The organism is Sanguibacter antarcticus, from assembly GCF_002564005.1.
GTDB classification, from domain to species: Bacteria; Actinomycetota; Actinomycetes; order Actinomycetales; family Cellulomonadaceae; genus Sanguibacter; species Sanguibacter antarcticus.
In genome coordinates, this window is sequence record NZ_PDJG01000001.1 from 1,954,697 (window position 1) to 2,010,237 (window position 55,541).

A 55,541-nucleotide genomic window follows, 5' to 3' on the forward strand; every position below is an offset into this window, starting at 1 on the left:
GGCCTCACCACCGAGCAGCTTCGCGTCATCGCCGACATCTCGACCGAGTTCGGCCGCGACACCGCCGATATCACGGACCGCCAGAACATCCAGCTCCACTGGATCGAGGTCGAGTCGGTCCCCGAGATCTGGCGCCGCCTCGAGGCTGTCGGCCTCCACACGACAGAAGCGTGCGGCGACGTCCCCCGCGTGGTGCTCGGCAGCCCGGTCGCCGGCATCGCCAAGGACGAGCTCATCGACCCGCGCCCGGTCATCGAGGAGATCACCCGCCGCTACATCGGGATCCCCGAGCTGGCGAACCTGCCGCGCAAGTTCAAGACCGCCGTCACCGGCCATCCCAGCCAGGACGTGGTCCACGAGATCAACGACGTCGCGTTCGTCGCGCTCGAGCACCCTGAGCTCGGCATCGGCTACGACCTCTGGGTCGCCGGCGGTCTGAGCGCCAACCCCCGGCTCGGCGAACGTCTCGGAGCGTTCGTCACAGCAGAGCAGGCACCTGACGTGTGGCACGGCGTGGTCCAGATCTTCCGTGACTACGGGTACCGCCGGCTGCGCAACAAGGCACGCCTGAAGTTCCTCCTCGCCGACTGGGGCACCGAGAAGTTCCGCCAGGTGCTCGAGGACGAGTACCTGGGCTATCACCTGCCCGACGGACCGCCCGCGCCGAAGCCACCGTCTCCCGGCGACCACGTGGGCGTGCACGAGCAGCGCGACGGCAACTTCTACATCGGGGCCGCGCCGTACGTCGGCCGTGTCTCGGGGTCCATCCTCACGGGCGTCGCCGACCTCGCCGAGTCTGTCGGCTCGCAGCGGGTGCGCCTCACCCCGCACCAGAAGCTCCTCGTCCTCGACGTGCCTCCGGCCGACGTCGCGGCCGTCGTCACGGGCCTGCGTGCGCTGAGCCTCGAGGCGGAGCCGAGCGCGTTCCGTCGCAACACCATCGCGTGCACCGGCATCGAGTACTGCAAGCTCGCGATCGTCGACACCAAAGAGACTGCGCGTCTCACGATCGACGACCTCGAGACACGCCTCGGAGACACCTCGCGTCTCAAGCCCATCACGCTGCACGTCAACGGGTGCCCCAACTCGTGCGCGCGCATCCAGACGGCCGACATCGGCCTCAAGGGTCAGCTCGTGACGAACGACGCGGGAGAGCAGGAGCCCGGCTTCCAGGTCCACCTCGGAGGCGGGCTCGCGAACCAGGACCGCGAGTTCGCGGGGATGGGACGCACCGTGCGCGGCCTCAAGGTCACGAGCGCCAACCTCTCGGAGTACGTCGAGCGGGTGGTCCGCCGCTACGAGAGCGACAAGACCAGCGACGAGACCTTCGCCGAGTGGTCCCACCGTGCCGACGAGGAGGCCCTGCAGTGAGCCAGCCCATCGACGCGAGCCCGCTGGACGCCCTGCGCGCCGCGGCGAAGGCCCGTACCGAGCAGCGTGACGCGGCCAAGGCCGCCCACGCGGAGCGACGTGCCCTCGAGGCTCGTCCCAGGCGCAGCCCGGACGAGCTCCGCGCCGTCGTGGCCCGCGGGCAGGAGGAGCTCGCCGGCTCCGGGATCGGCGCGGCAGACGAGGCGAGCGCCGAGCAGGTCGTCGCCTGGGCAGTGCGGGAGTTCGGCGACTCGATCGCCGTCGCGTGCTCGATGGCCGACGCGGTGCTGCCGCACGTCGTGGCGCCGCTCGCCCCGTGGGTCGATGTGCTCTTCCTCGACACCGGCTACCACTTCGCCGAGACCCGCGGGACCCGCGACGCCGTCGAGCAGCAGATGGACGTCACCATCGTCGACGTCCTCCCCCTGCTCACGGTCGCGGAGCAGGACGAGCAGCACGGCACGGACCTCTTCGGTCGCGACCCGGGTGCCTGCTGCGCGATGCGCAAGGTCGAGCCGCTGCACCGCACGCTCCAGGGCTACGAGCTCTGGGTCACCGGCGTGCGACGCGACGAGGCGCCGACCCGCAGCGCCACGCCGCTCGTCCAGTGGGACGAGAAGAACGGGCTCGTGAAGATCAACCCGCTCGCCGCGTGGACGTTGGACGACCTCCTCGGCTACGCCGCGCAGCACCAGGTCATCCTCAACCCGCTCCTCAACGACGGCTACCCCTCCATCGGCTGCGCTCCCTGCACCAACCGTGTCGCACCCGGCGACGACCCCCGCTCCGGCCGATGGGCCGGACTCGACAAGACCGAATGTGGGCTCCACGTATGACGATCACCGAGACCGACGACGTCGACGAGACGACCCGGCGGACCACAGCAGACACTGCTCCTGAGACCAGCACGCTCGCACCGCCCGCTCGGGCGGAACGTCGGCTGAGCCAGCTCGACTGGCTCGAGAGCGAGTCGATCCACATCATCCGTGAGGTCGTCGCCGAGTTCGAGCGCCCCGTGCTCCTGTTCAGCGGCGGCAAGGACTCCGTCGTCATGCTCCACCTCGCCGTCAAGGCGTTCTGGCCGGCACCCGTGCCGTTCCCCGTCATGCACGTCGACACCGGGCACAACTTCCCCGAGGTCCTCGCGTTCCGCGACGCGACGGTCGACAGGCTCGGGCTCCGGCTCGAGGTCGCCAGCGTCCAGGACTACATCGACGACGGCCGGCTCTCAGAGCGCGCCGACGGCACCCGCAACCCGCTCCAGACGCTCCCGCTGCTCGACGCGATCACCGGGCACAAGTTCGACGCCGTCTTCGGCGGCGCACGCCGCGACGAGGAGAAGGCCCGCGCCAAAGAGCGCGTCCTGTCCCTGCGCGACGAGTTCGGGCAGTGGGACCCGCGCAACCAGCGCCCCGAGCTGTGGAACCTCTACAACGGGCGTCACCGGCCAGGCGAGCACGTCCGCGCATTCCCCATCTCCAACTGGACCGAGCTCGACATCTGGCGCTACATCGAGCGCGAGAACATCGAGCTGCCCAGCCTCTACTACGCCCACGACCGCGAGGTCTTCGAGCGAGACGGCATGCTCCTGTCCGTCGGGCCGTACTCCCAGCCGCGCGACGACGAGCCGGTCGTCACCGAGCAGGTGCGGTACCGCACCGTCGGCGACATGTCCTGCACCGGCGCCGTCGAGTCCGACGCCACAGACGTCGCCGCCGTCATCACCGAGGTCGCCGCGACCCGCATCACCGAGCGAGGCGCCACCCGCGCCGACGACCGCATCTCCGAAGCCGCCATGGAAGACCGCAAGAAAGTGGGGTACTTCTAGTGAGCACTCAGACCGTGAGCCCGACCACCACCCTGCTGCGCCTCGCCACCGCCGGGTCCGTCGACGACGGCAAGTCGACGCTCGTCGGCCGCCTCCTCTTCGACTCCAAGTCCGTGCTCGCCGACCAGCTCGACGCCGTAGAACGCGTCAGCCGTGACCGCGGCCTCGAGACGACCGACCTCGCGCTCCTCACCGACGGCCTCCGGGCCGAGCGGGAGCAAGGCATCACGATCGACGTCGCGTACCGGTACTTCGCCACCGCGAAGCGCTCGTTCATCCTCGCCGACTGCCCCGGGCACGTGCAGTACACGCGCAACACCGTCACGGGCGCCTCGACGGCCGACGTCGTCGTCCTGCTCATCGACGCGCGCAAGGGACTGCTCGAGCAGACCCGCCGACACCTCGCTGTCGCGTCGCTGCTCCGTGTGGCGCACGTGATCGTCGCCGTGAACAAGATCGACCTCGTCGGCTACTCCGAAGAGCGCTACCTCGAGCTCGCCGCCGAGATCACCCAGACCGGGGCGGGGCTGGGCGTCGCCGACCTGCGCACCATCCCCGTGTCCGCGCTCGAGGGCGCGAACATCGTCGACCGCTCCGGCAAGACACCGTGGTACACGGGTCCGAGCCTGCTCGAGCTCCTCGAGGAGCTCCCCCCGGCCGACGAGCCGAGCGACGAGTCCTTCCGCTTCCCTGTCCAGACGGTCATCCGTCCCCAGGGCGCGGCACGCGACCCGAGATACCGCGACTACCGCGGCTACGCAGGCCAGATCGCCGCCGGCGTCGTCCGTGTCGGCGACGCGGTCGTCGTCCTGCCGTCGGGGAAGCGGTCCGAGGTCGCCGGCATCGACACGGCCGACGGCGAGCTCACCGAGGCGTTCGCGCCCCAGTCCGTCACGCTGCGCCTCACCGACGAGATCGACGTGACCCGTGGCGACCTCATCGCGACGGCAGCCGATGCCCCCGTCCCGACGCAGGACGTCGAAGGGACCGTCGCCTGGCTCGCCGAGCGACCGCTCGTGCCAGGCTCGCGCGTGCTGCTCAAGCACACGACGACGACGGTCCAGGCAGTCGTCCGGGACGTCGTCGGAAAGCTCGACCTCGACACCGCGACCCTCGAGCCCGCCGAACGGCTCGAGCTCAACGACATCGGTCGCGTCATCCTGCGGCTCGCCTCACCGATCGCTGCTGAGGAGTACCTCGTGTCACGACGGACCGGTGCGTTCCTCCTCATCGACGCAGCCGACGGCGGCACGCTCGCTGCCGGCATGGTCGGCGACGCCCTCGCAGCAGCGATCACCCCCGAGGACCGTCCAGCGCAGTACACGATCTGACGCGCCATGACCTGGCCCACCACCCGGTTCGCCGGCATCGTCCTGCGTCGCTCCGCGGTCGCGCTCCTGGCACCCTTCCTGGTGCTCGGGCTCGCCGCGTGCGCGACGACGGGACGGCCTGCGAACGCAGCGGTCTTCACCGACCAGGGGCCCGCTGACGAGGTCCGGATCGGGTACTTCGCCAACGTCACGCACGCCCCCGCGCTCGTCGCGGACGTCGAGGGGTACTTCGCCGACGCGCTCGGTGACGACACGACGATCACCTTCACGACGTTCAACGCCGGACCGGCAGCGATCGAGGCGCTGCGCGGCGGGTCCATCGACATCGCCTACCTCGGCCCCAACCCGGCCATCACCGGGTACGTCACGACCAACGGCAGCCTCCTGCGCATCATCGCCGGTGCGGCCTCGGGCGGGGCGCAGCTCGTCGTCGCCCCCTCGATCACGGACGTCGCCGACCTGGCGGGCACGCAGATCGCGACACCCCAGCGAGGCGGGACGCAAGACGTCGCCGCCCGGGCGTACCTCGCAAAGCACGGGCTGAGCACCGACCTCCGCGGCGGCGGAGACGTCGACCTCGTGCCCACGACCAACGCCCAGACGCTCCAGCTCTTCACAGACGGTCAGATCGACGGAGCATGGCTCCCCGAACCGTGGGCGTCCCGCCTCGTCCTCGAGGCCGGCGCGCACGTTCTCGTCGACGAGGCAGACCTGTGGCCCGACGGCGACTTCGTCACGACCACCATCGTCGCCACCCAGGAGTTCCTCGGCGAGCACCCCGACACGGTCCGCGCCGTGCTCGAGGCTCACGTGAAGGCGGTCGACTGGATCGACGAGCACCCCGACGATGCCGCGGTCGTCATCAACGACGCCCTCGCCGAGAAAGCCGGCAAGGCGCTCCGCGCGGACGTGCTCGCCCGGTCGTTGTCCTCCCTGACGTTCACGGTCGACCCGCTCGCCAGCACGCTCGACGACCTGTTCACCCACGGTCTGGATGCCGGGACCACCGAGCTCCCGCTCGGCATCCCGCCCGACGGCGTGCTCGACGGGATCTACGACCTCCGTCTGCTCGACGCAGTGCTCGACGCCCACGGCGAGCCGCCCGTGGACTCCGCCGGACTCGGCAAGGAATGAACGACATGAGCATCACCACCTCCCCGCGCACCGCCCCCGAGACCGCCGTGCCGGGCACCGCCCAGCGCACCGCCGTCACGATCTCGGGCGTGAGCAAGCGCTTCGCCGACGACGGCCCCCTCGTCCTCGACGGGATCGACCTGACGATCCAGCCAGGAGAGTTCGTCTGCCTGCTCGGGGCGTCGGGCTGCGGCAAGTCGACCCTGCTCAACATCATGGCCGGGCTAGACCGGCCCAGCGCAGGGAGCGTCGACGTCATCGGTGAGGGGGCTGCGCTCATGTTCCAAGAAGCCGCCCTCTTCCCGTGGCTCACCGCAGGCCAGAACGTCGACCTCGCGCTCAAGCTGCGCGGCGTCGCCAGGCGGGACCGCGGCGCCCGCGTCGCCGACCTCCTCGGTCTCGTCCACCTCGGTGGTGCAGCCGACAAGCGCGTCCACGAGCTCTCCGGCGGGATGCGCTCGCGCGTCGCCCTCGCCCGTGCGCTCGCTCAAGAGCGTGACGTGCTCCTCATGGACGAGCCCTTCGCCGCGCTCGACGCGATCACGCGCGACCTCCTGCACGACGAGCTCGAGCGCGTCTGGCAGACCACTGGTCGGACCGTCGTGTTCATCACGCACAACGTCCGCGAGGCCGTGCGCCTCGGCCAGCGGGTCCTGCTCATGTCCAGCCGACCCGGACGGATCGTGCGCGAGTGGCAGGTCGACGTCACCGGCGAACGCAGCATCTCCGCGCCCGAGGTGGCACGGCTCGCCCACGAGATCACCGACAAGCTGCGCGAGGAGATCCGCCGCCATGCCGTCTAGCACCACGGTCCCGACACCGTCGACGGACGAGAACCTCAGCTCGCTCGAGGCTGGTCTCGACGCGCTCCAGACCTCGACGAGGGCTCGCACCACCAGTGTGCGCAAGGGCCTGCGGGCGTTGCTCCCCCTCGCGATCGCGGTCAGCGTCCTCCTTCTCGCGTGGGAGGTCGCGTTCCGGCTCGGCCCCCAGGACGTGACTCGGTTCCCGCCACCCGCGCTCGTCGGCCTGACGTTCCTGCACCTGTGGAGCGACGACACCGTCGTCGAGGCGCTCGCCACGAGCGTCCAGCGCGGGGCCGTCGGCTTCGTCCTCGCCGCCCTCATCGGCACACCGCTCGGGATCGTCGTCGCCCGGGTGCGATGGATACGCTCGTCGTTCGGTCCGCTCATCACCGGGCTCCAGGTGCTGCCGTCCGTCGCGTGGGTCCCGGCCGCAGTCATCTGGTTCGGGCTGAGCGACGTGACGATCTACACCGTCATCCTCCTGGGAGCCGTCCCGTCGATCATCAACGGGATCGTCGCCGGGGTGGACCAGGTGCCGCCGCTCTACAAGCGCGTCGGCCTCGTGCTCGGCGCGAACCAGGTCGAGCTCGTCCGCCACGTCATCCTGCCCGCCGCCCTGCCCGGCTACCTCGCGGGGCTCAAGCAGGGCTGGGCGTTCTCGTGGCGGTCGCTCATGGCTGCCGAGCTCATCGCCGTCGGCGGAGACATCGGCTTCGGTCTCGGCCAGCTGCTCCAGCAGGGTCGGGACCTCGGCGACATGTCCCGCATCTTCGTCGGCATCATCCTCATCCTCGTCGTCGGCATCGCCGTCGAGCTGCTGTTCTTCGCCCCGGTCGAGCGGGTGGTCATGCGTCGACGCGGGCTCGCTGTGGACGCGGACCGGTGAGCGCCGCCACCGTACGAACCTCTCTCCCGGGCGGCGCACGATGGTCGTAAGGTCTGGTTCATGACAGACGATGCGCCCTCGGAGATCTTCCCGCTCGGCCTCCGGCTCACCGGTCGACGCGTCCTGCTCGTGGGAGGCGGTCTCGTCGCCGCGCGCCGCGCCCGGTCGCTCGCGGACGCCGGTGCACGCGTGAACGTCGTCTCCCCTGCGCTGTGCGCGCCGATGTCTGAGCTCGTCTCCGCCGGCACGGTCGTCTGGGAGCACGAGCGCGAGTACGCGTCGGGTGACCTCGACGGCGCGTGGCTCGTCCACGCGGCCACAGGCGACCGCGACGCCGACGCACGCGTCTCGGCGGACGCCGAGGCCCAGCAGGTGTTCTGCATCGCGGCGGGCGACGCTGTCGCTGGAACCGCGTGGGTGCCAGCGGTCGCGCACTTCGACGACGTCATCGTGTCCGTGACGTCGTCGTCCGCGAAGGAGCGCAACCCGCGCAGGTCCATCCGCGTCCGTGACGCCGTCGAGCGAGGCCTGCGCGACGGCACGCTCCCGGTCCGGCACACGCCACCGCGCCCGACCGCAGCCGCTCCAGGCACGGGCGCGGCCACTGGCACGGGCGATCCCGCTGTGACGTCACCGCCGACGACGGGCTGGGTCGCGCTCGTCGGAGGCGGTCCTGGCCGGCTCGACCTCCTCACCGTCCGCGCGCGTGTGCTGCTCACGGCAGCCGACGTGGTCATCATCGACCGGCTCGCGCCCCGCGCGATCCTCGACGAGCTCCCGCGCGACGTCGACGTCATCGACGTCGGCAAGACCGCCGGTCACCACCCGATCCCGCAGGAGGCGATCAACGCGCTGCTCGTCGAGCACGCGCTCGCCGGGCGTGGCGTCGTGCGGCTCAAGGGCGGTGACCCGTACGTGTTCGGACGCGGTGGCGAAGAGCTCGACGCGTGCGAGGCGGCGGGCATCCCCACCGAGGTGGTGCCCGGGGTGACGAGCGCGATCTCCGTCCCGACCGCCGCGGGCATCCCGGTGACGCACCGCGGTCTGTCTCGCGGTTTCACGGTCCTCACCGGGCACGAGGACGTGGGGCGCGTCCCTGCGGCAGCGGACCACACCCTCATCCTTCTCATGGGCGTCTCGCACCTGCCGCTCACCACGGCGGGCCTCATCGCGAACGGGCGCGACCCGCGGACTCCCGCCGCTGTCGTCGAGGACGGCTACGGTGACCGCCAGCGCACCACGGTGGGCACCCTTGCGACGATCTCCGACCTGGCCGTCGCCGCAGGTGTCCGACCGCCGGCGATCACCGTGGTCGGCGAGGTCGTGCGTCGGTCTCCGGCATGGGTGGAGCAGCCCTAGGTGTTGTGGGTCATGACGTTGTTAGCACGACGGCCACTGTCTGTGAGCGACAGGCCGCACGTCGCCTCGCGTGTTCTGGTCTCAAGCGGGGTGGGCGTCGTGGATGAGGTGGCGGTAGATGGTGCCGCCTGAGACCCCGAACGTGTCCGCGATCTGCTGGACGGTGTAGGTCTTCTCGTCATACATCGCCCGGGCCTGACACGCCTTGGTCGCGGTCATCTTGACCCGACCACCGCCCACCAGGGGTCGTGGTGTCGATCCCCTGCGACAAGGCCTTGAGCCCGAGACCTTGGGCCTCTAGCGCGTCGGCGACCTCTTTGAGGTTGCGCACCGAGCGACTCAGCCGGTCGAGCTTGGTCACCACAAGAGTGTCGCCACTGCGCAGGTACTCCAGAGCATCATCAAGCGCAGGTCGCTTCGCCAGGACACCCGAGGCGTGCTCGACGAAGACCTTCTCGCACCCACCAGCACGCAGCCAGTCCAGCTGAGCGTCCAGGTTCTTATCCCGGGTCGACACACGCGCATATCCGATCGAAGCCATGCCGGAAATGTACGGCGAACGTACCTGACAGCACATAGGTCTCGGACACGGGCCACGAGACACGACACGCTGACCCAGACCTCACAGTCGGGGACTGTCTCATGGACGGTCGTTCACGGGCGGTATCGGGCGCCGACACCCAAGACCGATGAGCAGTCACGATCGCGGCTTGTAGCCGCCGGTCGCCTGCAATTCTTCCCGGGCCGAATAGGACCAGAGGGCCAGGGTGGGGCGTGTCCTTCCATCGTGCCGCGGGGCCTCTCCTTCGCCTACGCCTCCCGGCGCGTCACCAGCGTCATGACCCGCCACACTTAGCCTTTTCACGCATCTACCAACCCAGGGTATTTTATTTTTTAAGCAAAAGTCGCGGGCCTCATGACTCTTGACGCGGCCCATCCCTTTGCCTATCCTAGCGATCACTGCGATTGCCACAGTGCGATCATGTCGCCCACCCCCAGCCCTTTCGGAGGTATCTCACATGCGCGTTGGAAACGGCATTTTTCGCCCTATCGCGACAGCAGCATCAGTCTTGATGCTGACTCTCACACTCACTGCATCTCCCGCTTTGGCAACACAGAAGCCGGATGCGCCGACGGTACCTCCCGTGGTTTCCACAGCCCCTTCCCTAGTGACGATCGACGCCCCCCCTGCCCCGCGTGGGAACCGGCGGTCAGGTAGAGATTCAAGGGATCAAGTCGTGGCTAGTAAAGCAGGCACTGAAGGGTGTGGCTGGCGGGGTTCGCGGCGGGGCAAGCACATTCATTCGGTTGGGTGACCGCTTCCTCGATGCTGGAGCGAAGACTGCGCTGCGCAACAACTCGGGTCGGATCGCTGACGTCATTGAGGACGTCGCAAACCTCCCCGACATCGCGACTCACAGAGTCCGCAGCGAGGTATATAAAGGGCTCAAGGGCTTCCTAGGTGACGGCACCGCGAACGTCATCGCCAACGCCGTCGAAGGAGTCATGTGGATTCTGCTTTGAGCACACCAGAACAGGAGAACGGTATGTCGGATGACCTAATTACCGAGCTGCAGCAGCGAGTGCGCGATCTTGAGGATCGTCTGTACACGCTCACGGTGAGTGTTGCCTACCGCGAGGATCAACCGTACTTCGCGGAGGTGAGTCGCTCGATGCTCTCCAGCGAGGACCGGAGCGTCCTGGGCTTGGTGATGAGCGGCATCCTGGATCGGGCGAGTGGACAGAGCACCATGCGTCCGCCGGAGCGTGAGCACCTCACCCATCCCGCCCTGGACAAGGCCTTCAGCCCGGGCCCCATCACGTATCACGAGGCCGTCCAGATCGTCAGCATGCTGGTCGGAAGCGAGGAGTCCGCGAGTCGGATCATCGAGGCGCACCGCCTCCAGGGGTTCGGGGAAGAAGCCCACCGACACCTCACAGCCAGCTCGGCATAGTCGATCTGTCCTGGGCGAAACCAGCACGAGACGTCTTGCAACCCATAGGTTGCAAGACGTCTTGCTTGGCCCCGACCCGACGACCGTGTGAGCAGCTTCGCTTTGTGTCGTCGTTTTCGCTGCGTTCGGTGTCAGGCCGGGTCATTCCGATGATGAGGGTGCTGCGGGCAGCTTCGTGGGTGAACTGCTTCTCGATGTCGGGCATGCCGTTGAGGATCATCACGATCCCGGTGCGGTCGTACTGGTCGCGGGGCCGCCGCTGCTCACGCCTAAGGAGTGCGGATCAGGCCTGCGGCGTCCAACTCCGTTCGAAGGGAGTCTTTCCAGTTCGAGCCGGGGTACTGCACATAGCTCAGGCCAGCTAGGTCGGAAGGGCGCTCCACGTCGGCATCAACGACGACGACGCTCTCGCGGCCGATCTTCCCGATGAAATACCCGAGCTCGAGGACGACGTTCTGTCGCGCGCGAGGATCGGGGGCGACCTTCGCCTGGAATGCTGCGTTCGCCTGACCAACGTCATCCGGGGTCAGCAAAACGATCACGAACGATGCCTCTGCTCCGATCGCTTCGAACTTCTCAATGATGGTCTGTCCCCTGCCAGCTTCTTCGGCCAGCGATATAGGCATTAGACCAGTGACCTTATGGACGTAGATCCGGATCGAGTTCAACGCCGCTTCATCGTGGCCGTGCACTATGAAGATCGACGGAACCTGCGTCGCGGGGGCTGGGTGATCCAGCGCAGCGTCCTCCGGCCGCTCGTATGGCGGAATTGGCGTCGAGGGATCTGTCAACCAGGCATCGGGATCAGCTTCGGGTTCCGGCGTCGATTCAACTTGCCATGAGGTAGGGATCTCTGATGCATCGCGCGCGTCCAAGTAGTCCTGGAAGAGCCTCCTTGTGCGAGCGGGTGCGCTGTTCTCGGTCCAGGTAGGCAGGTCTGGCATCGAATCCGCAAACAGTTCCATTCGCCCTGCTTCGCCGGAGTCTTCTTCGACCGCTTCGGACGCGAGAATCTGACGCACCACTTCCGCTGCTGCGTCGGGGTAATCGTCATCGCCAAACCCAAGTGAACGGTACAGGCGTGAATGTCCGTCGATGATGTCGCTCGTGCCGGTCTCGCGACCGAACACCCGCCATTCCGTGTCCGTCCACTTGTCGGCTGCGTACGCGGCGATGGCATTCTGCAGAGGATCAACACGAGGCATGCTCGGAGTATAGGGTCCGCGCCTGCCTCTCCGCGCACGCTGGACTCACGTGACTAGCCTCGGGCTTTCATGGCCGGGGTGGCGCGAGGTCGTGTCGGTGAACTGAAAAGTGCCCCTGAACTGGGATGGTATGGGTTCTTGAGGACCATTTCAGACTCGTTCGAGGAGCACCTTCCAGGTGAAGCAGACTACCGGTTCCTACCCGCGCCTGAGCGTCGACACGACCACCTCGCCAGCAGTCGGGCAGGCCGGCGGGGTGCTGGTCACCGAGACGATCACAGCCACCGGGCTCGGGCGCGAGCTGTCCGGCGCGTTGGCGCCGTGGCGTAAGCCGCTCGCGGTCCACGACCCCGCGAAAGTCATCACCGACCTCGCGCTCACGCTCGCCCTGGGTGGGGACTGCTTGGCCGATATCGCGCTGCTGCGCGCCGAGCCCGGGGTGTTCGGACGGGTGGCCTCGGACGCGACGGTGTCCCGCACGATCGACACCCTGGCCAAAGACGCCCCGGCCGCGTTGAAGGCCATCAACGCCGCACGGGCCCTCGCGCGGGCCCGGGCGTGGTCGCTGGCCGGCACCGATGCCCCCGACCACGACGCCCGGGCGAGCGTCCCGCTGATCGTGGACCTGGACGCGACGTTGGTCGCTTCCCACTCCGAGAAGGAGCTCTCTCGCCCGAATTTCAAGCGTGGCTTCGGCTTCCATCCGTTGTGCTCGTTCATTGACCACGGCCCAGGTGGGACCGGTGAACCCCTGGCGATCTTGCTCCGCCCGGGCAACGCCGGGTCGAACACGGCCGCCGACCACATCACCGTCCTGAAGTCGTCCCTCGCGCAGCTGCCCGGCCACCGGCCCGGGACCCGCCCCGGGCGCAAGGTGCTGATCCGCATCGACGGGGCCGGGTCCACCCACGCCGTCCTGGACTGGCTCACCGGCCAGCGACTGTCGTACTCGGTCGGATTCTCGCTGCCCGCCCACACCCCTGACCTGCTCGAACTCATCCCCGACCACGTGTGGGCACCCGCACTGGACGCCCACGACGAGATCCGCGACGGCGCGTGGGTCGCCGAGCTCACCGACCTGCTGGCATTGAAGAACTGGCCCAAGGGCATGCGCGTGATCGTGCGCAAAGAACGCCCCCACCCCGGCGCGCAGCTGACCATCACCGACGTCGACGGGCACCGCATCACCGCGTTCGCCACCAACACCCGCACTGGTGGGCCGGGCACCCAGCTCGCCGACCTCGAGCTGCGCCACCGCCGCCGGGCGCGCTGCGAGGACAGGATCCGCATCGCCAAGGACACCGGGCTGCGCGCGTTCCCGCTGTTCGACTTCGCGCAGAATGAGATCTGGTGCGCGATCGTGGCCCTGGCGGTCGAGCTCACCGCGTGGATGCAGATGCTCGCCTTGCACGCTCACCCCGCCCGCCGCTGGGAACCCAAACGGCTGCGACTACGCCTGTTCACCGTCCCGGCGACCCTGGCCCGCACCGGGCGACGGGTCCTGCTCCACCTCGCCGACAAAGCGCCCTGGGCGCACCTGGTCGGCGAAGGAACCACACGACTACGCGCCCTGGCCGCCGCAGCCGGCTGACCGCCGCCACTCGTCCCGACAACCCCGCACGACCCCGCGACCTGGAACCGGCGCCCACCCGAGACGACACTCGGGCCCTCGTCAGGCCCCAACGCAAGAATCAACCCACCACGACAGCCTCAACGCCGCCGCGACCGAGCACAGCCGCCTCATGAAAGATCGAGGCTAACGCCCGACTCCGACGAGTAGTTCCGGTCCGATCACATGCGGCGGATCGGCCGTGTCGTCAACGGCGGCTCGTGGCGCACCACCGCAACGCTGCTCGCTCTCGTGCACGCCGAAGTCGTGCGGGTAGCGGAGATCCGCACAGCGCCCAAGATAGCGAAACAGGGTGCCGCGGAGGGGCCTGTGGCGCATATCAACCTGCTGGGACGAGTCGACGGGGGGCCAGTCGAGCAGCGAGAATCGCTCGTCGGCCGCTTAGTTCGCAGAGGTCTTCTCACATCCCGGATCCGTCCGCGAAAGGATGGCAGCATGTATATCCACCCGGGAGTGTGGGTCTCTGACCGCTATTGCGCTATGGGTCCTGACGGGGTCGAAGACCCGATGCTGACCGTGGTAGGACCGATGCTCGAGGGACAAAAGAGCTTCCAGTTCTCCGCAGCCCGGCCGGTTGCTGGCCACGACGTGCTCTCCGGGATCGAGCGGGCGATAGATGCGCTCCTGACTGAGGGCGTCGGCGCCGAGCCGATCGCCGCGATGCCGTGACCTCGGTCGCGGTGTGCCTGGTCCTTGGCGGGTCGGTGCTCCACGCTGTGTGGAACACCGTGGTCAAGCAAGCTCCCAGTGGCGGAACCCTCTTCGTCTGGGTGTACTCGACCTTCTCCGTGACGCTCCTGCTCCCCGTGGTGCTTTTCGGGGCGGCACGGGGGAGCACGATCGACGCCGTCGTCGTCAAGGCCGGCGTGGTGTCAGCGCTGCTGCACACGGCATACGCGATCACCCTGCAGCGGGCGTATACGCGAGCGGACATGAACGTCGTCTACCCGGTCGCGCGCGGCATGGGACCGGTGCTCGTCGTCGTCTTCGCGGCCGTCGCACTCCGACAGCACCTCACCATCGTCGAGATGGCCGGTGTGGCTGTCATCCTGGGAGGCGCGATCGTCGTCGCGTCACGCAGGTCAGGGGACCGAGATCTCGTCACCGTGGAAGCCCGACGCTCCCTGGCCGGGCCCGTGCGCGGTCTCCTCGTCGGGGCGACGATCGCCGGGTACACCCTGTGGGACGACCACGCGATGAAGGACCTCGGCGTCGATGCGCTGCCGTACTACACCTGCACAGCGGTCGTGCAGTGCGTGGTGCTCACGGTGCTGTGCTGGCGGCGCCGTCGGGAAGCCGTCGTCGTCGTGCGCCACTCCTGGCGACCCGCGCTCCTCGTGGCCGTCCTGGTCCCCGCGTCCTATGTCGCGGTGCTGTTCGCGCTCACGATGGCGCCGGTTGCTCTGGTCGCCCCGCTGCGCTCGACGAGCATCGTCTTCGGCAGCATCGCTGGATGGCTGCTCCTCGGTGAGCCCGCGGGTCGGCGGCGCCTGCTCGGTGCGGTCGTCGTGGTCCTGGGAGTGGGACTGCTTGTCGTGCCGAGCGGGTGAGGTCCTCATGCTCACCGGGCAGGCGCCGCCGGTCCGCCGCGCACGCCGAGGGTGCACCTGGTCCTACCCGTGCGAGCGTGAGGATCTCGGCCCCGTCTTCGGTGAAGGCGATCGTGTGCTCGCTGTGGGCGGTGCGGCAACCGGTCGCGCTGCGGAGGGCGGATTCAAGTGGTCGGTGCAACGGGCACTGTGAGATGAGGCGGAAGCTGATCACGGGAGGGTCCGGATGCAAGGTAGGCATGGTCATCTCAGCAGGGAGCAGAAGCAGTTCGCGCTGTGGTTGCACGCGAAGGGCTGGCGGCTGGTCGACATCGCGCGGGAGATCGGGTGCAGCGCGCCGATGGTCGGGCTCATGGTTCGTACCGGTCGCTACGTGGACGCCAAGGCGTTCGGGTGGGATCCGCGGTCGGGGTGCCTGACGATCGCAGAGCGTGAGCAGATTCTGGTAGGACTGGCCCAGGGCCTGTCCCTGACGGCGATCGCTGGCCAGCTGGGCCGTGCGGTCTCGACCATCAGCCGGGAGGTCGCTCGCGCCGGTGGTCGGGAGAAGTACTCGGCGTGGGGTGCTCACGAACGGGCCCGCGCCCAGGCCCGACGCCCCAAGGCGTTCAAGCTCGGGACGGGCCCGCTACTGCAGGAGGTAGCCACGAACCTCGAGCAGCTGTGGTCACCGCAAGAGATCGCCGCCCGCCTACGATTGGACCGCCCCGGCGACCCGGAGATGCACGTGAGCCACGAGACGATCTATCAGTCGCTGTTCGTCCAGGGCCGCGGCCAGCTGCGCCGTGAGCTCGCCCGCTGCCTGCGCTCGGGGCGGACCGCACGCAAGCCCCGCACAGCCGTTGACGGACGCGGGCGGATCCCCGGCATGGTCATGATCAGCGAACGTCCGGGTGAGGTCGAGGACCGCGCCGTTCCCGGGCACTGGGAAGGCGACCTCATCATGGGCGAGCAGAGCCGCAGCGCGGTCGCAACGCTCGTGGAGCGTTCGACCCGCCTGACCCTGCTGCTGCACCTGGGCGAAGGCAAGAGCGCCGAGCAGGTCGAAGTCGCGATGCGTGAGGCGATCACCGCGCTACCGGTCTCATTGAGACGCACTATCACCTGGGACCAGGGCGCAGAGATGGCTAAGCACGCCACGTTCACCGCTACGACCGGCATCCCGATCTACTTCTGCGACCCGCACTCCCCCTGGCAGCGCGCCAGCAACGAGAACACCAACGGGCTACTGCGCCAGTACCTGCCCAAGAGCACCGACCTCAGCCTGGTCAGCCGCAACGAGCTCGAACGAATCCAGGACAGCCTGAACGCTCGCCCCCGCAAGACGCTGGGCTACATGACACCATCAGAGAAGTTCGCAGAACTCGTTGCGGCCACCACTTGAATCCGCCGATCTTGAAGTCGGCGTCGGCTTTCTTCGCGGCGGAGCTCGACCGCCCACACAGCAGGTAGTTGCGTTCATCGACGAGCACAAGAGTGCTCATGGGGTCGAGCCGATCTGCGCGGCGTTGCAGGTCGCCCCGAGCACCTACTACGCAGCCAGGTCGCGCCTGGCCTCGGCGAGGTCGGTCTCCGATGCAGCCACGACCGCAGTCATCGAAGATGCTTGGATTCCAGCAGTCGTCGCAACGGTGTGAACTATCCGGGGCTCAGTAAAGCACTCATCCGCTCCGTCGGAGTGTCCCAGTCCAGCGCCTTGCGCGGCCGGTCGTTCAGTTCGTCGGCGATCGCGGCGAGTGCCCCGGTATCTTGAATGCGCAGGTTTGTGCCTTTGGGAAGGTACTGCCGGAGCAGCCCGTTGGTGTTCTCGTTCTGAATCGCCCTGGGTTCGGTGGAGTCGCCTGAGCTTGGGAACGAGGATGGACTCATGCCGAAGGAACAGAGTGCGGGGAAGCCGACCATGAGGCGGTACTCCGATCAGGAGAAGTCTGCCGCGGTCCGAATGGTCCGCTCGCTGCGAGCAGAGCTGGGGACCGAGCACGGCACGGTCCATCGAGTCGCGACACAGCTGGGCTATGGAGTCGAGTCGCTCCGGGTCTGGGTCAAGCAGGCCGACATCGACGAAGGCGTCACCCCGGGTGTGACGACCGACGAGGCTGCTCGGGTGAAGGCCTTGGAGCAGGAGAACCGGGAGCTCAAGCGCGCGAATGAGATCCTGCGGCGAGCAGCCCATTTCTTCGGGGCGGAGCTCGACCGCCAGAACAAGTAGCCGCGTTCATCGACGCCAACCGCGAGGACCTCGTGGAAGACAGTCGTTTGGGAGTCGAGCTCATCTGCACGGTGTTGCAGGTGGCCCCCAGCACCTACTACGCCAGAAGGAGCCGGCCGCCCTCGGTTCGCCAGGTCCGTGATGCTGTCAACGGGCCTGCGTTGGTGGCGCTGTGGGAGGCGAACTACCAGGTCTACGGGGCACGCAAGCTCTGGAAAGCAGCGGGTCGGGCCGGGATCGACGTCGGCCGGGACCAGATCGCCCGCCTGATGCGGGCCGCGGGGATCGAGGGCGTGCGCCGGACCAAACGGGTGCGGACCACCCGGCCTGACCCGCGCGCGGCCCGACACCCCGATCTCGTGGGCCGTGACTTCACTGCCAGCGCTCCGAACCAGCTGTGGGTGACGGACCTGACCTACGTACCGACCTGGGCCGGGGTCGCCTACGTCTGCTTCATCATCGATGCCTACTCCCGGATGATCGTGGGCTGGCGAGCGGCCCCGACGATGCGGACCGAGACCGTCTTGGATGCGATCGAGATGGCCCGCTGGTCACGCGGGGCGAACCTGCCCGGCCTGCGATGTCACAGCGATGCCGGCAGTCAATTCACCTCGATCCGATACGGGGAACGTCTCGCCGAGATCGGAGCGACCCCGTCGATCGGAACCGTGGGCGACAGCTATGACAACGCGCTGGCCGAGACCGTGAACGGCTACTACAAGGCCGAACTCATCCGTGGACCCGCTCGCCAACGGCCCTGGAAGACAGTCGAGGACGTCGAGCTCGCCACCCTCGGGTGGGTCCACTGGCACAACACCCAGCGCCTGCACGGCTACCTCGGCGACGTCCCACCCGCCGAGTACGAGCAGGCCTTCTATGCTGATCGAACCGACCGCCACCAGGTCGTCGGAATCCAATAGCGCGACTCTCCATCAGCCCCAGGGCGATTCATTCGTGCCGCGCTGCCATGGTGAGGCCCGCTCGCAGAAGTAGACCGCCATGTCCGTGGCGAGGGAGAAGGCCCGGTGCTCGCTCATCTCCGCTCCCTGATCCCAGGTGAGGGTCTTCTTCAACGAGGCCGGCATACCCTGCAGGGCGGTGATGACGCTGTCGCGAACAGCATCGGCAGTGCGCTCGATCGGGAGATGTCCGAGGACCACGTAGCGCGTGGTCCTTTCTACGAGGGTCGCGACGGCTGAACCGCTGCCGGCGCCGATGATCAGGTCACCTTCCCAATGCCCTGGGATCGTGCGGCCTTCGACGTCTGCGGGGCGCTGGGAGATCGGCGTCATCTCGTCGATGAACCTGCTCGTGCGCGTCTGCGGGTCACGGTGGGGTTTGCGGCGCGAACGACCGCGACGCAGTGAGACCGCCAACTCGCGTCTCAGCTCTCCGTGCGCGTGGACGTAGATGGCCTGGTAGATCGTCTCGCAACTCACGCGCATCCCCGGGTCATGGGGAAAGTCTCGCTGAAGCCGGTGGCGGATCTGCTCCGGCGACCATCGCTTCTTGAGCTTGGCGGCGACGTAGTCCCGTAGCGGGCCGTCGACGGTGAGCTTCGCTGTGCGCGGGCGCTCGCGACGCTTCACGGAGACGCGGTGCGCGGTGTGGGGCAGATATCCGCTCCTGCTGACGGTGTTGCGTCGCACTTCACGACTGATCGTCGAAGGCGCCCGCCCCATCGTCGCCGCGATCTTGCGGATCGACAGCCCCATCATCATCAAGTCCTTCAGCCGTTCTCGCTCGAGAAGGCTGAGATAGCGGGCGTCGATGACCTGCTCGACGCGGGCAATGGGGATACGTTCGCCTTGCACCCATGCGGTTCTCGGGCTCTTCACGTTCGCCAGGACCTCCTCGGGCCGGTAGAGCACCACTCTGCCGTCGGGGTAGATCCGACCCTTCGAGAACACGCGGATGCCCTTGTCCCAGTCCAGCGCCTGGTGCGATTCGACCCCCAGTCGAGCAGCGGCGTCGCGGCGCGACATCCCTTCCCGTCGAAGTTTGAGGAACCCCTGTCGCTTCGCGTCCGCGTAAGCGCCCGTGAAGATCCCCGCCTTATGCGCCCAGGCGTAGCACGTGACCCGGTTGAAGCCGAGTTCGCGCGCAACCGCCGATACGTTCCCGCTCACAGCGAGCCGTCTGAAGAACTCCGCCTTATCCTCCGGGGTGTGCTTGCGCTGCGTGCTCCGCGGCGTCGACAACCCCGCCTGCTTCATCCATCGGTAGCCGCGATCCGGACTCACACCGGCGGCCAGAGCAGCTGCCCGCACCGATCCGCCCCGGTCGATCAACGCCAGGAACGCCAACCTCTGCTGCTCCGTGTACTTCCTCGCCGGCATCTTCCACTCCTCGTCGCGGGCGTTGCGACGACTGCTGGAATCCAAGCGTTCACCGGAAGGGTCTACGCGGCCTTCGTCACCGACGTGTTCTCCCGGCGTGTGGTCGGCTGGCAGCTGTCGAGGTCGCTGCGCACCGACCTCGCCCTGAACGCCCTAGAGATGGGCATCTGGACCCGCAAGCGCGAGGGTCGCGACCTGTCGGGACTAACGCACCACAGCGACAGAGGAGTCCAATACGTCGCCGTTCGCTACACCCAGCGCCTCGCTGAGGCCGGCGCCGTCGCCTCGGTCGGCACCACCGGCGACTCCTACGACAATGCCCTGGCCGAGGCGTTCAACTCCCTGTTCAAGGCCGAGCTCGTGCGCAACAAAGGCCCCTGGAAGAGCATCGACGACCTCGAGATCGCCACAGCCGAGTACATCGACTGGTTCAACCACCGACGACTGCACGGCGAGATCGGCCTAATCCCACCCACCGAGCACGAGACCAACCACTACCGCCACAACCCCGCTCCAACTACCGTCGAAGCGTCAGTTCCGAGCCTCCACTAAACCCGGTACGAGACGCCGGGGCCGCGTAAGCCCGCCCCCGAAAAAGTGCATCTATCGTTCCCGGAGACCGTACGGCCATCATCCGTCTCGCTCGACGTGCGGTTCAGCGATCGCCGAGGGTGCGCCGAGACGCTCGTACACGCTGCAGCCAGTCCACGATGAGTGCTTCCACGACAACGGGTCGGTCCAAGTGCACGTTGTGCCCCGCGGCGTCGAGAATGACGAAAGTTGCCCGCGGGTAGTGCTCAAGCCGGTTCGACGCGTCTTCGAAGCCCACGACGTGGTCTTGGCGAGCTGTGACGATCAGCACGGGCATCATGAACGGCTCGGGCGAGGCGTCTTCCGGCTCGACGTCGAACGCATACTGCTGCTCAATACGCGCTAACGCGGACCGATCGACCGAGGTGAGGCCAGGGTGCACATGCTCGAGGAACGTTCGGACGCCTTCGGGATGCTGCTCGACCGCTACCTCGACGTAGTCGAGGGCCGCGGCGCCCGCTCCCCGGACGGCGACCGGGTCCTCGTGCAAGACCGTCCGCGACGGCAGCGTCCGAAGCCGCTGTTGCGCGACGAAGACCCCGGCGAGCGTCGCAAGGCCGAGCACCTGCGGACGCAGGTCGTGCGCAACCTTCCTCGCCACCATTGCGCCGAAGGAGTTACCGAGGATCGCGAAGGGCTCGTCACCGAGCAGCTTGTCAATCTCATGTTCAACGGCATCGGCGATGTCACTGGTGCTCGCCACATCACCGATAGGAGTCCCGGCCGTGCCGGGCAGATCCAGGTAAACGCGTCTCCACCCACCGAGCGCACCAAGTGCTGGGTCCAACGACGTGAGGATGCGATGGTCCACACCGAAGCCATGGATCATCACCAGCGGAGTCCCTGCGCCTCGCTCAACAGCATGCATCCACCCAGGTTACAAAGAAGCATCACGCCTGCGATGAACGCGATCGGTGGTTGGGGGCCCACTCGTGCACGTCCAGGACCCCCTCACGAGACCAGAGCGGTGATCTGGTCAGGCCGGAACCCGGACCAGTGCCTGTCGCCAGCGACCACGACGGGCGCCTAGATGTTCTGTGTCATGACGCTGGTGACGCGACTGCCTCGGTCTGTGGACAACCGTTCACGGATGGGGCCGAACACCCCCTCCATCGAACCCGGTACGAGACACTTCCATCCTGCGACCAGAGGCCTCCCCCTTCCTCGCACCCACACCACCCGGCGTGTCGCCAACGTCGTGACCCACAACATCTACGCCCCGGACCGACGATGGTCGGCGGATCGTCCGGCCTTGATGGTCGACCTGTTCTTCTTCGCTCCGAGGCGCCTCTCGACGGAACCACGGGTGGGCCGGGTGGCTCGCCGTCGCCGCGGTGGCGGCGCGAGCGCTTCCCGAAGGAGCTGGGCGAGACGCTCGCGGGCTGCTGCACGGTTGCGAAGCTGGGCGCGGTGCTCCGAGGCGACGACGACGACCGCGTCGCCGACGAGCTGGTGCCGCAGACGGTCCAGGAGCCGTTCGCGCAACGGTTCCGGCAGGGCTCCTGCGGACGCTGACGTCGTCGGGACCCAGAGCAGCTCGACCCGGCTGTCGGCGGTGTTCACGCCTTGTCCACCAGGCCCTGACGAGCGAGAGAAGCGCCAGGTCAGCTCGCTCGCGGGGACGAGGAGGTCTGTGGTGACGCGCAGCGGGGTGTCCATCTCAGGCGGAGGCGAGCGCGGCCGCCGCCGCGAGGTACCGGTCGACGACGATCTGCGCGAGGAGCGGGTGAGCTCCGATGGGTGCGGAGACGATCTCAGCGCCCACGCGAGCGATCCCGTCGAGGAAGAATCCCGGTGCGAGGAGGTAGCTCGCGACCACGACGCGCCCGTGGGCCGGGCCCCCGAGCCCGGCGCGGGCGAGGTCTGTCGCGACACCGACGCGCGGCGTGGCGGCGGAGGCGTAGCCGACGCTCACCGGACCGTTCCACATCGCGTCCACCGATGCGACGACCTTCTCGACGTCCCCGGCAGCGCGCGCATCGCTCGACCCTGCCGCAGCGACGACGACGGAGTCGTCCTGCGACGCCCCGGCCTCGACGAGCCGTTCGACGAGGATCGACGCGAGGCGGTCGTCCGGGCCGAGGGCTCGGGCCGCGATCGTCGGGCCACCCGTCGCAGCACGGGTCTCCACGGCCGCAGCGATGTCGACGTGGACGTGGAAGCCACCGGACAAGAGCAACGGGACGATGACGACCCCGCGCTCTGGAGCGACGCTGCCCACGACCTCGTCGACCTGCGGGTACTGGACGTCCACGTAGGTCTCGAGGACCTCGACATCAGGGAGGAGCTCCCGGACCGCTGCCACGAGCTCAGCAATGATCGCCTGCCCTTGGACGTTGTCCGTCCCGTGAGAGCACGCGACGAGCACGGGACGGCCGCCGGTCCCCTCGATGTCGTCCTGGACGCTACCTGCCTGGCCGTTGGAAGTCGTCATGGAGCCATGATGCCGGATCGCGGGCCGTCTCGGGCTCCCGGACGAGGCTGCGTCTGTCCACAGATGCAGACGAACCGACCCTAGGAGCAACGAAGACAATAGGGTCATGGCCATGAGGCTCCTGAAACGACCCCGCTCGCTCACGACCGCTGCAGGGCTCGCCACCCTCATGCTGCTCACGGGATGCGCCACGGAACCCGAGGCCGACGCACCACAGACCGCGACGAGCACCCCCGCAGCGACCGACGACACCGCCACCACGACGCTGCCCGAGCCACCCGCCGCGCCCGAGAAACCAGCAGCGATGGCCAACGACGACGAAGCCGGCGCACGCGCAGCGGCCGACTACTTCCTTGCCCTCTACGCCTACACGGTTCAGTCCAACGATGTCACGCTCCTCGACGACTTCTGCTACGAAGCGAGCACTTTCTGCACAGCCGTACGGCTTGATCTGGAGGACGCCGAGAACACCGGTCAGGTACTCGCTGGCGGGGACCTCACATGGACGACCGAACCACAGGTCGAGCAACGAACTGACGCTTCCGCCTACATAGTCCAGGGCACCATTCACCAGTCCGCATCGCAGCTTGTCACGTCTGAGGGATCAGTCGTGGACGCATACGAGGCGGAGGACCTGGAGAGGGCGATCTACATCTACTGGGACTCCGGCGACTGGTACGGGTTCGATATCGCGGCGCCGAGCGAGACAGCAAGCGAGTGACAAGGAGCAATACGGCGATATTCCAGATCATGCTGTCTGCGGGACTCACGATGGGTTCGCTATCGCTCGGGCCGCTCGGGCCGCTGCATCTTCTGGCGACCGACACACCGTCACCGCCATCACCAGGTCGTACCTTCGGCGCCGCCACGAGCGGCGATGGCTTCAACGTCAATGGATCGTTTGAAGACTTCACCATCCAGCTCTCTGGACGGAAAACCCAGAAGGAGACCGTCCACATCGCCCCGGAGTCTCTCACCTGTGGCGGGCCGGGCGTGTTTGCCTCGGCGTGTGCGACCGTCGGGGCGAACGAGGCCGCCGCGCGGTGCGACGACCCGACAGACTTCGAGTTCGCGCCGACGACCATCAGCACGCTGGACGAGCTCGGAAACTGGACGGCACCCGTCCACAACTCCTTCATCGCCTGCGCCACGACGCCGGCTGGCGCACCCCCGGTGGTGTTCACCGAAGCCGACTTTCAGGCGCTGGCGATCACACCGTCAGCCATCGTCGTCGGCCCGTCAGGCGGATGGCTCCCCGTCCAGATGGACAACGTCGCCTACACCGACGCCACCCCGCAGACACTCGTCACCACCATCGTCGGTCAAGCAGTGACCGTCCGAGCCACCCCGACCCAGTTCACATGGAACTGGGCCGACGACAGCGCCCCGACAACCACGACAGACCCAGGCCGCGCATGGCCGAACCACACCGTCGCGCACCCCTACACCCGTGCCGGCGACTACACCGTCACCATGACGACCCGCTGGACCGGAGAGCTCTCACTCGACGGCGGCAGCACCTACCAACCCATCACCGGCACAGCCACGACCACCAGCACCGCACCCTCCATCACCGTCACCGAGCTCCGCAGCCGACTCGTCGACGACCTCGTCTACTGACTCGGCGAACCGGAACTCGGCCAGGTAGGCGGTAGAGACCGTCGGGGCTCATCCCGGACCATGGCTGAGCACCAGTGCGTTCTGGACGCTGGCGCCCGCGTCTGGGGCAACCTCGCCGACTAGATCCCCGGTCGCGGCGCACGCCTCGACGTGAGCGGCGCTGATCGTCCGTACCGCTGCCGCGACGACGTCCCAGAAGATCGAGCAATCCCTGCAAAGATGCAGGTCACAACCCCACCGGCCATCCATCGCCAGACACTTCCGGGACCCTGGGCAGGTGCCCTACGATCACCCCATGACTCGGACCTCTGCGAAGTTCGTCCTTTTTGCCCTGGGCGCTGCGCTCGTCGCCGTTGCGTGGGTCATGTTCACGCGCATCGGTGACGTCTTCGGGACCACGCTCTTCGACACCCTCGTCAAGGATCACATGGACTTTCGACCGCCGACGTTGCTCATCTCGACCCTCGCTCTGGCTGTGCTCGGCGTCGCCGTCGTCGTCTTCGCCGCGGGGATGAAGCGGTCCCACCACGACGCGGTCGAGATCTCCGTGGCTCGGGCAGACGTGATGCGCGCCTTCCTCGTTCTCGGTTCCGCCATGGCTGCGTTGGTCGGGATCATCTTCGCAGTCGTCCCTGGAGAGGTGGGGCGCACACTTCTCACGTCTCTCGCGGACCCGTTCCCGTCCTACCCGTCGATAGACACCGTCGTCTCGATGCTCGGCCTGATTGCCGCAGGAGCCTCGAGCCTCGTCGTCGGCGCACAGATGAGACGGTCCAGCCAAACAGTTTCTGCTCCCGCGATGACCCGGGGAGAAGCGGAACGTGCCTTGCTCATCTTCGGATCTGCTCACCTCGCCCTGGCCGTCGTGCTGCTCACGCTCGTCACCGACGGCATGGGACGTCCCCTTCTCGATTCATGGGGCTCCGGTTCCACCAGCGACCTCGGAGTCGTCGAGGCCATCGTGCTCAGCGCGACGATCGCTGCTGCCCTGCTCGGCACCGCACTCCTTGCCTGTGGTGCACGGATGAAGGCGCGTGACCACACCACGACTCGAGCCGACGTGGAACGTGCTGGCTTCGTCGTGGGTTCCGCACTGGTTGCTCTTGCCGTCCTGCGGCTCGTGCTCGTCCACGACGTCATGGGTTCCACGCTTCTCGAAGCCGTCGCGAACGGATCCACCGGATACGCTCCGTCGTTCCTGCGGGACTCGACGATCACCCTGGCTGCGGTCGGCATCGGGATCATCGCCATCGCCGCGACCATGAGGGCGGACCGCCGCCGCGGCCGCACGACCGATCGCTCAGCACAGGCGCTCGTCTCCTAGGAGACGAGCCAGGATGCCACGGGCCACAAGACTCTCAGGCTGAGAACGCCGCCGAGATCGCCGAGGTGTCCTCGTAGAGGCGCATGCGCGTAATCTTCCCTCCCGCGACGGTCAGGCGCATCGCGACGTCAGTGTGGAACGGGCGGCCGGTGGTGGCCGCTACGTGGTCGAAGACAGCGAAGACGACCGCGTCGTCACCTTCCGTGACGAGCGCCTCGACCGAGACGACGCTCCTTCCGGGTTCCAGCGCCGCCCACAGGTCGCGGAAGTAGTCGGGCACCTCGCTCTTGCGTGAACGCCTGCCAGCCCAAGGCGTCACCTTCCGGTCCCCCGGCACCACCCAGTCGATCGTCTCGGCGAACAGCTCTCCCAGCCCGTCAGCGTCCTGCGCCGCCAGCCGTTGCAGGAAGGCATTCGTCATGTCTCTGGGGGTGCCCATCGGGTGCTCCTTCGATCCTTGGGTGGTCAGAGACCACTATTGTGTAGTGAACGCTATAGAACTATAGCAGAACTGTAGTGATCGATATAGAATGCCACGATGGGACGACCCCGCACCTTCGACCGAGATGCCGCTCTAGACCAGGCGATGTGCCTGTTCTGGGCACGCGGCTTTGAGCAGACCTCCATCGCTGACCTGACTCAGGAGCTCGGCATCTCGGCCCCGAGCCTCTATGCAGCATTCTCGGACAAGCGGTCCTTGTTCGAGGAGGCCGTCGAGCGCTACGAAGCCAGTCCCCGATCGGTGACCACTGCGGGCACTCGTGGGACGAGCGAGCGCGAGGTGCTGACTGCGATGTTCGACGCTGCCACGCAGGAGTACGCGAGCGGAGAACACCCACGCGGATGCTTGGTCAACAGCGCACCGGAGCTCGCGGTCAACCGTGCCCAGAACCGCGCGACCACAGCAGCCCGGCTCCGGGAGGTAGCAGACGACGACGCAGCGGGCTGCGATCCAGAGACCCTCGCAGACTTCGCCCACGTACTGCTGGTGGGGCTCTCGTCCTACGCCCGCGACGGCGCAGACGAAGAGCACCTGCGTCGTGTCACCGACTTGGCTCTGCGTGCCGTGTCGAGACGACCGAGGCAGGATCACCACCAGACGACAGGCGCACCGACGGCGCTGCCGGTGCCGGTCACAGCAGACGTCGTGCGGCCGCCCATCGCGTGAGCTCGTAGCGCGACGACAGCTGGAGCTTGCGCAGCACAGCCGACACGTGGGTCTCGACCGTCTTGATCGAGATGAACAGCTCGCCCGCGACCTCACGGTAGGAGAAGCCGCGCGCGATGAGCCGCATGACCTGCTGCTCGCGTGCCGACAACCGGTCCAGCTCGTCGTCCCGCACCGCGACGTCCGCCGCCTGCGTCCCGAACGAGTCGAGCACGAAACCGGCCAGACGCGGCGAGAACACCGCATCGCCGCCAGCCACCTGATCGATCGCCGCACTGAGCTCCGGGCCAGAGATCGCCTTCGTCACGTACCCTCGCGCACCCGCCCTGATGACTGCCACGACATCCTCCGCCGCGTCAGAGACCGACAGCGCAAGGAAGCGCGTCTCACCGAGCACCTCCCCGCACCGCGTGAGGACCTCGGCGCCGCCCCCGCCCGCACCACCCGGAAGATGGACGTCGAGAAGCACCACCGTCGGGCGGGTCGCACGGATCACGTCCACCGCACCGTCGACGTCAGCAGCCTCCCCGACCACCTCGACGTGGGCGTCCAGGCTCGCACGCACACCCGCCCGGAACATGTCGTGGTCGTCCACGATGACCACCCGCACCGGCCGTGTACCCGTCGTCGTGCCTGTCACCGTCATCGTGCCCGCTCCTCGGTCGTGCTCTGCTTGTGGTTCGTGTCTGCCAACGGCATGCGCAACGCGATCTCGGTCCCGCGGTCCCCGTGAGAGACGACCGTCGCGTCACCGCCCTTGCGCTGCACACGACCGATGATCGACTCCCGTACGCCGAACCTGTCGTGCGGGATGAGATCGACATCGAACCCTGTCCCACGGTCACGGACGTACACCTCTGCTGCATCCTCGCTCACCTCGAGGTACAGAGACACCGGAGGCCCACCGTGCACCACCGCGTTGACGAGCGCCTCGCGGGCGGCCTGGAGCAGCGCGCTCGTCGCCTCGCTGGGCGGACAGTCCCCCACGACGACCACGTCGATCGACACCGGCTCGTCGCCCCCAGAGCGCTCCGTCAGCGTGTTCTCGACCTCCGCGACGAGCGTCGTCACGTCCGCAGCGAGCGAGGTGCCCGCAGCCGGACGGTCCTGGTAGAGCCACTCCCGCAGCTCTCGCTCCTGGTTGCGCGCGAGACGCGTGACCTCACCCGACCGTGCCGAGCTGCGCTGGATGAGCGCCAACGTCTGGAGCACCGAGTCGTGCAGGTGTGCCGCGATGTCGGCGCGCTCGTTCGCGCGCTCTCGCGCGGCACGCTCCTCACCCAGCTCCCGCCTCAGCCGCAACCACCACGGCGCCAGGACGAGCGCCACCCCGGCGAGCACCGCGAGCGCCGCGACCACCGCAGGGATGATCTCCGACCCGCTCATGTCCTGGCTCACGAGGAGGAGCACCCCGACGAGGACCAGCACGATGCCGCCCGTCAGCCGCAGCACGACGTTCGGAGTCCGACCGCCTGCACGAGTGAGCCACCGGCCCCGCTCGCTCTCGTCGAGCTGGCTCCACGCGATAGCGACCCCGACCAGAGCGATGAGGACAGGCAGCACCCACGACCACTCGATCGTCACACCGAGACGGCTCGCGACGAGCGCCACCGCTGCGACGACGAGGAGGCTGCCGACGAGGATGTCGCGGACAGGGACGTTCGCCCACCGGTCCTGACCTCGAGCGCTCCAGGCCGGCTGGCTGCGGGACGCGATGCGGGTCAGTGCCGGATCCCGCTGCTCGGCGGCGATCGCCACCGGGTCCCCGGTCGGCACGGTGACCCAGAGGAAGACGTAGGCGACGACGCCGAGCCCACCTGCGAGCGCGAGGAGCGTCGCCATGAAACGGACCGAGCGCACCGGCAGGTCGAGGTGCGCGGCCGCACCGAGGCACACTCCCCCGAGCAGCCGGTTTCCTGGAGGGCGGCGCAACGGGAGGCGCACAGGTGCCGCGCCGGGCTGTGCAGTCGATGGGGTCACCCTCTGATCGTCACACGTCCGCGACCGCTCGGAGGGGATCCCGACTGATGTTCAGGGTCTGCGCACCTGAAGATCAGGGGTGTCTCAGGGGAACACCCGATGGTCTGGGGCCGCTCGTGCGAGCAGGATCGTCCGTATGAACACCTCCGACTCCTCAGCATCAAGTTCCGCACCCGGGACGCACGGGGACGAACCGCCGACGCGGCCCGTGCGCTCCTCTGACAAGGTCGACGAGTTCTTCGACTCCGTCCGACGTGCGGGCGTCGTCCGTGCGCAGGACCGGTGGGTCGGTGGTGTGGCCTCCGGCGTCGCGCTGCGGCTCGGCGTCGATGCGCTCCTCGTCCGCGCCGCCTTCGTCGTCCTCTTCCTCCTCTCAGGGTTCGGGCTCGTCCTGTACGCCCTCGGCTGGGCCTTCCTGCCGGAACAGGCCGACGGCCGGATCCACGTCCAGGAAGCGTTGCGCGGCCGCTTCAGCTCGGCGCTCGCCGGTGCCGGGATCGTCTTCGTCGTCGGCGCGAACGTGGGTCCGGTCTTCGGCGGGTGGGGCGGCAACGGGAGCTGGCTCGGTGCGATGTTCTGGGTCTCCCTCACTGTCTTCGTCGTCTACGTGCTCGTGACCTACCGCACCAGGCGCACCGCGCAGCCGCAGTTCTACTCTGGGCCGGGCACGCAGGGCACGCCCGGTGCGCCCGGTGCGCCCGGTGCTGCAGCTGCTCCAGGTGCTGCGGGCGATGCATCCACGACCGCTGCCGCCGAGACCGTCCACGGTCCGAGCCTCCAGAAGCACGGACCGGTCGATCAGGGGTGGGGACACCCGAGCCCCGGCCAGGCGTGGTCTGGGCAAGCGGGACAAGCAGAGCAAGCGTGGCAGGCACGTAGTCATGCGACGCCCGGATCGCCGGGTGATGGCTCGTCGGGTCCGGGCACAGCGTGGGAGTGGGACGGGAAGCGCGCCGTGACGCCCCGGCGTTCGACGAGCGCCGGCATCGCGTACGTCGGCGCGGTCCTCGGTCTGAGCCTGCTCACCTTCGCGTCGTTGCTCGTGCTCGACAGGTACGGCGACCTCGCCTACAGCCCGTGGCTGACGGCCGCCGGCGTGTGCATCGTCCTCGCTGGTCTCGCCATCGTCGTCGCTGGTGTCCGGGGCCGGTCGTCCGGCGGTCTGAGCTTCCTCGCGATCGTGGCGATCATCATCAGTGCACCAGCAGCCTCGTGGTCTTCCGACGGGGGCTTCCTCGACGGCGCCAACCGCTCGTCGGTCGGGAGCAGCACCTTTGCGCCGACGACGGTCGAGGAGGCGTCCGACGGATACTCGTTCGGCCTTGGTGAGATCACGCTCGACCTCACGACGCTCGATCTCCCGCCCGCAGACGACCGTCCCGTGACGGTCCCTGTCGAGATCGGCGCAGGAAGTGTGACGGTCGTCCTCGCGGAGGGCACGTCAGCGTCGGCGGAGGTCACTCTCGGCGCAGGCCAGGTGTACTGGCAGGTCGACGACGCAGACACCATGCTCGGCGGCGTCGGCACCGACAGCGCAGACCTCGAGACCGACGACGTCCGCGACGGCGCGACACCCGACATCCACCTGGTCATCAAGGCCGGGGCCGGCGAGATCTTCATCAAGGAGGAGTCATGACCGACTCACAGCCCACAGTCCCCGTCCCTGGACCGGGGGCGTCCCCCGAGACCACCGAGCAGGCTGGGTCTGCTGGGCCGGCCCGGCGGCCGCACCGCCCGAGCACCATCATCTGGGGCTTCGTCGTCGCTGTCGTCGGCGCGGGCATCCTTGCCCGCGCGGTCGGCGCGGAGTTCGACGACGGGCTCGCCGTCATCGTCCTTCTCGGTGCGGCCGGCCTCGCGCTCGTCGGGACCTCGATCGCCTCGGTGGTCCGTCGGCGGTGATGTCCGTGCATGACGAAGGCCGGGACCCGTGGGTCCCGGCCTTCGTCATGCACGATCTGGTGCGGCTGTGTCAGGCAAGGGTCAGGACTGGTCGCCTGAGCTCTTTCCGGGCTTGTCCTCGACGGGCGGGACGCGGTCGGCCGGAGAGGCCCAGCCGCTGGAGGTGCCTTCGAGCTCCTCGAGACGTGCGTCGCCCTTCGGTCCTGCTGGCAGCTCGCTGCCGACGGTCGGCTTCGGCACCGGTCGGACGCCTGCCGGGGCGGGTGACGTTGCTCCGTTGACGCGCTCGGAACGGCTCATCCTGATCGGTTCGTCCGGTGCCGGAGGCACCGGCGAGGAGGCTGCATCCTTCTGAGCGGCCCTCGACTTGCTGCTCGACGAGCGCTTCCCGGTCGCTGCCGCGACGACGGGTGTCGCGGACGTCGCCGGCGCCGCGCTCGGACGGCGAGAGGCTGGCTCCTTGTCTTTCGTCGCGTCACTCGCGGCGTCGTCCTTCTGCTCCGGCTCTCCGTGAGCCTTCGACGACACACGCGTCGCGACCGGCGGCACGGCCGTCATCCCGGAGGGAGCGCCTCCGCCGGATCCTTCACCGGGGGCGGCGGGGGCCGCAGGCTCAGCCGGAGCAGCAGGGCTGCTCGTCGTCTCGACGACGACGGGCGGACCACCGGCGAGCCGGCGCAGCGCCCAGCCGACGAGGACGAAGAGCAGCCCCAGCCCGACGACGAGCGCGGCGATGCCGAACGAGACCACCGAGGTGAAGAGCGAGGCACGCAGGAAGGACGCGTTCATGACCGTGTCGCGTCGGGGATCGTCCTGGTCGAGCTCGGCGTACGTCTGTCCGTCAGACATCTCGAGCGCGTGGTTGTTGATGACGTCCGCCTGCGCGTACGCGGTGAACGGGTCGTTGACGAACCTGCCGGCGAGGAAGGACGCGTCCTCGGACACCGTGATGTCCTCTTGCGCGAGCTTGTACGAGACTGTCCACCAGGTGAGACCGCCTGCGACGATCAGAACGACCCCGGCGATCAGGGCGAGGAGCCCGACGACCCCTACCCCCTTGCTCTGTCTGATGGTGACCTTGCTAGACATCGTCTTCTCCTTGTCGAGGGTGTTGCGATCGTGCGTCCGCCGGAACGAATCGGTCGTCGGCGGATGGTGCGGTCACTCCCACTCGATGGTGCCCGGCGGCTTGCTCGTGACGTCGAGCACCACGCGGTTGACGTCCTTGACCTCGTTGGTGATGCGGGTCGAGATCGTCGCCAGGACGTCGTAGGGCAGTCGCGTCCAGTCCGCTGTCATAGCGTCCTCGGACGAGACGGGGCGCAGCACGATGGGGTGACCGTACGTCCGGCCGTCTCCTTGGACGCCCACGGAGCGGACGTCGCCGAGCAGCACGACCGGGCACTGCCAGATCTCGCGGTCCAGACCGGCCCGCGTGAGCTCTTCGCGGGCGATCGCGTCCGCGGCGCGAAGGATCTCGAGCCGCTCGGCCGTGACCTCTCCGACGATCCGGATGCCGAGGCCGGGGCCGGGGAACGGCTGGCGCCACACGATGACCTCGGGAACGCCCAGCTCGAGGCCGACCGCCCGCACCTCGTCCTTGAACAGTGCGCGCAGCGGCTCGACGAGCGAGAACTGGAGGTCGTCGGGCAGCCCGCCCACGTTGTGGTGGCTCTTGATGTTCGCGGCGCCCTCGCCGCCCCCGGACTCGACGACGTCCGGGTACAGGGTGCCCTGGACGAGGAACTTGACCTCGTCACCGTGCGCTCCGGCATCCTCGACGACCTCGCGGGCTGCGTCCTCGAAGACCCGGATGAACTCGCGGCCGATGATCTTGCGCTTCGTCTCGGGGTCGCTGACCCCGGCGAGCGCGGAGAGGAAGCGCGCACGGGCGTCGACGACCTTGAGCTGGACCCCGGTCGCGTCGACGAAGTCCTGCTCGACCTGCTCGGCCTCACCCTCGCGCAGCAGCCCGTGGTCGACGAACACGCACGTGAGCTGGTCGCCTACAGCCTTCTGGACGAGCGCGGCCGCGACGGAGGAGTCCACGCCGCCGGAGAGCCCGCAGATGACGCGGGCGTCACCGACCTGCGCACGGATGGCGTCGACCTGGTCCGCGATGACGTTGCCCGGGGTCCAGTCGGGCGCGAGCCCGGCGCCCTCGTAGAGGAAGTTCTCGAGAGCCTTCTGCCCGAGCGGAGAGTGCTTGACCTCCGGGTGCCACTGGACGCCGTAGAGGCGTCGGGCGGTGTTCTCGAACGCGGCGACCGGCGATCCTGCGGAGGTGGCGAGAACTTCGAAGCCGTCAGGTGCGCTGTGCACGGCGTCTCCGTGGCTCATCCATGTGGTCTGCTCGTCGGGCGAGCCGTCGAGCAGCGCACCGGCCCGGGTCACGGTCACGGGGGTGCCGCCGTACTCGGAGAGGCCTGTCTGCTCGACAGTCCCGCCGAGGGCCTTCGCCATCGCCTGGAAGCCGTAGCAGATGCCGAACACGGGCACGCCCGCCTCGAACAGCGCAGGGTCGACGAAGGGGGCGCCTTCGGCGTAGACCGACGACGGCCCGCCGGAGAGGATGATCGCCACCGGGTTCTTCGCGAGCATCTGCTCGACGCTCGACGTGTGCGGGACGATCTCTGAGTAGACCTTGGCCTCGCGGACGCGACGAGCGATGAGCTGCGCGTACTGGGCACCGAAGTCGACCACGAGGACGGGACGTGGCAAGGACGTTGGAAGTTGTGTCACGTGGACAGGATAGACGGACCCCAGCAAGGGGTCAGGCCTGGCCGGCTCCGGCGGACGTCCGTCCCGCATCGTCCGCGAGGGCCCGCGTGAGCGCCGTCCGCAGCCCGCGCGCCGCCGCTTCGGGGTCAGGGGCCTCCGTCACAGCGCGCACGACGACCACGCGGCGAGCACCGGCCTCGACGACCTGGCGCACGTTCTGGAGGTCGACGCCGCCGATCGCGAACCACGGTGTCGTCGGCTGCCCTGCTGCGACCTGCCGGACCGCGTCGAGGCCGACGGCCGCGCGGCCAGGCTTGGTGGGCGTCGACCGGACCGGTCCGACGCAGAAGTAGTCGACGTCCGGGTCGGCGTCCGCCGCCGCGGCCTGCGCGCCTCCCCCGGTCGAGCGTCCGAGGAGAGCCTTCTCTCCGACGAGGTCCCGGGCGACGGGCACCGGAAGGTCCCGCTGGCCGGTGTGCAGGACCGCGGCGCCTGCCGCGAGCGCGACGTCGGCCCGGTCGTTCACCGCGAGCAGGGCGCCGTGCTCGTCTGTCAGGTCCCGCAGCGCTGCCAGGAGCTCGAGCTCTTCCACGACGTCGAGCGACCGGTCGCGGAGCTGGACGATGTCGACGCCGCCGCGGAGCGCTGCGCGCACGAGGTCGAGCAGGTCGAGGCCGCCGCGTCGGTCGCGGCGGGCGTCGGTGCAGAGGTAGAGCCGGGCGTCCTGCAACCGTTCGCGCGGGCTTCCTGACGGTCTCGGTGACGGGGTCGGCTGCGCTGTCGGGTCCGAGGTCGGTGCCATGGTGCGGAAGTGTAGTGTGACAAGTGCACGGGAGCCCTGCACAGGTGGGGCTGAGAGGGCATTCCGCCGACCGTCGAACCTGCTCTGGGTCATGCCAGCGAAGGGAGCAAGCGCATGCGCGCACTCACAGTCTCGACCCCACCACCGGCCACCACGGTCTCAGACGTCCTTGTCCTGGGTGGTGGCATCATCGGCGCAGTCGCCTCGTGGCGCGCCGCCTGCCTCGGCCTGTCCGTCACGTGCCTCGACCCGTCACCGGGCTCGGGCGCGACGTGGGCTGCCGCGGGGATGCTCGCCCCGGTCACCGAAGCCAGCTTCGGCGAGCCGGACCTCACTGCCTTGTGCGTCGACTCGGCTCGCCGCTGGCCCGCGTTCGCCGCCGAGCTGGAGCACGCCTCGGGGCTCGACGTCGGGCTCGCGGAGAGCGGCACCCTCACCGTGTCGTACGACCAGGGCGACGCCCAGGAGGCGGGGCGCCTGCACGCGCTCCACGGCATGCTGGGTCTCGCGTCCGAACGGCTGACGCTCGCGGAGGCCCGCGTGCGCGAGCCGTTCCTCGGCAGCAGGCTCTCCGCTGCGTACTGGGTCAGCGGCGACCACCAGGTCGATCCTCGTGCGACGCACCGTGCGCTCATGTCGATCATCGACGGGCGCCCAGGGACCCGGTCGCGGGTGGTGCGCTCGGCGGCGGTACGCCTCGTGCGGTCGCCGGCCGGCGAGGTCGTCGGGGCCGTGGACGCGACGGGCGCGACCCACGCCGCAGGGCTCGTCGTCCTCGCTGCTGGCGCTGACTCTCCCGGGCTCCTCGGAGCGGTGCCGGAGGTCGTCGTCCCCACCCGGGCGGTCCGTGGGCAGACGATCCGGCTCGACTCTCGCGGGGTGCCCGAGTTCGGGCTGCAGCACGTGGTGCGCGGGACGGTCCAGATGCGTCCGGTCTACGTCGTGCCGCGTCCCGGAGGCGAGGTCGTCGTGGGTGCGACGAGCGAAGAGCGCACAGACCACCGGACACCGGCCGGGAGCGTCTACGCGCTGCTCCGCGACGCCCGTGCTCTCGTCCCGGGCGTGGACGAGCTCGACTTCCGCGAGGTGACGACCGGGCTGCGCCCCGGGACGCCGGACAACGTCCCGATCATCGGCCAGACGGACGTCCCGGGCCTGGCTGTCGCGACAGGTCACTACCGCAACGGGGTGCTGCTCGCACCGTTGACCGCTGCGGCGATCGACGCGCTGCTCTCCGGTGACGACGCGCTCACCAGCGCCCTGCCGGCCGCGCTCGCGTCAGCGGACCCCCGGCGGTTCTCCTGCGTGGGTGCCCACGCATGACCCGCGTCCTGCTCAACGGCCAGGAGCACCGGCTCACCGGTCCGGCAGACCTCGCGTCCGTCGTGGCGTCTCTCGCGCCTGCGCGTGCCCCGGCGCCTTCTGCGGGCGGGTGCGGGACTGCGCCCCCGACAGGCATCGCTGCTGCGGTCAACGACCGGGTGGTCCCGCGGTCCAGGTGGGCGAGCACGCTCCTCGACGACGACGACCGCATCGAGATCGTCACCGCGGTCCAGGGCGGGTGAGCAGGGTGGACACGGTCGGCGCGGAAGGCTCCGAGGCGACAGCCGTGCCGGATGCGCTCGTCATCGCGGGCGTGCCCCTGGGGTCGCGCCTCGTCATGGGCACGGGCGGCGCACCGAACCTCGCGCACCTCGAGTCCGCGCTCGTCGCCTCCGGGACCGAGCTGACCACCGTCGCGATGCGTCGGGTGACCCGGGACGCCGGGCCTCCCGGGGCTGGCACGGTGTGGGACATGCTCGCCCGGAACGGCATCCGCCCGCTGCCCAACACGGCCGGGTGCTTCAACGCACGCGAAGCCGTGCTCACGGCCGAGCTGGCACGCGAGGCGTGCGGGACCGACTGGATCAAGCTCGAGGTCCTCGCCGACGAGATCACGCTGCTCCCGGACCCGATCGAGCTCGTGGTCGCAGCCGAGCAGCTCGTCCGCGCAGGCTTCGTCGTGCTGCCGTACACGAACGACGACCCGGTCCTCGCGCGCAAGCTCCAGGACGTCGGCTGTGCGGCCGTCATGCCGTTGGGGTCCCCCATCGGCTCCGGGCTCGGGATCCTCAACCCGCGCAACATCGCAGCGATCGCGGACCGGTCCGCCGTCCCCGTCGTCCTCGACGCCGGGGTCGGCACGGCGTCGGACGCGGCGCTCGCGATGGAGCTCGGGTGCGACGGGGTGCTCCTCGCGTCTGCCGTCACGCGCGCAGCCGACCCGGTCCGCATGGCGCACGCCATGCGGCTCGCTGTCGAGGCAGGCCGACTGGCGGCGTCGGCGGGCAGGATCCCGCGCCGGGAGCAGGCTCTCGCGTCGTCGCCGACACAGGGGCTCCTCGACCTCGCGCTCTGACGCGCTCGCGGTCAGGGCCGCTCAGTACAGGGGCTGGCTCGGGTCGATCTCGCGGACCCAGGCCAGGACTCCGCCGTGGAGGTTGCCGACGTTCGTCAGGCCTGCTGCCCGGACGGCGTCGACGACCGCCTGCGAGCGCCCGCCCATCTTGCAGTAGAAGGTGACAGGACGGTCGCGCGGCACGTCCGCGAGCACGTTCCCCGCGAGGAGGTCGTCCATCGGCACGTGGACGGAGCCGGGGATGGAGACGATCTCGCGCTCGTAGGCCTCACGGACGTCGACGAGGAGGAGGTCTTCTCCGGCGGCGAGCTTCGCTGCGAGCTCGACGACGGAGAGGTCACGTCCAGCAGCGTCGGAGGCGGGGGCCTCCGTGGCTCCCGGGACCCCGCAGAGGACGTCGTAGTCGACGAGCTCGGTCACGCGCTCCAGCGCGGGGTCTGGCTCGACCGCGAGCTCCCTCCAGGTGAGCTCGAGGGCGTCGTAGACGGCGAGCCTGCCGAGGAGCGTGCGACCGGTGCCGGTGATGAGCTTGACGGCCTCGGTCGCCATGACCGAGCCGACCGTCGCGCAGAGTGCTCCGAGCACCCCTCCCTCGGCGCAGCTCGGGACGGTGCCCGGGGGCGGCGGGGTCGGGAACAGGTCGCGGTAGGTCACTGCGTCGACGCCGGCGGGAGGCGCGGACCAGAAGAGGCTCATCTGGCCCTGGAACCGGAAGATCGACCCCCACACGTACGGGAGGCCGAGGATGGTGCAGGCGTCGTTGACGAGGTAGCGGGTCGCGAAGTTGTCTGCTCCGTCGAGGACGAGGTCATAGCCTTCGAGGACCGTGAGCGCGTTCGCTGCCGTCAGCCGGACGGGGTGCAGCCGCACGTCGACGTCGGGGTTGACGGCGAGCACGGAGTCCCGCGCCGACTCGACCTTGCTCCGCCCGACGTCCGCCGTGCCGTGGATGACCTGTCGCTGAAGGTTGGAGGAGTCCACGACGTCGTCGTCGACGATCCCGATGGTCCCGACGCCCGCGGCCGCGAGGTAGAGGAGCGACGGGCTGCCGAGCCCGCCCGCACCGACGACGAGGACGCGGGCGTTCTTCAGCCTGCGCTGCCCGCTCATGCCGATCTGCGGGAGGCTCAGGTGGCGGGCATAACGAGCGAGCTCGGTCGGCGAGAGCGGTGCAGACTCGGTGACGAGCGGCGGGAGAGACATGCCTCGACTCTACCGACGGTGTGCTGGCTGTCGGTCGTCACGGGCACGTGTAGCCGCCGTCGGCGAACCCTGCCTGCTCCTCGAAATAGTTGCCGCACGGGTCGATGCCCTCCCGGAGGTACAGGGCCGTGAACGACGGGCCGAAGAGCCTCCACTGACGCACGTGCTCGAGCTCGTGCACGATCAGGCTGCTGTCCAGCACCTGCTGGTCGCGCGCGGTGAGGAACGTGTCGCCGTACGTCGTGCCACCACGCTGGGCGAGCACGGACGTCACACCGAAGCAGACCCACAGGCCCTCCTGGGGCTCGCACGTGGCGCCGTCTGCGAGGGCGTCGGCACGGTGCTCGACGCCCTGCAGGGCTGCGCGTACCTGTCGGTGAGCGGTGCAGAGCGAGGACCCGACGCCCTCGGTCGGGCACAGGCTCCCGGCGTACGGACCCGAGTCGTACGGCGCTGCGCCGCCGGCCGTGCCGGACGTCAGCACGCCACCGGACGTCAGCACGCCACCGGACGTCAGCACGCCACCGGACGTGAGCACGCCACCGAGCGCGAGGACGACCGCCACGGCTCGAGCGAACGTGCTCACGCCGCTCGGGCCGCCGCGATCTTCGCGTCGGCGTCAGCGTGCACACGCTTCTCGACGACGAACGACATGACGGGGACGACCCCGCCGAGCACCATGACGACGAGGCGTCCGAACGCCCAGCGCATCTTGCTCCACAGGTCGACGACCGTGATGAGGTACACGACGTAGATCCAGCCGTGGGCGAAGGGGATCCATGCGATGAAGCGCTTGGCGTCGGGCCCGATCCGCAGGCCGTAGACGAGGACCATCTCCACGCACAGCAGCAAGAGCATGACTCCGGTCACATAGGCCATGAAGCGGTAGCGCTTGAGCGCACCCTCCCCCGCCACGATGATCTTCTCCCGTGCGGCGCGGGCCGCTGCGCCCGAGCCGGGCGCGGAACCGTCGCCGACGTCTCCGGGCGTGGTCGGGGCGTCGGGCGTCGAAGGTGATGTCATGGCGTGCCTTCCGAAATTGCGTGGCCCGGTGTCGGTGCCACGACCTAATGTTAGTGATCGTGCGCCCCCTCCCCCTCCCGGATCCTGGGACCCCTCCCCTCACCTCACCTCTCGCGTTCCTCCTGTGGCAGGCACGCCAGCAGCGCGGTGTCCTTGCGCTGTCTGTCACCTGCGGCATCCTCACCTTCCTCTCGCAGGCGGTCACTCCCTTCGTGCTGGGCCACGCGCTCGACGAAGGGCTCGAGAAAGGCCTGGGACGCACCCTCCTGCTGTGGGCTCTCGTCATGCTGGGGGCCGGCGTGGTCCAGGTCGTGGCCGGCGCGTTCGGCCACCGCTTCGACGTCGAGAACTGGCTCCGGGCCGCCTTCTCGACGTCGCAGCTCGTCGGCGACACGATCAGTCGCAGCGGCGACGCGATCACCGAAGACCTCGCGACCGGCGAGGTCGTCTCGACGGTCGCCACCGACGCCATGCGCCTCGGCGAGCTCTTCTTCAACGCCGCCCGCCTCATCGGGAGCCTCGTCGCGTACGTCGGCGTGGCCGTCCTCATGCTCGTGACCTCACCGTCGCTCGGGATCGTCGTGGTCGTCGGTCTGCCAGTGGTCGCAGCCATCCTCGGTCTCCTCGTCAAGCCACTGCAGAGCAGGCAGTCGGCGCAGCGAGAGGCCTCGGGAAAGCTGACGACGCTGGGCGCAGACACGGTCTCGGGCCTGCGGATCCTGCGTGGCATCGGAGGCGAGGGCGCGTTCACAGACCGGTACCGGCAGCAGTCGCAGCGTGTCCGCGAGGCCGGCGTCCGGGTCGCGACGACCCAGTCCTACCTCGATGCGCTCCAGGTCCTCCTGCCCGGCCTGTTCGTCGCGCTCGTCCTGTGGATGGGCGCTCAGCAGGCCGTCGCCGGAACCATCACACCCGGCCAGCTCGTGACGTTCTACGGGTACGCGACCTTCCTCACGTGGCCGATGCAGAACCTCACGCAGAGCATCCAGATCACGACGCGCGCCTTCGTCGCGGTCCGCAAGGTCATCACGGTCCTCGAGGTGACCCCGGCGGCCGCCGACGCCCCCGCGACGAGCCCCATGCCCCCGCACGGCGTGGAGCTCCGGGACGTCGTGACGGGCGTCACGCTCTCCCCCGGGAGGATCTCCGCCCTCGTCAGCGCGCACCCCGACACCTCCGCGCGCATCGCCACGCGGATGGGCCGGTTCGACGACTCTGCCGAGGCAGCGACCCCCGTCCACCTCGGTGGGGTGCCGCTCGCCGACCTCGACAAGGACGAGCTCCGGCGCAGGGTCGTCGTCGCCGAGGCGACACCGCACCTGTTCTCCGGGGTGCTCCGCGACGAGCTGGACGTCCGTGACCGGGCGACCGACGCGCAGATCCTCGACGCCCTGCGGGTCGCCGACGCCCAGGACGTCCTCGACTCGACACCGGGCGGTCTCCTCGGCGAGCTCCCGGAGAAAGGACGCTCGCTCTCCGGAGGCCAGCGCCAGCGCGTAGCCCTCGCGCGCGCCCTGCTCACCGAGGCCGAGCATCTCGTCCTCATCGAGCCTACGAGCGCCGTCGACGCACACACCGAGGCCCGGATCGCTGACCGTCTCGTCACGGCCCGAGCAGGACGCTCCACGCTCGTCGTCACCGCGAGCCCGCTCGTCCTCGACCGCGTCGACGAGGTCCTCGTCGTGCGCGACGGCGCGGTCGTCGCGACCGGCACGCACCGAGAGCTCCTCGAGGGCGTCGGCGAGCACCACGAGCACTACCGCACGATCGTCGGGCGCTCGCTCGGCGAGGAGACCCCCTCCACCGTCAGCACACCCGAGGAGGTGGCACCGTGAACGAGTCGCGTCTTCCCGTCGCCGACGGGGCCACGGTCCGCAAGCACTCAGCGATGCTCCTGCGCGCGAACAAGCGGCCCCTCGCTGTGGTGGTCAGCCTCCACACCGTGGCCGCGCTCGCCGGCCTCGCGGGTCCGCTGCTCCTCGGCGGGCTGGTCGACGCCGTCTCCGAGGGCACCACGTCCGCCTACGTCGATCGCGTGGTGCTCACCCTCGTCGCCGCTGTCCTCGTCCAGACGGTGCTCATCCGCTTCGCGCAGCGCAACGCAATGATCTTCGGCGAGACCGTCTTCGCCGACCTCCGTGAGGACTTCCTCGCGACGGTCACCGAGCTCCCCCTGTCGACCGTCGAGCGCTCCGGCACCGGAGACCTCCTCGGGCGCACGACGAACGACATCGACCGGATCCAGCACACCGTGCGCTTCGGTGTGCCACGGATCCTCGTCGCGACGGTGACGATCACGCTGACAGTCGTCGCAGCGCTCTTCACAGCACCGCTCGTCGCGTTCGCCATGCTCGTCGGGGTACCGATCTTCCTGGTCATCGGCCGCTGGTACCTCCGACGCGCGGCACCGGCCTACCAGCGCGAGTCGGCCTCGTACGCGACGCTCAACGGGACGATCACCGAGTCTGTCGAAGGCACCCGGACGGTCGACGCCCTCGGGCTCGGCGAACGCCGGCGCGAGCGGGTGCGCGCGAACCTGCGCGAGGCGTTCGCCGCGGAGAGCCGCACCCTGAACCTGCGCACCGTCCTCATCCCCGGGATGGACAGCGCCTTCGTCATCGCGCCCATCGCCGTGCTCCTGTGGGGGGCCTTCCTCATCTCCCACGGCACGGTCACCATCGGTGCGGTGACCACGGTCGTGCTCTACTCGATGCAGCTCATCGGCCCCATCTGGGAGCTGATCTTCTGGCTCGACGAGGCACAGGTCGCCACGACGTCGCTGGCTCGGATCGTCGGGGTCGGGCTCGTCGCCCGCGACCGCGAGGCAGGCGACCGCACGCCGGGCGACGAGCACATCGTCGCCACCGGCGTCGAGTACGCCTACCGGCCTGGCCACAACGTCCTCCACGGCATCGACCTCGATATCGCGGTGGGTGAGCGGCTCGCCGTCGTCGGCCCCTCGGGCGCCGGGAAGTCGACGCTCGGACGCATGCTCGCCGGCATCCACCCGCCCACCGGCGGCTCCGTCAAGGTGGGCGGCGTCCCGCTCGTCGAGCTGCCGCTCGAAGGTCTGCGCCGTCACGTCGCCCTCGTGACACAGGAGCACCACGTGTTTGTCGGGACCATCGCGGAGAACCTCCAGCTCGCCGACGCGACGGCGGACGACGCCGCGCTCCTCGCAGCGCTGGAAGCGGTCGACGCCCGCACGTGGGTCGAGGCCCTCGACGCAGGCCTCGCGACCGAGGTGGGGTCGGGCGGGTTCGTGCTCACGCCTGCGCAGGCGCAGCAGGTCGCGCTCGCTCGGCTCGTCCTCCTCGACCCGCACACCCTCGTCCTCGACGAGGCCACCTCGCTCCTCGACCCACGGGCGGCACGCCACCTGGAGCGCTCGCTCAACGCGGTCCTGTCCGGGCGCACGGTCGTCGCGATCGCGCACCGGCTGCACACGGCGCACGACGCCGACCGTGTCGCGGTCGTCGACGGCGGTCGGATCACCGAGATCGGATCGCACGACGAGCTCGTGGCCGCCGACGGCGACTACGCCCGGCTCTGGCACAGCTGGCAGCAGGCCTGACAGGACCCGTCGTCCCAGGCCGTTCACAGGGAGGTATGGCTCACTTGTCCGTTCACGCACCCCACCAGGACGCACGGGTCTCGAGCGCCCCGTGCGGCGCACCGGACGGAGCCTCAGATGAGCAAGCAGAAGTGGATCGTGACAGTCGTCGTGGTCGTGACCGTCGTCCTCCTCGTCATCGGCGGCACAGCGCTGTACGCGAAGACCCAGAACGACCAGGCCCCGGACGCCCTCACGCTCTCGACCGCCGAACCGACCAGCGCAGCCAGCGCTGACTCCGGTGCGACTGGCACCACGACGGACCTCACCGGCGACTGGACGGTCTCAGACGGTTCAGCGGCGGGCTATCGCGTCGCCGAGGTGCTCAACGGCCAGGACGTCACCGTGGTCGGGCGCACGCCGGACGTGAGCGGCACCGTGACGGTCGACGGGACCGACGTCACGACTGCAGACGTCACTGTCGACATGACGACCATCACCACCGACTCGAGCAGCCGCGACGGCAAGTTCCTCAGCATCCTGTCGACGGACACCTTCCCCACCGCGACGTTCACCCTGACGTCGCCGATGGACGTCTCGGCGATCGTCGACGGTGTCGCGTCGGTCGAGGGAACCGGTGACCTGACCGTCGCTGGGGTCACCCAGAGCGTCAGCGTGGCGTTCGAGGCGCAGAGCACCGAGGACGGCGTCGAGGTCTCGGGCTCGATCCCGGTCGACTTCGCGGACTACGGCGTGGACGCACCCGACCTCGGCTTCGTCAAGGTCGAGAGCTCGGGAACCGTAGAGATGCTCCTCGTCCTCACGCGCTGACCGCTCGCGGGCCGAGGCCGACTCAGGCCTGGTGCCCGCCGACGGTCGGGCCTGTGCTCGGCGCAGACCGGGCGAGGGCTCCGAAGGGGTCCTCGTCCGGGTCGGCTGCGGACCCACGCGCCTCGTCGCGGACGAGACGCAGCCACAGCATCACGGCGAAACCACCGAAGATCCACCACTGCAGCGCGTAGAAGAGGTTCTGAAGATCGAGCCCCTCGCCACCCTCGATCTGTGGCCGGGGAAGCAGGCTGACGCCCTCGTCCTGGGCGGGGTCCGAGGACGCGAGGACGACGTATCCGGAATAGATCGGCCCGCCCCACTGCCCGGCGAGCGCGGCGGAGCTGATCTCATCGGTCTGGCCGGCAGGGAGGTCGCCCTCTCCGGTCGCCTCTGACGCTTGCACGTATCCCGTGACCCGGACCGTCCCCGACGGGGGGTCGAGCGCGGCCGAGTCTGCGGTCGGGACCCATCCACGCACGACCGGGAGCACCGGTGCACCTGAGAGACCGGCCCACGAGGCACCCTCGGTACCGTCGTCGCTCACGCGCAGCGGCGTGAGCACGAGATAACCGGTCTGCCCGTCCAGGGCACGACCAGCGACGAGAAGCTGCTGCGAGGCGTCGTACTCGCCCTCGACCCAGGTCTGCCGTCCGACGAGGTCTCCTGGGAACGTCGTCTGGGGCGGGAGGAGGACTCCGAGCCCTTCGGGCTCCTCGTCAGCGAGGCGAGCGGCTTCGTCCGCTGCGGCGTGCGTCGCCGCGAGATCACCGCGCTCGTACGCGCGATCCAGCTGCCAGACGCCGAGCCGGCCGCAGACGAGCGCGGCAGCGAGGAACACGAAGAGCAGCGCGATCATGCGGGGCTGGCGCGCGACGGCTCCGAACGACCTCCGTGCGACAGGGGCGGGTCCGGGGGCTTCTGGCACGATCTCAGGCTACCCCGGAGCCCTGTCCGGAACGTGTCAGATCCTCGCAGGTAAGCGCATCCCCGACCCTCGTGACCAAGGTCACCTGCTGTCGGTGTCGTCTACCACGCCCGACGCGACAGCCGGGGCACAAAAGGCCTAGTTCACGCCCGCCGCCGATACTGTTACATGAAAGTGTCAGACTCGAGCCGGTAGGAGATCTTCATGAGCACCACCGCACCCATCGATGCAGCGCAGCTGTCCGCACACCACCCCACGACTGCTCCTCGACCAGGTGAGTGGCGGTCTCGACCTGTCGAGCCGCTCAGTGACGAGACGCTCCGCCGCGTCGACGGGTGGTGGCGTGCAGCCAACTATCTCTCCGTCGGTCAGATCTACCTGCTCGACAACCCTCTCCTGCGCACCGAGCTCGACCGCGACCACGTCAAGCCCCGGCTCCTCGGACACTGGGGCACCACTCCTGGCCTCAACTTCCTCTACGCCCACCTCAACCGGGCGATCCGCGAGCGCGCACTGTCGAGCATCTTCATCACCGGCCCAGGTCATGGCGGACCGGGCCTCGTCGCCAACTCCTACCTCGAAGGCACCTACACCGAGACGTACCCGGACATCACCCAGGACGAGGAGGGCATGCACCGGCTGTTCCGGCAGTTCTCCTTCCCGGGTGGCATCCCGAGCCACGTCGCCCCAGAGACGCCCGGATCGATCCACGAGGGCGGCGAGCTCGGCTACGCGCTCTCTCACGCGTACGGCGCGGCGTTCGACAACCCTGACCTCCTCGTGGCGGCCGTCGTCGGTGACGGCGAGGCCGAGACCGGCCCTCTCGCCACGAGCTGGCACTCGAACAAGTTCGTCAACCCGGCCAAGGACGGCGTCGTCCTGCCGATCCTCCACCTCAACGGCTACAAGATCGCCAACCCGACCGTCCTCGCCCGGATCAGCGAGGAGGAGCTGTACTCCCTCATGGTCGGGTACGGCCACACGCCGTACGTCTTCGAGGGTGGCTTCGACGGTGAGGACCACATCGCGGTCCACCAGCGCTTCGCCCAGCTGCTCGACGACGTGCTCAACGACATCGCGGCCATCAAGGCACGCGCTGCGGCGGGCGACGACTCTCGCCCGATGTGGCCGATGATCGTCTTCCGCACACCCAAGGGCTGGACGTGCCCGGCGGAGATCGACGGGAAGAAGACCGAGGGCTCGTGGCGTGCGCACCAGGTGCCGCTCGCGAGCGCCCGTGACACGCCCGAGCACCTCCAGGTCCTCAAGGGCTGGATGAAGTCGTACCGCGCCGAGGAGCTCTTCGACGCCGAGGGCCGTCTCGATGCCGACATCGCTACGCTCGCCCCGGACGGCGAGCTGCGCATGAGCGCGAACCCGCACACCAACGGCGGCCTGCTCATGAAGGACCTGCGCCTGCCGAACTTCCGCGACTACGCGGTCGACGTCCCGACGCCTGCTGGGTCGATCAGCGAGGCGACCAAGGTGCTCGGCACCTGGCTCACGGACGTCATCCGTCTCAACCCGGACAACTTCCGGATCTTCGGTCCGGACGAGACCGCGTCCAACCGCCTCCAGGCTGTCTTCGACGCGACCGACAAGGTCTGGAACGCCGGCTACCTGCCCAGCGACGCCGACGACCACCTCGCCCGTGCGGGCAGGGTCGTCGAGATGCTCTCCGAGCACCAGTGCCAGGGATGGCTCGAGGGGTACCTCCTCACCGGACGCCACGGCATGTTCAACTGCTACGAGGCGTTCATCCACATCATCGACTCGATGTTCAACCAGCACGCCAAGTGGCTCAAGGTCACCCGCGAGATCCCGTGGCGCAGGCCGGTCCCGTCGCTGAACTACCTGCTCTCGAGCCACGTCTGGCGCCAGGACCACAACGGCTTCTCGCACCAGGACCCCGGGTTCATCGACCATGTCGTGAACAAGAAGGCCGAGGTCGTGCGCGTCTACCTTCCGCCGGACGCCAACACCCTTCTCAGCACGTACGACCACTGCCTGCGCAGCCGGGACTACGTCAACGTGGTCGTCGCGGGCAAGCAGCCTGCGCCGAACTTCCTCACCATGGACCAGGCTGTCGCGCACTGCACCCGTGGCCTCGGGATCTGGGAGTGGGCGGGCACCGAGGTACCTGGCGAGGACCCGGACGTCGTGCTCGGCTGTGCGGGCGACGTCCCGACGCTCGAGGTCCTGGCGGCTGCGGACCTCTTGCGTCAGCACCTGCCGGAGCTCAAGGTCCGTGTCGTCAACGTCGTCGACCTCATGCGGCTGCAGGACGCGAAGGAGCACTCGCACGGGCTCTCCGACCGCGACTTCGACACGCTCTTCACCACGGACAAGCCGGTCGTCTTCGCGTACCACGGCTACCCGTGGCTCATCCACCGCCTCACGTACCGCCGCGCAGGCCACACGAACATCCACGTGCGCGGGTACAAGGAGGAGGGGACGACGACGACGCCGTTCGACATGGTCATGCTCAACGACCTCGACCGCTTCCACCTCGTCATCGACGTCATCGACCAGGTGCCGCACCTGCGGAGCAAGTCCGCGATCCTCCGCCAGAAGATGGAGGACGCCCGCCTGGACGCCCGCAAGTACACCCGCGACCACGGGGAAGACGACCCGGCCATCCGGGACTGGGTCTGGCCCGACGCGGGCGAGACCGCTACCGCCGTCGGCGGACCCCAGGGCACCGTGCCCAGCACAGCATCTACCGGAGGCGATAACGAGTGAGCTCCACCGCTCGAAGCATCTACATCACATCACCCGAAGGTGAGACCGGGAAGTCCACCGTGGCGCTCGGGGTGGTCGATCTCCTCACGCGGCGCGTGCAGCGCGTCGGGGTGTTCCGCCCTGTCACCCGGAACGGCCCGAACCCGACCGCACCGAACGGCAAGGACGACCGCGACTACGTCGTCGAGCTGCTCCTGGCCCACGACGGTGTCGACCTCACCTACGAGCAGTGCGTGGGCGTCACGTACGACGAGGTCCACACGGACCCCGAAGAGGCGCTGTCCAAGATCGTCACCCGGTACCACGAGGTCGCTGCGGAGTGCGACGCCGTGGTCGTCGTCGGCACCGACTACACGGACGTCGCCGGGCCGACGGAGCTCGCGTACAACGCCCGGATCGCTGCGAACCTCGGCGCTCCTGTGCTTCTCGTCCTCTCGGGCAACGGCCGCTCTCCGGCAGGCGTGCGTCAGCTGAGCGAGGTGTGCGTCTCCGAGCTCGAGGCGAACCACGCCCAGGTCTTCGGCGTCGTCGCCAACCGCTGCGTCCCAGCCGATCTCGCGGAGATCCAGGCCGAGTTCGCTGCGCTGGACTCCTTGCCCGTGTGGACCGTGCCCGAGGAACCGTTCCTCATGGCCCCGACCGTCAGCCAGCTCATGGACGCTGTCGAGGGACACCAGGTCCTCGGTGACCCCGAGCTCCTCGGGCGCGAGGTCCTCGACGTCCTCGTCGGCGCCATGAACTTCGAGCACCTTCTCGACAGGCTCTCCGACGGCGCAGCCGTCATCGTGCCCGGTGACCGGTCGGACGTGCTCCTCGGGCTCCTCACCGCGCAGACGGCGAAGAGCTTCCCGTCCCTCTCGGCGATCATCCTCAACGGCGGGTTCTACCCGCCTGAGGCTGTCGGGCGTCTCGTGGCCGACCTCGCCCCGAGCGTGCCCATCGTGCGGACCGATCTCGGGACCTTCCGCACGGCGAGCGCTGCCGCAGCCGCTCGCGGCCGTGTGAGCAAGGACTCCCAGCGCAAGGTCGACACCGCCCTCGCGCTCTTCGAGCAGAACGTCGACGGCAAGGCGCTCCTCGACCGCCTCGACGTCCAACGGCCCGAGGTCGTCACGCCGCTGATGTTCGAGTACGAGCTCCTCAACAGGGCCCGCGCGGACCGTCGGCACATCGTGCTGCCCGAAGGCTCCGAGGACCGCATCCTGCGCGCCGCCTCGACGCTCCTCCAGCGGCAGGTCGCCTACATCACGCTCCTCGGCGAGGAAGAGTCCATCCGGGCGCGGGCCATCGAGCTCGGTCTCGACATCTCCGAGGCGAAGGTCATCGACCCTCGCTCGGGTGTGCTCTTCGAAGAGTTCGCCCTGGCGTACACGGAGATGCGTGCGCACAAGGGCATGACCGTGGAGCGGGCACGCGAGATCGTCAGCTCCGTGTCGTACTTCGGGACGCTCATGGTCCAGCTCGGCTACGCCGACGGCATGGTCTCGGGCGCAGCCCACACGACTGCGCACACCATCCGCCCGGCGTTCGAGATCATCAAGACGGTGCCGGGTGTCTCGGTCGTGTCGTCGGTCTTCCTCATGTGCCTCGAAGACCGCGTCCTCGTCTATGGCGACTGTGCCGTCAACCCCGACCCGACAGCCGAGCAGCTTGCCGACATCGCGATCTCGTCTGCGGCGACGGCCACCCAGTTCGGCGTCGAGCCGCGGATCGCGATGCTCTCGTACTCCACCGGGGAGTCCGGCTCGGGGGCTGACGTGGACAAGGTCCGCGCCGCCACCGAGCTGGTCCGCCAGCGCCGCCCCGACCTCTCGGTCGAAGGTCCGATCCAGTACGACGCAGCGGTCGACGCGTCCGTCGCCGCGTCGAAGATGCCGGAGTCGCTCGTCGCCGGGCGCGCCACGGTGTTCGTCTTCCCGGACCTCAACACCGGGAACAACACGTACAAGGCTGTCCAGCGTTCCGCTGGCGCCATCGCTATCGGTCCGGTCCTCCAGGGCCTGCGGATGCCCGTCAACGACCTCTCCCGCGGGGCGCTGGTCCAAGACATCGTCAACACCGTCGCCATCACCGCCATCCAGGCACAGGCACGGGCAGAAGCCCAGGCGCAGCTCCACGCCGCGGCGTCCACCTCCACCACAGCGCACGAAGGAGCCCACAGCTCATGAACACCCCCGCCGGAGACCGCCTCTCCTCGTTCAGCGCGCACGACGCGCACGGTTCGGTCCTCGTCATCAACTCGGGCTCGTCGTCCGTGAAGTATCAGCTGGTCAACCCCGTCGGTGGCGAGTCCATCGCCTCGGGGCTCATCGAGCGCATCGGCGAGGAGATCGGGCGCGTCACGCACACGTTCGCCGGCAACACGACGCGTCGCGACATGGTCGTCACCGACCACGGTGCCGCGCTGCGCATCGCGCTCGACCTGTTCACCGAGCACGGCCCGAACCTCGACGAGGCCGACGTGGTCGCCGTGGGGCACCGCGTGGTGCAGGGCGGCAACAAGTTCTCCGGTCCTGTCTTCATCGACGACCAGGTGGTCCAGGACATCTCGGACCTCATCCCCCTGGGCCCGCTGCACAACCCCGGCCACGTCCGCGGTATCGAGGTCGCGCGGGCGCTGCTCCCTGACGTCCCGCACGTCGCCGTGTTCGACACGGCCTTCTTCACGACGCTCCCCGCCGCTGCGTACACCTACGCGATCGACGCAGAGGTCGCCGAGGAGCACGGCATCCGCCGGTACGGCTTCCACGGGACGAGCCACCAGTACGTCTCGGGCAAGGTCGCCCGCGTCCTGGGCCGCAAGCTCGAAGACCTCAACCAGATCGTCCTCCACCTGGGCAACGGGGCCTCAGCCTCGGCCATCAAGGGTGGCGTGGCAGTCGACACCTCGATGGGCCTGACCCCGCTCGAGGGCCTCGTCATGGGAACGCGCTCAGGGGACATCGACCCGGCGGTCGTCTTCCACCTCCACCGCAACGCGGGCATGTCGATCGACGAGATCGACGACCTGCTCAACAAGCGCTCGGGCATCAAGGGGCTCGCCGGAGACAACGACTTCCGCGTCCTGCACGACCTCGTCGCTCAGGGCGACGAAGGGGCCAAGCTCGCTCTCGACGTGTACATCCACCGGCTGCGCAAGTACATCGGGGCCTACCACGCTGTCCTCGGGCGCGTCGACGTCATCACGTTCACGGCGGGTGCCGGCGAGAACGACGACATCGTGCGTGCGCTCGCCGTCGAAGGCCTCGAGAGCCTCGGGATCGCGATCGATCCCGCGCGCAACGCCGAGCGGTCGCGCGAGCCGCGCATCATCTCTCCCGACTGGACCTCGACGCTCGTCATGGTCGTCCCGACGAACGAGGAGCTGGCTATCGCACGACAGTGCATCGGGCTCATCGAGGGCGGCGAAACTTCACTCGCCTGAGTGCACCACTGACCGACCTATGGTATGTAAGATTTCCCCATGCTCATCGAACACAGGGGTAGCGTCCCCACCGTCCACGACTCCGCGTACGTCGCTCCGTCTGCTGTGCTCTGCGGTGACGTCGTGGTCGGGCCGGGCTCCCGTGTGCTCCACGGCGCTGTCGTCACGGCAGAAGACGGGCAGGTCCGCATCGGTCGTGACGTCGTCATCATGGAGAACGCCGTCGTCAAGGGACGGGCGAGGCACCCGGTCGTCATCGGTGACTCCGTTCTCGTCGGTCCGCACGCGCACGTGAACGGTGCGGAGATCCGCTCTGGTGCGTTCGTCGCGACCGGGGCGTCTCTCTTCCCCGGTTCCGTGATCGGCAACGGCGCCGAGATCCGTGTCAACGGCGTGGTCCAGGTCAACACGACCATCGACGCCGGCTCGGTCGTCCCCATCGGTTGGGTAGCCGTGGGGACGCCCGCGACGGTGCGGTCACCCGACCAGCACCGAGACATCTGGGTCGTCCAGCGAGAGCTCGACTTTCCGGGCACGGTGTACGGGGTCCCCCACGGCACGTCCATGCGGGGGATCATGGAGAGCCAGTCGGCCTTCTACGGCGCCCACCGCGACGACACGGTCGTCGGAGCAGAACCGGAGACCACGCAGGCTCCTCGCGAGGCCTCCGATCCTCTGCACGACGAGGCGCCCGACCACGAGCTGCCGCTCGAGCAGGTCGAGCGCCACCACGACGGTCAGCTCGAGGACTACGCCGACGAGCTGCTCGTACCGGAGCACGACCCCGCCCGCTGACCCCGGCTGCCCCGCCGTCGTGCCGCCTGCTAGAGGGCTAGCACCTGGACGACCTCGGGGCGCAGTGCTGCGACTGCTGCTGCGCGCGCTGCGTCGGCAGTGTCCGCTCCCAGCGCCGCACGAGCGACCGCCTGCGCCTGCTCACGCGTGTGCTGAGCGATCGCGTACCGGACGGTCGGCACGGCTGCAGGCGCCATGGACAACGAGGTCACTCCGAGCCCCGTGAGCACCACGGCCATCACCGGGTCGGACGCGGACTCTCCGCACACCCCAGCAGGCTTGCCGGTCCGCTCCCCCGCTGCGGCGGTGGCCGCCACGAGATCGAGGACTGCCGGCTGCCAGAGGCTGATGAGGTCCGAGAGCTCGCCGCACAGACGATCGGTCGCCATGACGTACTGGGCGAGGTCGTTCGTCCCCATGGACACGAAGTCGACCTCGGCAAGGATCGCTTCAGCCCGCAGGGCTGCCGCAGGCACCTCGACCATGACGCCGACCGTGCGGATGCCGTGGCGTCGTGCCGCCGCAGCGAAGTCGCGGGCCTCACCGACAGTAGCGATCATCGGTGCCATGACCCACGGCTCGACCCCGGTAGCTTCTTGCGCGTCGGCCAGAGCGCCGAGCTGTGTCTCGAGAAGCTCCGGGGCGGTGCGCACGAGGCGGTAGCCGCGGATGCCGAGCGCGGGGTTCTCCTCGTCCGGCTGCGTCGCGAACGCGAGGGGCTTGTCTGCACCGGCGTCGAGCGTCCGGACGACGAGCTTGCGTCCACCGAGCGAGGTGAGCACGCGCGTGTAGACCGCGGCCTGCTCCTCCCTGGTCGGGGCGGTGGCCCGTCCGAGGAAGAGGACCTCGGTCCGGAAGAGCCCGACCCCTTCGACCGAGCCGACGGCCAGGCGGTCGGCGTCCTCGGCGGTACCGATGTTCGCCAGCAGGTTGACGGGGTGCCCGTCGGCTGTGGCGCCTGCCGAGGTGTCTTCAGCGAGCTGCCGAGCCACGCGCGCCCGCTCGGCGAAGGCCGCTGCGGTCGCCTCGCTCGGGTTCGGTTCCACGGTTCCGGCCGCAGCGTCGACAGCGACGACCGTGCCTTCTGCAAGGTCCATCGCACCGGCCACCCGCACCACGCACGGGATCGCGAGCTGCCCGGCGATGATCGCCGTGTGGCTCGTCGTTCCGCCGCGCTCGGTGACGATCGCGAGGACGCAGCGCAGGTCGAGCGCCGCGGTGTCGGCAGGAGCGAGGTCGTCAGCGACGACGACCGAGGGCTCCGTGAGCACCGGCACACCAGGGGCCGGCGTCCCGAGGACGAGAGCCGCGACCCGGTCGCGGACGCTGCGCAGGTCGGTCACGCGTTCGGCGAGCATGCCGCCTGCCTTCGTGAACATGTCGGCGAACCCGCCGATCACGGCGTCGAGGGCGGTCACGGGAGGCTCACCGTCGCGTACACGGGCGAGCGTCTGCTTGCGCAGAGCCGGGTCCTGCGCCATCTGTGCCGTCGCTTCGAGGACGGAGACTGCGGCGCCCTGGGCCGTGGCTGCCTGCGCCAAGAGCCCGGCAGCGACGTCGTCGAACGCCTGCTCGACACGCTGCGCGGTCTCGTCACGGTCGGCCGGCACCGCCTCGTTCGTCGGTGCAGCAGGCGCGGGGCTCACCCGGACGACCGGGCCGATGACCCCGGCTCGCCCGACCCCGGCTCCCTGCAGCGTCACGACGCTTCGTCCAGGTTGCGACCGAGAAGGGCGGCGAGCTCGTCGAGCACGCGGTCCGCCTCGTCGCCGTCGGCCTCGAGGGTCACCTCGTCGCCGTGCGGCACGCCGAGCGACATGACGAGCAGGATGCTCGAGGCATCGACGGGCGAGTTCCCGCCGTGAGCGATCGTGACGTCGATCCCGGACTCCGTGACGGCCTGGGTGAAGAGCGAGGCGGGCCGGGCGTGGAGACCGGACGTCGAGGCAACTGCGACTGTTCGTGTGGACATGAGATCTTCCTTGATCGTCGGACTGGACAAGCTGGGACGTGGAGCACCGAGAGGGCTGTGCGGCCTGCTGGCCGCGACTCAGATCAGATAATCACGCGCACACGGTGCATCTCTGGAACCTGCCCGGCCCCGTCAGCAGAGAGACAGATCGGCGATGTGCTCATGTCACAGCTCCTTCAGGGTGAGGTGGCGAGACGGGTTGGTCGTGCTGGCCACGGGACCGAGGTCGATGTCGCTCGGGAGAGGGGCCGCGCTGCCAGGGAGGAGCACTGCGGCTCGTCCCCAGGCGACGGCGGTGCGCAGCGCACGGGACGGCTCGCTGTGCGCTGCGAAGGATGCGCTGAGGTAGCCCGCGAGAGTCGTGTCTCCGGCACCGACGGTCGAGAGCGGCACGAGCTCCGGACCGCCGGCCCACCACGAGTCTTCTGCGGCCACGAGGAGCGCGCCGTGCGCACCGAGCGAGACGAGCACCTCGTCGATCCCGTTCGCCATGACCTCGCGCGCGGCGTCGAGGACGTCCCCGACGGTCACGAGCTCTCGTCCGACGAGCTCAGCGAGCTCGTCGTCGTTCGGCTTGACCAGCGCAAGGCCTCCTGCGGCGACAGCTGCGGTCAAGGGCGTCCCGGAGGTGTCGAGCACGGTGCGGGCGCCGTAGTGTGCGCTGCGCAGCGCGACCTCGGTGTAGAAGCTGTCCTCTGCCCCCTGCGGAAGGCTTCCCGCACCGACGACGAGGGCCTCGTGACCGGCTGCGCGGGCGGCGCTCAGCTCGTCGTCGAGCGCCGAGAGCAGCTGCTCGAGCGCCTCAGCCGTGAGCGCAGCGCCAGCAGCGTTGATCTTCGTCGTGATGCCAGCGGCGTCGACGAGCGTGATGTTGCCGCGCGTCTCTCCGTCGATCGTCACCGGACGCACCTGGATGGACAGTGCACGCAGCTCGTCGACGAGGCGCGCTCCGTCCGCGCCTCCGGCGGGGAAGACAGCGATGCTCGGGACGCCGTTCGCGGCGAGCGCACGGGTGACGTTGATGCCCTTGCCGCCCGCGTCGACGTGCGTCGAGTGCGCCCGGTTGATGTGTCCGAGGACGATCGAGTCGGCCTCGAACGTGCGATCGAGGCTCGGGTTGGGGGTGACAGTGATGATCATGCTGTGAGCACCGCCAGTCCTGCGTGCTCGAGCTCGGCGTGGAGCTCGGTGTCGAGGCCCGAGTCGGTGATGAGCAGGTCGACCTCGTCGAGTCCCGCGACCTTGGCGAAGTCGGACCGTCCGACCTTCGTGTGGTCCGCCAGCACGACGACGCGCCTGGCTGCTCGGACCAGCGCCCGTTTGACGGCGGCCTCCCCGAGGTCGGGGGTGGTCACGCCCCGCTCGGGGGTGATGCCGTTCGTGCCGAGGAACACCACGTCGGCCTGGATGTCGGACAGCGCGCGCTCGGCCCACGGTCCGACCGCCGCGAGCGTGCGGCCGCGCACGGTGCCACCGATGAGGTGGAGGACGATGTTCACGCGACCGGCGAGGACCGTGGCGATCGGGAGCGAGCTGGTGACGACCTGCAGCTCGCGGTCGTTGGGAAGCATCTCGGCGAGACGGACGGTCGTGGTCCCGGCGTCGAGGACGATGGTGCCGCCGTCGGGGACCTCGTGGAGGGCCAGGGCTGCGATGCGCAGCTTCTCGGGAGCCAGCATCCCTTCTTTGTCAGCGATGCCGGGCTCGATCCCGAGCCGTTCGACAGGGATCGCGCCGCCGTGCACCCGGCGCAGGAGGCCCTGGCGCTCGAGGACGGACAGGTCGCGTCGGATCGTCTCGGGGGTGACCGCGAGCACGAGCGCGAGCTCACTGACGTCGGCCCGCCCGGCGGATCGCGCGACCGTGAGTATCTCCTGGTGTCTTTCGGGTGCGTACATGCTCAACCCCATCGTTGCTCCGAGTCGCCATCAACTCGAATGTCTGTATGGACTTGTCTACGCCCGTTTGTGTCCGAATGCAAGTGGGGTTGCGAGGATCCATCTTCGAACGGCGATCAATCGTCCGGACAAGCACACCAAATGCCACAGCTACCGGGGACCTCGTTCCCGGTACGGGCACGAACGGGCAGCGACCGCGGGCCCTCTCTCAGCGAGCCCGGACGCTCTTGAGCAACCGGAGCGACGACGTGAGGAGCCGTTGACCCCGGCCGTCGTCGAGCGCGAAGAGCGCGTCCAGCGTCAGGCCGGAGCTCGTCCCGCGCTGGACCGCCACCGTCTGCGCCTCCGTGAAGGCGAGGATCCCGTCGCTGCCGTGGCGTCGACCGAGCCCGGAAGCCTTCATGCCGCCCATCGGGGCCGCGACCGAGCCCCACGCGGCGGCATACCCGTCGTTGACGTTCACGGTCCCGGCCCGCACCGCGGCCGCGATCCGTCGACCTCTGCCGAGATCGCGCGTCCAGACGCTCGCGTTGAGCCCGAACTCCGTCTCGTTCATGACGGCGACCGCCTCGGCGTCGTTCGCGACGCGCTCCACCGTGACCACCGGTCCGAACGTCTCTTCCTGCACGCAC

53 protein-coding genes, 4 pseudogenes and 1 other annotated feature (2 of these 58 running past the window's edge) are annotated in these 55,541 nt (G+C 69.0%); of the genes and pseudogenes, 33 read left to right on the top strand and 24 right to left on the bottom strand.

Annotated elements, in window-relative coordinates; translation table 11 throughout:
• The 8 genes in view from ATL42_RS08865 to cobA are tightly spaced (at most 60 nt apart) and all read left to right on the top strand, a layout consistent with a single transcriptional unit that may run on beyond the window.
• A protein-coding gene (locus ATL42_RS08865) for a nitrite/sulfite reductase (RefSeq protein ID WP_098455032.1) crosses the window boundary here: on the top strand, positions 1-1,371 show its 3' portion. The gene continues 369 nt to the left of window position 1, outside the view; only the last 1,371 of its 1,740 coding nucleotides appear in the window; its start codon lies beyond the left edge, outside the window; it ends in the stop codon at positions 1,369-1,371.
• On the top strand, positions 1,368-2,207 hold the full coding sequence (locus tag ATL42_RS08870; RefSeq protein WP_425443196.1) for a phosphoadenylyl-sulfate reductase: 840 nt from the start codon (positions 1,368-1,370) through the stop codon (positions 2,205-2,207). The genes ATL42_RS08865 and ATL42_RS08870 overlap by 4 nt, the downstream gene beginning before the upstream one ends.
• Positions 2,204-3,199, top strand: coding sequence for a sulfate adenylyltransferase subunit CysD (gene cysD, locus ATL42_RS08875; RefSeq protein ID WP_098455033.1), 996 nt, complete (start codon positions 2,204-2,206; stop codon positions 3,197-3,199). The genes ATL42_RS08870 and cysD overlap by 4 nt, the downstream gene beginning before the upstream one ends.
• Positions 3,199-4,530, top strand: a complete 1,332-nt coding sequence (locus ATL42_RS08880; protein ID WP_098455034.1) for a sulfate adenylyltransferase subunit 1 — start codon at positions 3,199-3,201, stop codon at positions 4,528-4,530. The genes cysD and ATL42_RS08880 overlap by 1 nt, the downstream gene beginning before the upstream one ends.
• 6 nt (positions 4,531-4,536) lie before the next feature.
• Positions 4,537-5,664 carry an ABC transporter substrate-binding protein gene (locus ATL42_RS08885; protein ID WP_098455035.1) on the top strand — a complete coding sequence of 376 codons (1,128 nt, stop codon included), beginning with the start codon at positions 4,537-4,539 and terminating at the stop codon, positions 5,662-5,664.
• Positions 5,665-5,669: 5 nt separating this feature from the next.
• A complete protein-coding gene (locus ATL42_RS08890; RefSeq protein WP_098456460.1) occupies positions 5,670-6,467 on the top strand; it encodes an ABC transporter ATP-binding protein in 798 nt (265 codons plus the stop codon).
• Positions 6,457-7,356 carry an ABC transporter permease gene (locus tag ATL42_RS08895; protein WP_098455036.1) on the top strand — a complete coding sequence of 300 codons (900 nt, stop codon included), beginning with the start codon at positions 6,457-6,459 and terminating at the stop codon, positions 7,354-7,356. The genes ATL42_RS08890 and ATL42_RS08895 overlap by 11 nt, the downstream gene beginning before the upstream one ends.
• A 60-nt stretch (positions 7,357-7,416) precedes the next feature.
• Positions 7,417-8,715 carry a uroporphyrinogen-III C-methyltransferase gene (cobA, locus tag ATL42_RS08900; RefSeq protein WP_098455037.1) on the top strand — a complete coding sequence of 433 codons (1,299 nt, stop codon included), beginning with the start codon at positions 7,417-7,419 and terminating at the stop codon, positions 8,713-8,715.
• 81 nt (positions 8,716-8,796) lie between these two features.
• On the opposite strand, the gene ATL42_RS16695 is transcribed toward cobA, so the two are convergent.
• Positions 8,797-8,901, bottom strand: coding sequence for a helix-turn-helix domain-containing protein (locus ATL42_RS16695; RefSeq protein ID WP_245862362.1), 105 nt, complete (start codon positions 8,899-8,901; stop codon positions 8,797-8,799).
• A complete protein-coding gene (locus tag ATL42_RS08905) occupies positions 8,894-9,256 on the bottom strand; it encodes a recombinase family protein (RefSeq protein ID WP_245862365.1) in 363 nt (120 codons plus the stop codon). The genes ATL42_RS16695 and ATL42_RS08905 overlap by 8 nt, the downstream gene beginning before the upstream one ends.
• 656 nt (positions 9,257-9,912) lie before the next feature.
• On the opposite strand from ATL42_RS08905, the gene ATL42_RS08910 reads away from it, so the two are divergent.
• Both ATL42_RS08910 and ATL42_RS08915 read left to right on the top strand, forming a co-directional pair.
• Positions 9,913-10,239 carry a hypothetical protein gene (locus ATL42_RS08910; protein ID WP_098455038.1) on the top strand — a complete coding sequence of 109 codons (327 nt, stop codon included), beginning with the start codon at positions 9,913-9,915 and terminating at the stop codon, positions 10,237-10,239.
• Positions 10,240-10,262: 23 nt separating this feature from the next.
• Positions 10,263-10,670, top strand: a complete 408-nt coding sequence (locus tag ATL42_RS08915) for a hypothetical protein (RefSeq protein WP_098455039.1) — start codon at positions 10,263-10,265, stop codon at positions 10,668-10,670.
• Positions 10,671-10,939: 269 nt separating this feature from the next.
• Here the strand turns inward: ATL42_RS08915 and ATL42_RS08925 are convergent, their stop codons facing one another.
• Positions 10,940-11,875 (bottom strand): TIR domain-containing protein, encoded by a 936-nt coding sequence (locus ATL42_RS08925; protein ID WP_169925371.1) that lies wholly within the window; start codon positions 11,873-11,875, stop codon positions 10,940-10,942.
• A gap of 178 nt (positions 11,876-12,053) precedes the next feature.
• Between ATL42_RS08925 and ATL42_RS08930 the strand changes: the two genes are divergently transcribed.
• The 3 genes from ATL42_RS08930 (at position 12,054) to ATL42_RS08940 (ending at position 15,055) form a co-directional block, all read left to right on the top strand.
• Positions 12,054-13,466, top strand: coding sequence for an IS1380 family transposase (locus ATL42_RS08930; RefSeq protein WP_098455041.1), 1,413 nt, complete (start codon positions 12,054-12,056; stop codon positions 13,464-13,466).
• Between the two features lie 474 nt (positions 13,467-13,940).
• Positions 13,941-14,174, top strand: coding sequence for a hypothetical protein (locus tag ATL42_RS08935; RefSeq protein ID WP_098455042.1), 234 nt, complete (start codon positions 13,941-13,943; stop codon positions 14,172-14,174).
• A gap of 59 nt (positions 14,175-14,233) precedes the next feature.
• Positions 14,234-15,055, top strand: coding sequence for an EamA family transporter (locus tag ATL42_RS08940; RefSeq protein WP_143556726.1), 822 nt, complete (start codon positions 14,234-14,236; stop codon positions 15,053-15,055).
• Positions 15,056-15,128: 73 nt separating this feature from the next.
• On the opposite strand, the pseudogene ATL42_RS16700 reads toward ATL42_RS08940, so the two are convergent.
• A pseudogene (locus ATL42_RS16700) lies at positions 15,129-15,212 on the bottom strand (type I methionyl aminopeptidase); the annotation flags it as partial.
• A gap of 69 nt (positions 15,213-15,281) precedes the next feature.
• Here ATL42_RS16700 and ATL42_RS08950 point away from each other — a divergent pair.
• Both ATL42_RS08950 and ATL42_RS16705 read left to right on the top strand, forming a co-directional pair.
• Positions 15,282-16,439, top strand: a complete 1,158-nt coding sequence (locus ATL42_RS08950) for an IS30 family transposase (RefSeq protein WP_098455044.1) — start codon at positions 15,282-15,284, stop codon at positions 16,437-16,439.
• Between the two features lie 25 nt (positions 16,440-16,464).
• Positions 16,465-16,578: a sequence feature (AL1L pseudoknot), on the top strand.
• Positions 16,468-16,590, top strand: a pseudogene (locus tag ATL42_RS16705) (IS3 family transposase); the annotation flags it as partial. Its footprint overlaps the feature before it by 111 nt.
• Before the next feature lie 103 nt (positions 16,591-16,693).
• Here the strand turns inward: ATL42_RS16705 and ATL42_RS16185 are convergent.
• A pseudogene (locus ATL42_RS16185) lies at positions 16,694-16,867 on the bottom strand (transposase); the annotation flags it as partial.
• Positions 16,868-16,922: 55 nt separating this feature from the next.
• On the opposite strand from ATL42_RS16185, the gene ATL42_RS08955 reads away from it, so the two are divergent.
• Positions 16,923-18,184, top strand: a protein-coding gene (locus ATL42_RS08955) for an IS3 family transposase (protein WP_098454946.1) whose coding sequence is annotated in 2 segments (ribosomal slippage) — positions 16,923-17,226 and positions 17,226-18,184 — 1,263 coding nt in all. Because the reading frame shifts where the segments join, the coding sequence is not laid out codon by codon here.
• A 15-nt stretch (positions 18,185-18,199) separates the two neighbouring features.
• Here ATL42_RS08955 and ATL42_RS08960 read toward each other — a convergent pair.
• Positions 18,200-19,249: pseudogene (locus tag ATL42_RS08960) on the bottom strand (IS30 family transposase); the annotation flags it as partial.
• 72 nt (positions 19,250-19,321) lie between these two features.
• On the opposite strand from ATL42_RS08960, the gene ATL42_RS16965 reads away from it, so the two are divergent.
• A complete protein-coding gene (locus ATL42_RS16965; protein WP_098456463.1) occupies positions 19,322-20,155 on the top strand; it encodes a DDE-type integrase/transposase/recombinase in 834 nt (277 codons plus the stop codon).
• A 103-nt stretch (positions 20,156-20,258) separates the two neighbouring features.
• Here ATL42_RS16965 and ATL42_RS08970 read toward each other — a convergent pair whose 3' ends face one another.
• The 3 genes from ATL42_RS08970 to ATL42_RS08980 all read right to left on the bottom strand — a co-directional run bounded on the left by ATL42_RS08970 (position 20,259) and on the right by ATL42_RS08980 (position 22,628).
• A complete protein-coding gene (locus ATL42_RS08970; RefSeq protein WP_098455045.1) occupies positions 20,259-21,062 on the bottom strand; it encodes an alpha/beta fold hydrolase in 804 nt (267 codons plus the stop codon).
• Positions 21,063-21,406: 344 nt separating this feature from the next.
• Positions 21,407-21,853 carry an alternative ribosome rescue aminoacyl-tRNA hydrolase ArfB gene (gene arfB, locus ATL42_RS08975; RefSeq protein WP_098455046.1) on the bottom strand — a complete coding sequence of 149 codons (447 nt, stop codon included), beginning with the start codon at positions 21,851-21,853 and terminating at the stop codon, positions 21,407-21,409.
• A gap of 1 nt (position 21,854) precedes the next feature.
• Positions 21,855-22,628 (bottom strand): sirohydrochlorin chelatase, encoded by a 774-nt coding sequence (locus ATL42_RS08980; protein WP_098455047.1) that lies wholly within the window; start codon positions 22,626-22,628, stop codon positions 21,855-21,857.
• A gap of 112 nt (positions 22,629-22,740) precedes the next feature.
• Here ATL42_RS08980 and ATL42_RS08985 point away from each other — a divergent pair, with 112 nt between their 5' ends.
• The 3 genes from ATL42_RS08985 (at position 22,741) to ATL42_RS08995 (ending at position 25,572) form a co-directional block, all read left to right on the top strand.
• On the top strand, positions 22,741-23,349 hold the full coding sequence (locus ATL42_RS08985) for a DUF6318 family protein (RefSeq protein WP_143556727.1): 609 nt from the start codon (positions 22,741-22,743) through the stop codon (positions 23,347-23,349).
• A gap of 50 nt (positions 23,350-23,399) precedes the next feature.
• Positions 23,400-24,248, top strand: coding sequence for a PKD domain-containing protein (locus tag ATL42_RS08990; RefSeq protein WP_169925373.1), 849 nt, complete (start codon positions 23,400-23,402; stop codon positions 24,246-24,248).
• 295 nt (positions 24,249-24,543) lie between these two features.
• Positions 24,544-25,572: a hypothetical protein gene (locus ATL42_RS08995; protein WP_098455050.1), complete on the top strand. Its 1,029-nt coding sequence runs from the start codon at positions 24,544-24,546 to the stop codon at positions 25,570-25,572.
• Between the two features lie 34 nt (positions 25,573-25,606).
• Here ATL42_RS08995 and ATL42_RS09000 read toward each other — a convergent pair whose 3' ends face one another.
• Positions 25,607-26,011 (bottom strand): nuclear transport factor 2 family protein, encoded by a 405-nt coding sequence (locus ATL42_RS09000; protein WP_098455051.1) that lies wholly within the window; start codon positions 26,009-26,011, stop codon positions 25,607-25,609.
• Positions 26,012-26,110: 99 nt separating this feature from the next.
• On the opposite strand from ATL42_RS09000, the gene ATL42_RS09005 reads away from it, so the two are divergent.
• Positions 26,111-26,740, top strand: coding sequence for a TetR/AcrR family transcriptional regulator (locus ATL42_RS09005; RefSeq protein WP_211281794.1), 630 nt, complete (start codon positions 26,111-26,113; stop codon positions 26,738-26,740).
• Here ATL42_RS09005 and ATL42_RS09010 read toward each other — a convergent pair.
• The gene (locus tag ATL42_RS09010; protein ID WP_098455052.1) at positions 26,706-27,386 is read right to left on the bottom strand and encodes a LuxR C-terminal-related transcriptional regulator; all 681 of its coding nucleotides are present in this window, start codon (positions 27,384-27,386) and stop codon (positions 26,706-26,708) included. The two genes, ATL42_RS09005 and ATL42_RS09010, sit on opposite strands and share 35 nt — an antisense overlap.
• Positions 27,383-28,720 (bottom strand): ATP-binding protein, encoded by a 1,338-nt coding sequence (locus ATL42_RS09015; protein ID WP_098455053.1) that lies wholly within the window; start codon positions 28,718-28,720, stop codon positions 27,383-27,385. The genes ATL42_RS09010 and ATL42_RS09015 overlap by 4 nt, the downstream gene beginning before the upstream one ends.
• A gap of 136 nt (positions 28,721-28,856) precedes the next feature.
• On the opposite strand from ATL42_RS09015, the gene ATL42_RS09020 reads away from it, so the two are divergent.
• Together ATL42_RS09020 and ATL42_RS09025 are read left to right on the top strand one after the other, a co-directional pair.
• Positions 28,857-30,356 carry a PspC domain-containing protein gene (locus tag ATL42_RS09020; protein ID WP_098455054.1) on the top strand — a complete coding sequence of 500 codons (1,500 nt, stop codon included), beginning with the start codon at positions 28,857-28,859 and terminating at the stop codon, positions 30,354-30,356.
• Positions 30,353-30,622, top strand: a complete 270-nt coding sequence (locus ATL42_RS09025; protein ID WP_098455055.1) for a hypothetical protein — start codon at positions 30,353-30,355, stop codon at positions 30,620-30,622. The genes ATL42_RS09020 and ATL42_RS09025 overlap by 4 nt, the downstream gene beginning before the upstream one ends.
• A gap of 81 nt (positions 30,623-30,703) precedes the next feature.
• Here ATL42_RS09025 and ATL42_RS16920 read toward each other — a convergent pair whose 3' ends face one another.
• From ATL42_RS16920 to thiE, 3 genes are all read right to left on the bottom strand, one after another.
• Positions 30,704-31,711, bottom strand: coding sequence for a hypothetical protein (locus ATL42_RS16920; protein ID WP_342748123.1), 1,008 nt, complete (start codon positions 31,709-31,711; stop codon positions 30,704-30,706).
• Between the two features lie 72 nt (positions 31,712-31,783).
• On the bottom strand, positions 31,784-33,364 hold the full coding sequence (guaA, locus tag ATL42_RS09035) for a glutamine-hydrolyzing GMP synthase (protein ID WP_098456465.1): 1,581 nt from the start codon (positions 33,362-33,364) through the stop codon (positions 31,784-31,786).
• A 31-nt stretch (positions 33,365-33,395) separates the two neighbouring features.
• Positions 33,396-34,145: a thiamine phosphate synthase gene (gene thiE, locus ATL42_RS09040; RefSeq protein WP_098455056.1), complete on the bottom strand. Its 750-nt coding sequence runs from the start codon at positions 34,143-34,145 to the stop codon at positions 33,396-33,398.
• 114 nt (positions 34,146-34,259) lie between these two features.
• Between thiE and thiO the strand changes: the two genes are divergently transcribed.
• Genes thiO through ATL42_RS09055 form a run of 3 tightly spaced genes read left to right on the top strand, consistent with a single transcriptional unit; the run spans position 34,260 to position 36,543 of the window.
• On the top strand, positions 34,260-35,468 hold the full coding sequence (thiO, locus tag ATL42_RS09045) for a glycine oxidase ThiO (protein WP_098456466.1): 1,209 nt from the start codon (positions 34,260-34,262) through the stop codon (positions 35,466-35,468).
• Positions 35,465-35,710 carry a sulfur carrier protein ThiS gene (thiS, locus tag ATL42_RS09050; protein ID WP_098455057.1) on the top strand — a complete coding sequence of 82 codons (246 nt, stop codon included), beginning with the start codon at positions 35,465-35,467 and terminating at the stop codon, positions 35,708-35,710. The genes thiO and thiS overlap by 4 nt, the downstream gene beginning before the upstream one ends.
• Positions 35,707-36,543 carry a thiazole synthase gene (locus ATL42_RS09055; protein WP_425443197.1) on the top strand — a complete coding sequence of 279 codons (837 nt, stop codon included), beginning with the start codon at positions 35,707-35,709 and terminating at the stop codon, positions 36,541-36,543. Before thiS ends, ATL42_RS09055 begins: the two co-directional genes overlap by 4 nt.
• 21 nt (positions 36,544-36,564) lie before the next feature.
• Here ATL42_RS09055 and moeB read toward each other — a convergent pair whose 3' ends face one another.
• Genes moeB through ATL42_RS09070 form a run of 3 tightly spaced genes read right to left on the bottom strand, consistent with a single transcriptional unit; the run spans position 36,565 to position 38,769 of the window.
• The gene (gene moeB / locus ATL42_RS09060; protein WP_098455058.1) at positions 36,565-37,746 is read right to left on the bottom strand and encodes a molybdopterin-synthase adenylyltransferase MoeB; all 1,182 of its coding nucleotides are present in this window, start codon (positions 37,744-37,746) and stop codon (positions 36,565-36,567) included.
• A 37-nt stretch (positions 37,747-37,783) separates the two neighbouring features.
• A complete protein-coding gene (locus tag ATL42_RS09065; protein WP_098455059.1) occupies positions 37,784-38,332 on the bottom strand; it encodes a hypothetical protein in 549 nt (182 codons plus the stop codon).
• Positions 38,329-38,769, bottom strand: coding sequence for a DUF3817 domain-containing protein (locus tag ATL42_RS09070; protein WP_098455060.1), 441 nt, complete (start codon positions 38,767-38,769; stop codon positions 38,329-38,331). The genes ATL42_RS09065 and ATL42_RS09070 overlap by 4 nt, the downstream gene beginning before the upstream one ends.
• A 47-nt stretch (positions 38,770-38,816) precedes the next feature.
• Here ATL42_RS09070 and ATL42_RS09075 point away from each other — a divergent pair, with 47 nt between their 5' ends.
• The 3 genes from ATL42_RS09075 (at position 38,817) to ATL42_RS09085 (ending at position 43,153) form a co-directional block, all read left to right on the top strand.
• Positions 38,817-40,604, top strand: coding sequence for an ABC transporter ATP-binding protein (locus ATL42_RS09075; RefSeq protein ID WP_098455061.1), 1,788 nt, complete (start codon positions 38,817-38,819; stop codon positions 40,602-40,604).
• Between the two features lie 53 nt (positions 40,605-40,657).
• Complete coding sequence (locus ATL42_RS09080) at positions 40,658-42,343, top strand: ABC transporter ATP-binding protein (RefSeq protein ID WP_098456468.1); 1,686 nt, start codon at positions 40,658-40,660, stop codon at positions 42,341-42,343.
• Between the two features lie 117 nt (positions 42,344-42,460).
• A complete protein-coding gene (locus ATL42_RS09085) occupies positions 42,461-43,153 on the top strand; it encodes a YceI family protein (RefSeq protein WP_098455062.1) in 693 nt (230 codons plus the stop codon).
• Positions 43,154-43,175: 22 nt separating this feature from the next.
• Here ATL42_RS09085 and ATL42_RS09090 read toward each other — a convergent pair whose 3' ends face one another.
• Complete coding sequence (locus tag ATL42_RS09090) at positions 43,176-44,078, bottom strand: SURF1 family protein (protein ID WP_245862374.1); 903 nt, start codon at positions 44,076-44,078, stop codon at positions 43,176-43,178.
• Positions 44,079-44,282: 204 nt separating this feature from the next.
• On the opposite strand from ATL42_RS09090, the gene ATL42_RS09095 reads away from it, so the two are divergent.
• The 4 genes from ATL42_RS09095 to ATL42_RS09110 are packed head-to-tail and all read left to right on the top strand — an operon-like array spanning position 44,283 to position 51,039.
• Positions 44,283-46,820, top strand: coding sequence for a phosphoketolase family protein (locus ATL42_RS09095; RefSeq protein ID WP_098455064.1), 2,538 nt, complete (start codon positions 44,283-44,285; stop codon positions 46,818-46,820).
• Entirely contained in the window at positions 46,817-48,988 is a 2,172-nt protein-coding gene (gene pta / locus ATL42_RS09100) for a phosphate acetyltransferase (protein ID WP_098455065.1), read from the top strand. The genes ATL42_RS09095 and pta overlap by 4 nt, the downstream gene beginning before the upstream one ends.
• On the top strand, positions 48,985-50,244 hold the full coding sequence (locus ATL42_RS09105) for an acetate kinase (RefSeq protein WP_098455066.1): 1,260 nt from the start codon (positions 48,985-48,987) through the stop codon (positions 50,242-50,244). Before pta ends, ATL42_RS09105 begins: the two co-directional genes overlap by 4 nt.
• Positions 50,245-50,283: 39 nt before the next feature.
• Positions 50,284-51,039: a gamma carbonic anhydrase family protein gene (locus tag ATL42_RS09110; RefSeq protein ID WP_098455067.1), complete on the top strand. Its 756-nt coding sequence runs from the start codon at positions 50,284-50,286 to the stop codon at positions 51,037-51,039.
• A 29-nt stretch (positions 51,040-51,068) separates the two neighbouring features.
• Here the strand turns inward: ATL42_RS09110 and ptsP are convergent, their stop codons facing one another.
• The 5 genes from ptsP to ATL42_RS09135 all read right to left on the bottom strand — a co-directional run.
• Positions 51,069-52,742 (bottom strand): phosphoenolpyruvate--protein phosphotransferase, encoded by a 1,674-nt coding sequence (ptsP, locus tag ATL42_RS09115; protein WP_098455068.1) that lies wholly within the window; start codon positions 52,740-52,742, stop codon positions 51,069-51,071.
• On the bottom strand, positions 52,739-53,011 hold the full coding sequence (locus ATL42_RS09120) for an HPr family phosphocarrier protein (protein WP_098455069.1): 273 nt from the start codon (positions 53,009-53,011) through the stop codon (positions 52,739-52,741). Before ATL42_RS09120 ends, ptsP begins: the two co-directional genes overlap by 4 nt.
• Positions 53,012-53,176: 165 nt before the next feature.
• On the bottom strand, positions 53,177-54,151 hold the full coding sequence (locus ATL42_RS09125) for a 1-phosphofructokinase family hexose kinase (protein ID WP_098455070.1): 975 nt from the start codon (positions 54,149-54,151) through the stop codon (positions 53,177-53,179).
• The gene (locus ATL42_RS09130; RefSeq protein ID WP_098455071.1) at positions 54,148-54,909 is read right to left on the bottom strand and encodes a DeoR/GlpR family DNA-binding transcription regulator; all 762 of its coding nucleotides are present in this window, start codon (positions 54,907-54,909) and stop codon (positions 54,148-54,150) included. Before ATL42_RS09130 ends, ATL42_RS09125 begins: the two co-directional genes overlap by 4 nt.
• Positions 54,910-55,117: 208 nt before the next feature.
• Positions 55,118-55,541 carry the 3' portion of a succinic semialdehyde dehydrogenase gene (locus ATL42_RS09135; protein ID WP_098456469.1) on the bottom strand. 1,205 nt of this gene lie beyond the right edge of the window, so the window shows 424 of its 1,629 coding nt (coding positions 1,206-1,629); its start codon lies beyond the right edge, outside the window; its stop codon occupies positions 55,118-55,120.

Bases quoted from the DNA above. Each gene is read 5' to 3' on its own strand.
- cysD (WP_098455033.1), top strand. From the start codon at position 2,204: ATGACGATCACCGAGACCGACGACGTCGACGAGACGACCCGGCGGACC.
- ATL42_RS08885 (WP_098455035.1), top strand. From the start codon at position 4,537: ATGACCTGGCCCACCACCCGGTTCGCCGGCATCGTCCTGCGTCGCTCC.
- ATL42_RS08890 (WP_098456460.1), top strand. From the start codon at position 5,670: ATGAGCATCACCACCTCCCCGCGCACCGCCCCCGAGACCGCCGTGCCG.
- ATL42_RS08895 (WP_098455036.1), top strand. From the start codon at position 6,457: ATGCCGTCTAGCACCACGGTCCCGACACCGTCGACGGACGAGAACCTC.
- cobA (WP_098455037.1), top strand. From the start codon at position 7,417: ATGACAGACGATGCGCCCTCGGAGATCTTCCCGCTCGGCCTCCGGCTC.
- ATL42_RS16695 (WP_245862362.1), bottom strand. From the start codon at position 8,901: ATGTATGACGAGAAGACCTACACCGTCCAGCAGATCGCGGACACGTTC.
- ATL42_RS08905 (WP_245862365.1), bottom strand. From the start codon at position 9,256: ATGGCTTCGATCGGATATGCGCGTGTGTCGACCCGGGATAAGAACCTG.
- ATL42_RS08915 (WP_098455039.1), top strand. From the start codon at position 10,263: ATGTCGGATGACCTAATTACCGAGCTGCAGCAGCGAGTGCGCGATCTT.
- ATL42_RS08925 (WP_169925371.1), bottom strand. From the start codon at position 11,875: ATGCCTCGTGTTGATCCTCTGCAGAATGCCATCGCCGCGTACGCAGCC.
- ATL42_RS08935 (WP_098455042.1), top strand. From the start codon at position 13,941: ATGTATATCCACCCGGGAGTGTGGGTCTCTGACCGCTATTGCGCTATG.
- ATL42_RS08950 (WP_098455044.1), top strand. From the start codon at position 15,282: ATGCAAGGTAGGCATGGTCATCTCAGCAGGGAGCAGAAGCAGTTCGCG.
- ATL42_RS16965 (WP_098456463.1), top strand. From the start codon at position 19,322: ATGCGCCCAGGCGTAGCACGTGACCCGGTTGAAGCCGAGTTCGCGCGC.
- ATL42_RS08970 (WP_098455045.1), bottom strand. From the start codon at position 21,062: ATGCATGCTGTTGAGCGAGGCGCAGGGACTCCGCTGGTGATGATCCAT.
- arfB (WP_098455046.1), bottom strand. From the start codon at position 21,853: ATGGACACCCCGCTGCGCGTCACCACAGACCTCCTCGTCCCCGCGAGC.
- ATL42_RS08980 (WP_098455047.1), bottom strand. From the start codon at position 22,628: ATGACGACTTCCAACGGCCAGGCAGGTAGCGTCCAGGACGACATCGAG.
- ATL42_RS08985 (WP_143556727.1), top strand. From the start codon at position 22,741: ATGAGGCTCCTGAAACGACCCCGCTCGCTCACGACCGCTGCAGGGCTC.
- ATL42_RS08990 (WP_169925373.1), top strand. From the start codon at position 23,400: ATGGGTTCGCTATCGCTCGGGCCGCTCGGGCCGCTGCATCTTCTGGCG.
- ATL42_RS08995 (WP_098455050.1), top strand. From the start codon at position 24,544: ATGACTCGGACCTCTGCGAAGTTCGTCCTTTTTGCCCTGGGCGCTGCG.
- ATL42_RS09000 (WP_098455051.1), bottom strand. From the start codon at position 26,011: ATGGGCACCCCCAGAGACATGACGAATGCCTTCCTGCAACGGCTGGCG.
- ATL42_RS09005 (WP_211281794.1), top strand. From the start codon at position 26,111: ATGGGACGACCCCGCACCTTCGACCGAGATGCCGCTCTAGACCAGGCG.
- ATL42_RS09010 (WP_098455052.1), bottom strand. From the start codon at position 27,386: ATGACGGTGACAGGCACGACGACGGGTACACGGCCGGTGCGGGTGGTC.
- ATL42_RS09020 (WP_098455054.1), top strand. From the start codon at position 28,857: ATGAACACCTCCGACTCCTCAGCATCAAGTTCCGCACCCGGGACGCAC.
- ATL42_RS09025 (WP_098455055.1), top strand. From the start codon at position 30,353: ATGACCGACTCACAGCCCACAGTCCCCGTCCCTGGACCGGGGGCGTCC.
- ATL42_RS16920 (WP_342748123.1), bottom strand. From the start codon at position 31,711: ATGTCTAGCAAGGTCACCATCAGACAGAGCAAGGGGGTAGGGGTCGTC.
- thiE (WP_098455056.1), bottom strand. From the start codon at position 34,145: ATGGCACCGACCTCGGACCCGACAGCGCAGCCGACCCCGTCACCGAGA.
- thiO (WP_098456466.1), top strand. From the start codon at position 34,260: ATGCGCGCACTCACAGTCTCGACCCCACCACCGGCCACCACGGTCTCA.
- thiS (WP_098455057.1), top strand. From the start codon at position 35,465: ATGACCCGCGTCCTGCTCAACGGCCAGGAGCACCGGCTCACCGGTCCG.
- moeB (WP_098455058.1), bottom strand. From the start codon at position 37,746: ATGTCTCTCCCGCCGCTCGTCACCGAGTCTGCACCGCTCTCGCCGACC.
- ATL42_RS09070 (WP_098455060.1), bottom strand. From the start codon at position 38,769: ATGACATCACCTTCGACGCCCGACGCCCCGACCACGCCCGGAGACGTC.
- ATL42_RS09075 (WP_098455061.1), top strand. From the start codon at position 38,817: ATGTTAGTGATCGTGCGCCCCCTCCCCCTCCCGGATCCTGGGACCCCT.
- ATL42_RS09080 (WP_098456468.1), top strand. From the start codon at position 40,658: ATGCTCCTGCGCGCGAACAAGCGGCCCCTCGCTGTGGTGGTCAGCCTC.
- ATL42_RS09085 (WP_098455062.1), top strand. From the start codon at position 42,461: ATGAGCAAGCAGAAGTGGATCGTGACAGTCGTCGTGGTCGTGACCGTC.
- ATL42_RS09095 (WP_098455064.1), top strand. From the start codon at position 44,283: ATGAGCACCACCGCACCCATCGATGCAGCGCAGCTGTCCGCACACCAC.
- ATL42_RS09105 (WP_098455066.1), top strand. From the start codon at position 48,985: ATGAACACCCCCGCCGGAGACCGCCTCTCCTCGTTCAGCGCGCACGAC.
- ATL42_RS09110 (WP_098455067.1), top strand. From the start codon at position 50,284: ATGCTCATCGAACACAGGGGTAGCGTCCCCACCGTCCACGACTCCGCG.
- ATL42_RS09120 (WP_098455069.1), bottom strand. From the start codon at position 53,011: ATGTCCACACGAACAGTCGCAGTTGCCTCGACGTCCGGTCTCCACGCC.
- ATL42_RS09125 (WP_098455070.1), bottom strand. From the start codon at position 54,151: ATGATCATCACTGTCACCCCCAACCCGAGCCTCGATCGCACGTTCGAG.
- ATL42_RS09130 (WP_098455071.1), bottom strand. From the start codon at position 54,909: ATGTACGCACCCGAAAGACACCAGGAGATACTCACGGTCGCGCGATCC.